A 55,916-nucleotide genomic window follows, 5' to 3' on the forward strand; every position below is an offset into this window, starting at 1 on the left:
GGTCTCGCTCGGTGGCTTCCGGCTCGTCCAGCGTTGCCTTGGGTTTTGGGGCCATGGCCTCTGAAAACCAAGCCACCGCTATTGGTGGTATTGCGGAAAGTAGCGGCGCAAGAGCTGTCAGCATTGGTAGCCGCGCAATTGCTTCTGCCCCTTTGGCCACCGCACTTGGCGCCGGATCAGAAGCCACTGGAGAAAACAGCGTTGCTTTGGGAGCAAGCGCTGAAGCAACAGACATTAGGTCCATCGCGATCGGGTCTCGGACAGCGATCGGCCTTCCGGGAGCGCAGGCATTGGGCGAAGACGCGATTGCTATTGGTACCGACTCCGTCGCAAGCGGAGCAGATGCAATCGGAGTCGGAAATGGCAGCTCCGCCTCTTCCGATTTCGCCGTTGCAGTCGGAACGGATAGCCTGGCCAATGCCACCGACGCAATTGCTTTCGGGCGGCAAAGCGAAGGCACTGGCCTACGCGTAGTTGCAGCAGGAGCCTTCGCTCGCGCTCTCAGCCTAGAGGCGACGGCGCTCGGATATTCAGCAGAAGCTATCAACGAACGCACAACCGCAATTGGATCGGATTCGCTGGCAAATGGAGTCAATTCGACAGCTGTTGGAGCCGGTGCGGAGGCAGTCTCCAGCGAAGCTGTTTCCGTTGGCGCTGGCTCGGTCACAACTGGTCGCGGTTCAATCGCAATCGGTGGGGATGGCGATGATAGCGACAGCGTAGGCGCGTTCGGCGGCGGTCAAGGCAGCGTCGCAATTGGCTTGGACAGTCAGACATTATCGTCCGGCTCGATCGCGCTCGGTAGCAGCGCTTTGGCCGACAGCGATTTCGCCTTTGCCGCCGGTTTTAACGCAAGGGCGACCAACATCAGTGCCACGGCGCTTGGCGCGGGTTCGCAAGCGCAAGGAATTCGCAGCATCGCACTAGGCTCGGGCTCCCAATCGCAAGCCATCGAATCGACCGCCCTAGGCAATGCAGCCACTGCAATTGGTGAGCAATCTGTGGCTATTGGTAATGCTGCTGTCGCTGAGGCAAACTTCTCTTTGGCATTTGGCGAGCGCGCGCGCGCCGAAGGCGAAGCGTCGATTGGGATGGGCGAAGCCGCAGATGCAACCGCGGACGGAGCCATAGCAATTGGCGGCGATGCGAGTGATGGCGACAATGAAGGCGCGCAGGCGTTGCGTTTCGGCGGCGTTGCAATCGGCGCCGATGCTGTGGCTAATCAGAATGATGGGATTGCCATCGGGCGCGAAGCTGAAGTCAATCAGGGCCTCGGCAGCGGCAATATCGCAATCGGTGTCCAGTCGGATGCAACGGGGCTAGGCGCAACCGCTATCGGTCTCGATGCCCTCGCCTCGGGCAACTCAGTTGTCGCCGTGGGGCGCAATTCCGTGGCCTCTGGAAACAGTGCGAGTGCCTTCGGAGACCAAGCAATTGCGAGCGCAGCGAACACGACGGCACTCGGAAGGAGCAGTGATGCCTCAGCTGATGGCTCTGTTGCCTTGGGTGTCAATTCGGTCGCCGACGCGGCCAACACAGTCTCTGTCGGCAACGCCACACTCCAACGCCGCATCACCAATGTCGCCAACGGAGTGGATGACAATGACGCTGTGACGGTCAGCCAGCTCAATGCCGTTGTGGCATCGGGCAATCCTCTCATCGCGATTGACGCCGATCAAGGTGGAGCCGCCGCCGCAACTTCCCGTCCGGGCGCAATCGCCATTGGCGGGGACAGCGACGACGCTGATACCGATGGCGCATTTGCCCGCGGGGAAGGCTCGGTCGCGATTGGCCGAGATGCGAGCGTTGGCATGAATGGGGAAAGCGCTGTGGCGTTGGGCGATGGTACAAATGCAAACGCCCGTGCGACCATCGCCATCGGCGAAACCGCAAGCTCAACCGGCATTTCCGACATCGCCATTGGCCGTAATGCCACCGCGGGGGGGGGCAATTCGCTGGCCGTCGGCAGTGGCGCGCAAGCAACAACCAACAATACGGTCGCGATCGGCCTGTCCAGCTTTGCCGCTGGTCTTCGGGCAGGAGCTTTCGGAACGGATTCGACCGCTGATGGCCAGGGGGCAACCGCGCTCGGTTCTACCAGCGAAGCGATTGGCGTGTTTGCGACCGCGATTGGCGCTTTTTCCGATGCGAAGGCTGATGATGCGCTGGCGGTGGGGCGTGGTTCGCAAGCCAATGCGGCCGGAGCCGTGGCGCTCGGAAGCGACGGCGGCGACCTCAATTTGGACGGCGCTCGGGCGACCCAAGTGGAGGCAACCGCGCTTGGCTCTGATGCGCTGGCCGGACACGCCAATGCCGTCGCGCTAGGCGCAGGCTCTATCACCAATGCGATTGATACGGTCTCAGTAGGCAACGCACAGCTTAAGCGCCGCATCACGAATGTGGCCGATGCGACCGACGACAATGATGCGGTCACTCTGGGCCAGCTGAACGCGGCAATCGGGACTGTCTCTGGCGGAGGGGGAGACCCGTTCTTCGTTGCAAATTCGTCTGGAGCAGTCCCTCTGGCAAGTGGCATCAACGCCGTTGCAATCGGCGGGGACAGTCAGGCAACGGCTGACGGGGCGGTTGCGCTGGGCTCGGCCTCCGTTGCTGACCAGGCCAACACCGTTTCAGTCGGTGCCGTTGGTAGCGAGCGCCGAATTGTCAACGTCGCCGCCGGTTCCGACGCGTCTGACGCGGCCACGGTCGGCCAATTGAACGATGCGATTGCAGGAGTGGTCGCGGGCGAAGTGACGCTTGATGGAGGCGGTGCGAGCTCCACGTCTGTAGGCACCAACGCGGTGGCCTCTGCGACCAATGCGAGTGCGTTTGGCGATGATGCGGCGGCGACGGAGACCAATGCGACGGCTTTGGGCAACAATGCGCAAGCCCTGGGCACGTCCTCGCTCGCGATTGGGCGGGATTCCGTGGCGGGCACCAATGGCTCGACCGCGATTGGCGCGGAGGCTTCGGCGACCGGCATCCGGTCACTGGCGATTGGCCGGGCTGCAGATGCTTCGGCGACCGATAGTCTGGCGCTGGGCGCAGGCTCGTCTGCCAGCGACGCCAACGCGCTTGCCATGGGCAATGGCAGTCAGGCCAGCGGCAGCGACTCAGTCTCGGTCGGCTCGGACTCGCAGGCAGGAGACAACTCGGTTGCGCTTGGCCGTCTGGCGATTGCCAGCGGATCGCAGGCCGCCGCGTTCGGCAGCCGCTCGCTCGCCTCGGCCCGCTTCTCCAGCGCCTTCGGCTATCAGGCGATTGCGAGCCATATCGGCGCGACCGCCATCGGCTATCAGGCGCAGACCCTGGGCCGCGACACGATCGTGATCGGGACCAGCATCAACTCGGTCTATATCCCGGGCCTTGCAGCCGCAGCGGGAGAGACCAACGCGCTGGGCGTCAACGATCAGGGCCAGTTGGTGGCGCTGCCGGACAACTCGTCCTCGAATGCATCCTCCAGCGCAGGGACTGGCACGGTGAGCACGGCCAATACCGTGAACACCATGGCGGCGGCTCCTGTCCCGGCAACTGCAACCGCAATGGCAACAACATCGGTACCGGCAGCAGCGGCTGCTCCGACCACCGCTAACACACCTGCAGTGACCTCCACAGGCTCGCCTACCTTCACGCATACCAGCGTCGATGGTGGCCCGGTCCCGGCGGGCACGGAAGCTATTGCCTATGCGCAAGGAAGCCTGACCCAACCAGCTCTGAGCGATGCCCGACCCGAGATCGCAGTCGACAGCGCTCAGCCAGTGGCGATTGAGGGTGTGGCTCCTGCTGTGGCAGAGGCTCGCCCGGAGATCGTCGCGGTGGAAGGCGATCAGCCGATCACGGTCGAAGACCCGCTGGGTGCCCGCCTTGCCTCGGCAACGCCAGCCACGGGCCGCAACGCCAGCACCTCGGCCAGCACGCCTGCCAGCATCGCAGCGCAAAACGGCGCTCTCTCGACCATCGACACGGGCACCTTCCTTGAGAACGGCTCTGTCGCGATGATCGAAGAGACGCAGTTCACCGCCCTGCAAACCGACGTAGCGATGCTTGAGACGCGCACCGGCGCGCTTGAGCAACGGGTTGAGGCCATCGAAGTCAACGCCGACAACCTGCAATCAAGCCTGATGGCGCTCGAAGAGCAATCAAACGGCGGGATCGCGGCGGCGATGGCGATGGGCGGCAGCGTGATTGTGCCCGACAGCAACATCTCGGTGAACTTCAACCTGTCGACCTATAACGGCCAGCAGGGCTTCGCCGGATCGCTGATCGGCAGGGTCTCCGAACGCGTCTACATCTCCGCAGGCGTCGCAGGCTCCACCGCCGACAACACGACCGGAGGACGCGTCGGGATTGCGTTCGGATTCTAAGGCAAGAACAGGGCTGCTCGCGACATCGCCGAGCAGCCCTGTTCATGCATCAGCGTCAGGATGCCCAACGGGCTTTCTGGGCCGCCCATCTGAGCGCAGTGTTCACATATTCAACCCTCTTACTCTCGGCTCGATGACGACTACCGCCATGTTAGCGGTATCAGACAAGCCATAGCCCACATTGCATTGGCATTTTTCCACCGCTAGGGTCGCTGGCGATATGGTACAGGCAACTCGGACAAGTCGGCGCACGACCAAAGCTGTCAAGCTGGCTGATGTGGCGCGGCGCGCCGGTGTCTCTGCCATGACAGTGTCGCGAGTGATCAACCGGGAAAGTGGCGTACGCCAGGATACGCGCGACAGGGTGATGGAGGCTGTCAGTGCGCTCAACTATCGGCCGAACAAATCCGCGAGCAAGCTGGCCAAGGGCGCAGATGCCCATATCGGCCTGATCTACGCTAACCCGTCGGACAGCTACCTTGGCCGATTTCTGCACGGCGCGCTTGAGGCGGCTCAGCAGTCCGACAGCCATCTGACGGTCGACATTTGCGACAATGACAGCCCGGCTTCCTATGTCGCCTCCGCCATGCGGCTCGCGCGCGCCAATGTTGCAGGCGCGCTTTTGCCGCCGCCAATCTCTGGCTCGGATGAAGCGCTGTCCGTTTTCGCTGAGTTGGGCATTCCGGTGGCAACGGTTGCGAGGGGCTCTGACGCTCCCGATGCCTTGGATATCAGCATCGATGATGAGGGTGCCGCTGCCCAAATGACGCGACATTTGATCGAGCTTGGGCATCAGCGCATCGGCTTTATAACGGGCCAGGCTGACCAGGCGTCGAGCGGGTTGCGCGAAAGCGGCTTTCGCAACGAAATGCAGGCCGCAGGGCTCGACATTCCTAGCGAGTTGGTAGCCCCTGGACACTTCACCTATCGCTCAGGCGTCACGGCTGCTGAGCAATTGCTCGACCTGCCAAATCCCCCAACCGCGATATTTGCAAGCAATGACGACATGGCCGCCGCCACAATTGGCGTTGCCCATCGGCGGGGGTTGAAAGTGCCAGAAGACTTGAGCGTCGTGGGCTTTGACAACAGCGCCTCCGCCCTATCTGTTTGGCCGGAACTGACGACCGTGGATCAACCTGTTAGCGCCATGGCATCTGCCGCTTTTGAGCTAGTGCTAGCGGCGATCAATGGCGATCAGGCCAGTGAAAAACCGGATCGCCCTACCCCCGCAATTGCGTGCCAATTGATCGTGCGCGGCTCGTGTGCAGGGCCCAAGTCCACAGCATAGCTAGACTTCGCTAAAGTTAGCGCTAACATGGTGACGGTCGCTGTGGAAGGGAGTCGGATGACGCACGAAAATTCAGGAGATGTCCGCTTCATGCAGTTGGGTTGCGCGGTCGGTGCCTTTGTCGCCGGACGATGGACTGAAAGGTCTTGGCGCGGGCTTGAGGATATGGCGGGCTAGACCATGCTGCAACTCCGACACGATCATGTGGAGCTTGGCATCGACCCTTGGATGGGCGGAGGGGTCCTGTTCTTCAAATGGCGCGGGATCGACATTTTCAGACCCTTTGTGCAGGGCGGAAACACGCTCAGCCTGGGAAACTTTCCGCTCGTTCCCTTTTGCAACAGGATCGCTCAGGGCAGCATTTCCTACCGCGGAAAACTGTGGTCGCTGCCACCTGCGCCATTAGGCATAGACCCGCTCCATGCGATCCACGGGATCGGCTGGCAGAGCCCCTGGTCGACGCTTGAGAAGAGCGAGAATACGATCAAACTTGGGCTGAGGCATGACGGCGCTTTGTGGCCGTGGGCATTCTCGGCCGAGCAACAGTTCCAACTCTTGCCTAGCGGTCTGAGCATTACAATGACCGCGACCAATCACGCCAGCACCCCCATGCCAACGGGCCTTGGTCTGCATCCCTATTTCCCCCGCGCCGGTGCGACGCTGGAGTTGGACGTGCGGGCGCAGTGGGAGACGGGCGAGGATCGCCTCCCCACCGCCCGCCGCGAATTGTCGCACGCGCCCGATTGGTTCGACGATCAGGGTGTCGACCATTGCTTTGAAGGCAATGGAACGGACATCGTCATCAGCTGGCTCAGTCATCGCCTGATGATCCGGCAATCGAAAAACCTGCCCTACACTCACGTCTACACCCCGCCGGGCGGGGACTTCTTTTGTGTCGAGCCAGTCAGCCACATCCCAAATGCGCTCCACAGCCCCCTCGACAAAGGCCTGACCGGACTGGTGATGCTGGAACCGGGGGAGACGATGGAAGTCGAATGCCGGTTTGAAGTGGAGGCGGTGGCCTGATGTGGCTCGGAATTGATCTGGGGACTTCTGCGGTCAAATCGATCCTGGTGGATGATGCTGGCACACTTTGCGCTGAGAGCTCTGCTGCGCTCAGCGTTCAGCGCCCTCGCCCACTTTGGTCAGAGCAGAACCCGGAGGCGTGGTGGGATGCGGTCAAAGCTTCCGTCCTTGGCCTGCCCGCCAACTTACGCTCCCGACTGCGCGGGATAGGTCTTTCCGGGCAAATGCACGGCGCGGTGCTGCTGGATCAGCACGATGCGGTGCTGCGGCCCGCGATCCTTTGGAATGATGGCCGCAGCACGCCGCAATGCGCCAAGCTGGACCGCCTGGCGAGGGCGCATACCGGCAATCTCGCTATGGCAGGCTTCACCGCTCCGAAACTGGCTTGGGTCCGCGAAGAGGAGCCCGACATCTTCGCCCGGACCCGCACTGTCCTGTTGCCCAAGGATTATCTGCGGCTGCTGCTCACAGGCGAGAAGGTGAGCGATATGTCCGATGCGTCGGGGACGCTGTGGCTCGACGTGGCGCAGCGCAGATGGTCGGATGCGATGCTTGATGCGACAGGCCTTGGTAAAGACCACATGCCGCGCCTGATTGAAGGGACCGAGATTTCCGGCCAATTGCGCCCTGACATCGCGAGCGAGTTGGGACTGCCCGTCGTACCCGTGGCAGGCGGCGCCGGGGATCAAGCCGCAGGCGCTGTCGGAGCGGGCGTTGTCGATGCGGGACAGGCGTTTCTAAGCCTCGGCACATCCGGCGTGACATTTGCCGCCGGTGATGGCTTCTCCCCCGCGCCTGAAAACGGACTGCACGCCTTTTGCCACGCACTGCCGGGCCGCTGGCATACGATGGCGGTGATGCTGTCAGCGGCTTCCTGCCTTGATTGGGCCGCGCGCCTCACAGGTTTTGCCGATGTCGCCACCGCGCTTGAGGCAGCGCAGCAAAGCACAGTGGACGCGGATCAATTGCCGATATTCCTGCCCTATCTCACCGGCGAGCGAACGCCGCATAATGACCCGGCTGCCAAGGGCGTTTTCTTCGGCCTGACGAGCGATGTAAGGCCCGCCGAGCTGATCCGATCTACCCTCGAAGGCGTTGCCTTTGGCCTCAGAGACGGATTGGACGCGATGCCGCAAAAACTGTCTGAGCTTTCGGTCATCGGGGGCGGCTCTCGCTCCGCCTTTTGGGCTCAAATCCTCGCCGACGCTTTAGAGGTGCCGCTGGTCACCCGTGATGGCGCTCATGTGGGGCCAGCCAACGGGGCCGCCCGGCTCGCTCAATTGGCCGTTACCGACCTGACTATCGCGGAGGTGTGTCAGCAGCCGCCAAAGCTCGCCCGCACCCTTCCCCAAGCGCCCCGCACCCATCGCCTGAAGAAATTCCGCGCGCTTTACGCCGCCTTGAAATCCAGTTTTGGAGACATGTGAATGAGCTACTTCGCCGACATCGCGCCGATCGCCTTTGAAGGGCCGGACAGCAGCAATCCGCTCGCCTACCACTATTATGACGCCGACCGACAAGTGCTGGGCAAGTGCATGCGCGATCATCTGCGCTGGGCGGTTTGCTATTGGCACAGCTTTGCCTGGGCGGGTCACGACATTTTCGGTGCGGGCACGTTTGATCGGCCATGGCAGCCCGGCCAGCCAGTCACGCCAGAACTTGCGCAAATCAAACTGGATGCCGCCTTTGACTTCTTCGCAAAGCTGGGCGCGCCGTTCTATTGCTTCCACGATGTCGATGCGATGGCCGATCATGATGATCTTGCGAGCTACACCCGCGAGCTCGGCATCATCGTCGACAAGATGGAAGGCAAGATTGCTGAGACCGGCGTGAACCTGCTGTGGGGCACAGCCAACCTGTTCAGCCATCCGCGCTATGCCGCCGGGGCAGCGACCAATCCCGACCCGGAAGTCTTCGCTTGGGCCGCGCATCAGGTGCGCTCCATGATGGAGGCATCGCATCGGCTTGGCGGCGCAAACTATGTGCTGTGGGGCGGTCGCGAGGGCTACGACACGCTGCTCAACACCAATATCGGGCAAGAGCTCGATCAGTTGGGCCGCTTTCTGTCGATGGTGGTCGAACACAAGCATAAAATTGGCTTCAAAGGCGCAATCCTGATCGAACCCAAACCGCACGAGCCGACCAAGCATCAATATGATCGCGACACCGCCACCGTTTACGGCTTCCTCAAGCGCTATGGGCTGGAGGACGAAGTTCAGGTCAATATCGAAGCCAACCATGCAACTTTGGCCGGCAACAGTTTCGAACATGAAGTCGCCACCGCCAATGCGCTGGGCATCATGGGATCAATCGACATCAATCGCGGCGATCCGCAAAATGGCTGGGATACCGATCAATTTCCCAACAACGTGCCCGACCTGACGCCGGTGATGTACCACTTGCTGCAAGGCGGCGGTTTTAAAACCGGCGGCTTCAATTTCGATGCTAAGATCCGCCGCCAATCGGTCGACGCTGAGGATCTGTTCCACGCCCATATTGGCGGCGTCGACGTCCTCGCCCGCGCGCTTCTGGCCGCTGCCAAGCTCATTGAAGATGGCGCGCTGGGAGGCTTTGTGGACGACCGATATGCCGGATGGCGCGGCGAATTTGGCCATAAAGTTCTGAACGGCGATATGACCTTGGGGCAAGTCTCCGATCACGCGGTTGCAAACAACCTACTGCCGACACCAAAGTCAGGCCGGCAGGAATATCTAGAGAACCTGATCAACCGGTCCTGCTAACGCGCAACAATCGCCAAGTCGGAAAATTTGGTAGCGGAGGAGGGACTCGAACCCCCGACACGCGGATTATGATTCCGCTGCTCTAACCACCTGAGCTACTCCGCCCCAATCAAGGCTCCTGCAAAGCTTTTGCCATGCCGGATTCGCGAGGCAATGATGCCTCAAGCGAGGGGCGCATTTAGGGTGCGTGTCCGCCTCGGTCAACCTGTAATTGGCCCCAAGCTCAGGGCGGGTTTCAGTCAGCCCGCATCGCCTTTGGACGCCTGGTTCATGCGCATCACTTTGGCCGCGAGAGAGCGGTTGAATGCGCTGTCCACTGCGCGGCCGATTTCAGGAACGCTGCGAGCAAGCCCTGCCAACGCGTCGCGGTCGATCTGCGCCATGCGGATGGCTGTCGTCACCTCCACCGTCGCGCTGGCTGTGTTGCCCGAAATGTGACTCATTTCGCCGACAAATTCGCCTGCGCCGGTTGTGCCCAGCACTTCGCCATCGCGCACGATCTTGGCCTTACCCGTGGCAATGTATATCAGCGGCGGGTCGAGTTGGTCCTGCGTGATCAGAGCCTCTCCCACGCCGACATCGCGCCATTGCATCAGGTCGCGCAGGCGGCTTTGTTTGGCGGGGTCTTCGATCTGCATGACGTGGTCGAACAGCTCGCGCTCTTCCTCGGTCATATTGCCGCGCCGTGCGCGCCGGTGCAGTTCGATGAGGCGCATCACGTTGACTACGGTGAAACCGCTGGCGATTAGGAAACCGATGCCATAGTCGCTCAGCATGATGAAATAGGCGAGCCACAAAAGCCCTGCGACAAGCGCTGCCAGCCGGATCGTTCGCACCTGTGTCGGGACCATCGCCACGACCAGCGCAAAGCCTGCAAGCGCACCCACATAGATCGCTATATCGCTCATGAAGTCCCCCCAATTGCACCGAGTCCGGACATGCTTCGTCCTTATAAGCACTCCCGCCCGCGAAAGGCCATGCGTTTTACGAGCTCCCACGGGCCGTCTTGATAGAGGTGCAGTTCTAGCGCGGGAAAGGTGAAGGCGCGCGGCTCTATCGTCGCAGCCAGCTGCGCCTGAAGCGCCCTCGCCTCACGTTTGGTCACTTTGTTCTGGATCGTGATGTGGGGGCGCGGTTCGTAGAGGTCCTGCGCGGTGAGGCTGCCGTGGAAATGCTCTGCGATCAGCTCTCGCAGGTTCAGCAAAGCGGGGCTTTCGAGCGCGATGGCAGTGCCTGTGCCGAGGTCCATGATGCCGCTCACATACGCCTCCACGGGCGCAAATTCCCGAGTCAGTTGCGGGAGGTAGTCTTTCAGCTCATCCAGCAAAGACGGCGCGAAGGAGTGGAACAGGGTCACATGGGCGTGCAGATGATTGCGCTCGGCAGGGTAATGCTCGCGCCGCAATGCTTCGGCCCAGCTCTGGATGCCTTCAGGAAGAGCTGCTGTGACAATGAAGGGTTTGCCCATGGAAGAGCGCCCTACTCCATCTCTCCGCGCTGCCGGCGCAGTTCAAACCAGCGTCCGACCGCTTCGTTATGGCCGTTCAAGTCCTCGTTAAACTCGTGCCCGCCCGTGCCATCGGCGACCATGAAGAGGTAATTGTGCGGTTCCGGGTTCAGCACCGCTGCGATGCTTTCGCGCCCCGGATTGGTGATCGGACCTTCGGGCAGGCCGACGCGGGTGTAGGTGTTGTAGCCGTTGACCGCAGCGATTTCCGACTGCCGGATGCGGCGGCCCAGGGGTTTGCCCTGGGTGATCGGATAGATGATCGTCGGGTCGGCTTGGAGCAGCATTCCGCTCTTCACGCGGTTGGAATAGAGGCCCGCAATCGTGCGGCGCTCTTCCGGCGTGCCGGTTTCCTTCTCGACGATGGAGGCAAGGATCAGCGCCTCTCGCATCGTGTCGACCGCGATTGTGTCCTGATTGCGCGCAGCCCAGGCTTCAGCGAGATAGAGGTCCATCGCGCCCTGCATCTGCTCGACCAGCGAGGCACGGGTCTGACCCCGCTCGAACGCATAGGTGTCGGGCAGGATGGAGCCTTCGGGTGGCACCTCGACCTCGCCCTCGAGCAGCGGCTCGGCCATCAGCCGCTCCCAGACGAGGATTGAGGGCATGCCTTCGGGGATCGTGACAAAGCGGCGGATCACATCGCCTTGCTGAAACGCGGTGAGGATTTGGCTCTGGCTCATGCCCGGCGTCAGCGAGAACTCGCCTGCTTGGATCGGGTCAGAGGAGCCAAATATCCGCGCAGACAGCAGGAAGCCGTCGGCAGAGGTGATGAGGCCCTGTTCCTCCAGATCACCCGCCACCGCGCTCAGCGAGGAGCCTGCGGGGATGATGAAGGCGGTCTCTTCCTCGACCGTGGCTTCACCAAGGAATGCGGAGCCAAAGAGCAGCGCGCCTGCGCCCAGAGCGACGACCAAAAGCCCGGCGATCAGGACGAGCTTTTTCATCGCCTTAGCCTTCAACCTTTTGCATCACGAGCGAGGCGTTGGTGCCGCCAAAGCCGAAGCTGTTGTTTAGCACCGCGCGCACTTCGCGCTTTTTCGCTTCGTGCGGGACGAGGTCGATACCCTCTGTCCCCTCATCCGGGTTGTGGAGGTTGAGCGTCGGCGGGACGATCTGGTCGCGCATGGCGAGGACGCAGAACACCGCTTCCACCGCGCCTGCTCCACCCAGCAAGTGGCCGATGGCGCTCTTGGTCGAGCTCATCGAAGCGCCCGACAGGTCGTCGCCCAGCACGCGCTTGACCGCGGCCAGCTCCAAAGTGTCGGCCATGGTTGAGGTGCCGTGAGCATTGACATAGTCGATATCGCCCGGCCCCAACCCTGCCTTCTTCAGCGCCATGCGCATCGCCAGCTCAGCGCCCTTGCCTTCCGGGTGCGGTGCAGTGACATGGTAAGCATCGCCGGAGAGGCCGTATCCGGTCACTTCGGCGTATATCTTTGCCCCGCGAGCCTTCGCGCGCTCATATTCTTCGAGCACGAGGACACCAGCGCCCTCACCCATCACAAAGCCTTCGCGGTCCTTGTCGTAGGGACGGCTCGCCTCGGTCGGGCGGTCGTTGAAACTGGTGTTGAGCGCGCGGGCTTGCGCAAAACCTGCAATGCCCAAGGGGTTGATGGTGCTCTCTGCACCGCCCGCAAGCATGACGTCAGCGTCGTCGGCGGCAATCATGCGGGCCGCGTCTCCGATGGAGTGCGCGCCAGTTGAGCAGGCCGTCACCACCGCGTGGTTCGGACCCATGAAGCCGTATTTGATCTGCACTTGGCCTGTGACCAAGTTGATCAGGCGGCCATGGACAAAGTGCGGAGAGACCCGGCCCGGACCGCGCTCATGCAGGTTGACCGATTCCTTCTCAATCCCCGGAAGTCCGCCAATCCCTGCGCCGATGGAGCAGCCCGTGCGCTCTTTCTCTTCCTGCGTCATGTCGGTCAGGCCCGCATCTTCGAGAGCCTGTCCCGCTGCATCAATGCCATAGACGATGAAGGGATCGACCTGACGCTGGATCTTCCCATCGACGCGCTTGTCCGGGTCAAAGCCGTATTCGTGGTCCTTGCCCTTCACCTCGCACGCAATGGTGCATTTCTGGCCTTCGGGGTCGAAGCGCGTAATCGGCCCCGCACCGCTTTTGCCAGCGATCAGGTTCTTCCAAGAGGTTTCAACATCGCCCCCCAGCGGGGTCACCAGGCCAAGCCCGGTTACAACAACGCGGCGCATTCGCTTCTCCAAACGGCTCTCAAATACGAGCCTAACTGCAAATCATGCATTTAGTCAGGTCAGAAACACTACAGGCCCGAAGGCCCTCTTTCGAAGGGCTCGGGCCTGTCGGTCAGAGGGCCATGAAAAGCCCCTGCTGCGGGCGATTAGCCCTTGGTTTCTTCGATGAACTTGGTGGCATCGCCCACGGTCGAGATTTTCTCAGCCGCATCATCGGGGATTTCCACGCCAAACTCTTCTTCGAAAGCCATGACCAATTCGACGATGTCGAGGCTGTCTGCGCCCAGATCGTCAATGAAGCTGGCTTCCTGAGTGACTTTGTCACCTTCGACGCCGAGATGCTCGACGACAATTTTCTGCACGCGGTCGGCAGTATCGCTCATGTGTGTCCCTCTTAAATATTGGGGTGTGAAACTCGAAAAGTGCCCTAAAGGTCGGTTCGATTAAGCGCAAGTCAAGATGCGCATCGATTTCGCACAAGCTCTAACGGAAAATCGGCGCCAGCTCCTTGGGCCTGATATCAGCGCGCGTTTCCAGGCTGCGCTTGATCATATATTTGTGCGCTGAGCCAAACATGATGAGCGCGGTAAGCCGCTGGCCACTGATCGTATCGAGCGCCCCGTGGATAAGGTCATTGTGGGCTCTGTTGATCTGCGTCCAACCGCCCGGACCAAGCTCCGCGTCGAAGTGCCGCTGATAGGGTTCACGCGATTTTTCAACGAGTTGATCGAACTCCTCAGTATGAATGAAGCGCGGATCATCGCGCCGCCCTGCCACGGCTTGGGAATAGGCTTGGATAGCGGCGCGGTGCTCTGCCCATTGATCGGCGCGGGCGGGATCGTTCTGAATTCGGGTGAGCGCAGCGCGGCGATTATCTGCAATCTCCTGCGTCCATCCGGCACAGCCAAACAGCGTGAAAGGAAGCTCGCGGCTGAGTGGAAAAACTACGTCAGTATATTCGGGGAAAACCTGCGTGCGCGGCTCATCCACCGTGCCGGTGGCCTCAAATGTCGAAATTGCACGGTCCAGCCGGTCGGGGGGAATCTCTGTCAAAATGACGTCGGGAGCGATCGTTCGGATAGCGGATTCGAGCACGGCGAGCGAGTACGTCTCACTGCGCAGATGGTTGGAGTGGATCACGCCCATGACATAGACGCTTGTCTTGTCACTCCCTTGGCAACCCGCAAACGGAAATGCGGCAAGACCGGTGGCAAGACTGCCCCCTAGAAACCTGCGCCGCGTGGTTGTCATATTGCGCTCTCCCGCTCACAAGAATGCGAGGATAGACTACACCGCCCCGCAGGCAACAACAGCGAGCCCCGCACGCCCTATGCTGACCTTTTTCGACCAGTCCCAATCCGCCCACGCCCCCATTCGCGAGCTGAACAATGGCGAGTGGGTCGACTTTGCCGAGAGCCCTGCGCGACTCACCTCGATCCTTGCCGAGCTGGGCGAGGCTCAGGAGGCGCAAGACCTCGGGCTGGAGCCAATCCTTGCAGTGCACGCGCAGGACTATATCGACTTTCTGAAGTCAGCCCATGACGACTGGCTCGCCCAAGGCCGCTCGGGCGATGCTATTGGATATGCCTTCCCCGTGCGAGGCCGCCGCCCACTTGCCCACGACCGGATCGACGCAAAGCTTGGTCAATATGGGTTTGACGCCGCCTCCCCCATCGCATCTGGCACTTGGAAAGCCGCCTATGCCAGCGCGCAGAGCGCCATGAGCGGGTTTGAGGCATTGGCGAGCGGAGAGGCGACCCAAGCTTTCGCCCTATGCCGCCCTCCCGGACACCATTGCGGTGCGGATTATTTCGGAGGCTATTGCTACCTCAACAACGCGGCCATCGCAGCGCGCGCGGCGGCGGCGCGGGGGTTTGGACCGGTCGCCGTGCTGGATGTGGATTACCACCACGGCAACGGGACGCAGGACATCTTCTACGAAGATAAAGACGTCCTTTTCACCTCAATCCACGCCGACCCACGCATGGATTACCCCTACTATTGGGGTCACGCGGACGAGGCTGGCGCTGGAGCAGGCGCGGGCAAAACCCTCAACTTACCGCTGCCGCGGGGGACCTCTTGGGCAGAGTATGAGCCGGCGCTTGCCAAAGCACTCGATACGATACGCGCGCATGGCACGAAGTTCCTGATTGTGAGCTACGGCGCGGATACTTTTGCCGAAGATCCAATCTCGCACTTCAAGCTGACCACGCCCGACATGCGCCGCGTGGGTGCGATGATTGGAGAGCTCGCCCTCCCAACCCTCACCGTGATGGAAGGTGGCTACAAGATCGAGGCGCTGGGCAAGAATGTCGCGGCGTTTCTGTCAGGAATGGAGGGCGACTAAAGCGCCTGTCTCGCCGCGATAAGCCGCTCTGCCGCTTGCGCACGCTGGACGCGTTGCAAGCCATCACTGGGATAATCGCGCCCCGGATCAACAGCGAGCGCGCGGCGGTAATAATCCTCCGCCCTGTCCAAGTCGCCACGCTGTTCGCGGCATAGACCGATGTTGTACAGGACCGAGACATGCTGCGGGTTGGTCTCTTCGAGCGCTGTAAAAGCAGCGCAAGCCCCCACCGGATCATCGTCAGTCTGGCGCACGGCGGCACGAAACGCATCGCGGTCCTCACGCCGTAAGTCGCGGCGGCGCTCCATGATGCGGACATCGCGGGAGACCGCTCTGGGTGCCAGATCACGGCGAATTTCGCTGGCAATCCCCACAATCAACTCATCTGCCATGTCGAGGCTGGAGGGAATGTCGCGCGCATCGACGCAATAGAGCTGCTTGGCCGTTTGCGATTGGGTGTAGCCATAAAGGCGGCGCCCATCGGCCTCATCGCTCAAATAGATGCGCGGGACGACCTGCACGCTCAGCTCGCGGCATTCGACGCTGGTGACTTTTTCTTCAGCGCATTCGTCATCGTCATTGCGGCGGATACATTCGGTATCGATACGGGGACCGACGGCGCGCTCGATCACTTCAGCGCGGACCGTCCCGCGCAACGCCGCATCGGCGACCAAAGGCTCGGTCAGGATCGAGCCGTCCTCCGCCACAATCTCCACCACTGCATTTTCAAGCGCACGGGGGCGGATTAGCTCAAACCAAGGCTCTCCGCGGAGAGAAGCCGAACCCAGCCGGTCCATCAGGGCAAGCTCTGTGTCCTGCCCCAAATCGCCTTCAAACGGTTCGACCACGATCAGCTCTACAGTGGCCCGGACAGTCGCTTCAGGCGGATTGATCCAGCGAATGGTGAGCGATTCCGCGGAGGCCTGAGCGGTCAAGAACAGACCAGCGCAGGCCGCCAGAGCAAGTTTAGCGGTCGAAATCAAAAGTGCCCCCGGTTCAGTGTGATGTGACACTGTTGCAGGGGCACTGTATCGCCGGTGAACGATCTGCCAAGCGCAGGGAAAGGCTTAGACCTCGCCCTCTTTTTTCGGCGGCTCCACCAACCGCAGCATCAATTCGCGAAGCTGCGCAGGTTCAGCCTTGGAAGGCGCGCCCATCATCAGGTCTTCGCCCTTCTGGTTCATCGGGAAGGCGATCACTTCGCGGATTGCTTCCTCGCCCGCCAGCAGCATCACGATGCGATCGATGCCCGGTGCCGAACCACCATGCGGCGGCGCGCCCAGCTTGAACGCTTCGATCATGCCGCCGAATTCCTTGTCGACGGTCGCATTGTCGTAACCAGCGATTTCGAAGGCCTTGTACATAATCTCCGGCTTGTGGTTCCGGATCGCGCCTGAGGACAGCTCATAGCCGTTGCAGACAATGTCATACTGCCACGCCTTGATCTCGAGCGGGTCCATTGTCTCCAAAGCCTCCATCTCGCCCTGCGGCATCGAGAAGGGATTGTGGCTGAAGTCGATCTTCTTCGCGTCCTCGTCATACTCGAACATCGGGAAGTCGACGATCCAGCAAAACTTGAAGCAATCCGGCTCGATGAGGTCGAGCTGCTCGGCAATCTGCGTGCGCGCGGCACCGGCAAGCTTGGCGGCGTCCTTTTCCTTGCCTGCTGCAAAGAAGAGGCCATCATCCGGACCAAGGCCGAGCTCGTTGTAGAGCTCTTCCATCCGGTCGGGGCCGTGGTTCTTGGCAATCGGACCGCCAAACTCGCCGCCCTTGCGGGTGACGTAGCCGAGGCCGGCAAAGCCCTCGCCGCGCGCCCAGTTGTTCATGTCGTCGAAGAACTTGCGGCTCTTCTCGTTCGTGTTCGGAGCCGGGATCACACGAACCACACCGCCGCCGCCAACGATCTTTTCGAACAGGCCAAAGCCCGATTTCTCAAAGTGGCTGGTAACGTCGGAGATGATCAGCGGGTTGCGCAGGTCCGGCTTGTCCGAACCGTATTTGAGCATCGCTTCGGCGTAAGGGATGCGCGGGAAGGTGCCTGCCGGGGTGACAGCTTTGCCATCCGCAAATTCCTCGAACACGCCAGCAAGCACCGGCTCCAGCGCCTGGAACACGTCTTCCTGCGTCACGAAGCTCATTTCGAGGTCGAGCTGGTAGAATTCCAGGCTCCGGTCAGCGCGCAAATCTTCGTCGCGGAAGCAGGGTGCGATTTGAAAATAACGGTCAAAGCCGGAGACCATCAGAAGCTGCTTGAACATCTGCGGCGCTTGGGGAAGCGCATAGAAGTTGTTGGGGTGCATGCGGCTGGGCACGAGGAAATCCCGCGCGCCCTCGGGAGACGAGGCGGTCAGGATCGGGGTCTGAAATTCAGTAAAGCCCTGATCGGTCATGCGTTTGCGGATGCTGGTGATTACCTTGGACCGCAGCATGATGTTGCGGTGCATGACGTCGCGCCGCAGATCGAGGAAGCGGTATTTGAGGCGGATGTTTTCCGGATATTCCTCTCCGCTTGCGACCGGCATGGGCAGCTCTTCCGCCGCGCTCTGCACCGTGATGGAGCGAGCGAAAATCTCAATCTCACCAGTGGGCAGGTCTTTATTCACCGTCTCCGGAGTGCGAGCCTTCACATCGCCATCAATCGTCACCACCGATTCGGCGCGCAGCTTTTCAAGCACGGGCAGAGCGGGCGAATCCTCGTCCGCCACGATCTGCGTGATGCCGTAATGGTCGCGCAGGTCGATGAACAGGACACCGCCATGGTCGCGTTTCCGATGGATCCAGCCGGACAGACGGACGGTTTCTCCGACATTTTTGCCCGAAAGCTGTGCGCAAGTGTGGGAACGATAGGCGTGCATCTAACTTCTTGTCCTGTCTGGGTGTATGGCGCTAAGGGCGCGAGCATGTTCTTGGGGGCTTCAAAAAGCCACCGGGATATGGGCGCGCTAACAGGCCAAGACCAGCGCTTTGTCAAGTCGCGCGCACTTCAATTCGATGGGCTGTCATGGCCCGAGAGCGGCACTCCGCTCAAAGACACAAGAAAACGACGATATGAAAATTCACGACCTGATTACCACTTCCGACGCTCTGGCTGACCTGTGTGAGCGTCTCTCCCAATCCGAATTCGTTGCCGTCGACACCGAATTCATGCGCGAGAACACCTATTGGCCCGAACTGTGCCTGGTGCAAATCGCCAACACCGAAGAAGCCGCCGCGATTGATCCGTTGGCTGACGGCATCGACCTCACCCCGCTGCTCGACCTGCTGACGGAGAACTCCGACGTTCTCAAAGTCTTCCACGCGGGCGGGCAGGATGTTGAGATCATCGTCAACATGACGGGCAAGACGCCCTTCCCCATTTTCGACACGCAAATTTCGATGATGGCGATCAGCCAGTCAGAGCAGATCGGCTATGCCAATCTGGTCGATCACTGGCTCAGTATCACGGTCGATAAAGGCGCGCGCTTCACCGATTGGAGCCGCCGCCCGCTGACAGACCGTCAGATCGAATATGCGATTGGCGATGTGACTCACCTGTCAAAGATCTTCCCCAAGATCCTCAAAAAGCTGATTAAAACCGGGCGTGGCGATTGGTTGGATGCGGAGATGGAGAAGCTGGCTGACCCGTCGAACTATCTGGTCGACCCGGATACGAGTTGGAAGCGCATTCGCCAGCCGGGCCGCAATCCGCAAGTGCTGGGTCGCCTCAAAGCGCTCGCCGGTTGGCGCGAGGGCGAAGCGCAGCACAAGAATATTCCGCGTGGCCGGATCATGCGCGACGAAACGCTCGCTGACATTGCCTCCCACCCGCCCAAAAAGCAGGGCGACTTGGCCAAAGTGCGGGGGCTGTCCTCGGCATGGAAGGACAACGACATCGGCAAGCGCCTGATGAAGGTCATCGCCGACGCTGAGCCTTTGCCTAAGGAGGAAATGCCCGAGAAGATGAAGCGCGGCGCGCCTTTGGGCAAGGAAGGCGCTTTGGTTGCTGACCTGCTCAAACTCCTCCTCAAGATCCGTGCCCGCGAAATCGACGTCGCCGCCCGCCTACTGACCCGCGCGGACGAGATGGAGGCGCTCGCCGCCGGAGTGCGCGACCTGAAAGTGCTGCAAGGCTGGCGCTATGACGTCTTCGGCAAAGACGCGCTGGAACTGGTCGAAGGCAAGCTGGCTTTCGCGGTCCAGAACGGCCGGCTGAAAATGGCCCATATCGACGACATGCAAGCGAGCATGGAGGAAGCGTTAGCCTCAGAATGAGCACCTACCTCCCCACCATCAAGCAGCTGCAATATCTCGTCGCGTTGCATGAGCATGGCCATTTCGGCCGTGCAGCCGATGCGAGTTTTGTGTCGCAATCGACGCTGTCGGCGGGGATACGCGAGCTGGAGAGCTTGCTGGGCGTGACGCTGGTGGAACGTTCGCGCCGGGTGGTGCGGTTTACGTCGCTGGGTGAGCAGGTGGTGGCCAAGGCCAACAAGCTGCTGCGCGAGGCGGAGGAGCTTTCTGACCTTGTCCAGGCCGCGGGCAAGCCGCTCTCCGGACAGCTTCGCATGAGCGTCATTCCAACGATCGCGCCCTTCCTGATCCCGCATCTGCTGCCACGCCTCAAAACCCAGCGCCCTGATCTGAAGCTGATGCTGCGCGAGGAGACGAGCCAGGACGCGCTCGACAGCCTGCATCACGGACGCGCGGATTGCGTTCTGCTCGCTTTGCCCTTCGACACGGGCGATGTGGAGGTTGAGCATATTGCCGACGACCCGCTGTTTGTCGCCTTTCCCAAAGACGACCCGCGCGATCCCCCCGCGACAATCTCACCTGAAATGATTGAGCCTGCGATTGCCGAAGGGCGCCTGCTGTTGCTCGAGGATGGCCACTGCATGCGCGACCACGCGCTCGCCGCCTGCAACCGCTCCGAACTGCGCGCGAGCTCCAGCATGATCGGGACGAGCCTGCATACTCTGGTCCAGATGGTCGACAATGACCTTGGCCTCACCATGCTGCCCAAGATGGCGCTGGACGCAGGCATCCTGAACGGCACCAATGTCGTCGCGCGCCCCGTCAAAAGCGACAATGCAAAGCGCGAGATCGTGCTGGTGTGGAGAAAGAATTCGCCAAGGGAAGCGGATTTCAGGCTGCTGGCAGAGGAACTCAGGGCGGGTTGAACGAGTGAGTGATACTTGGCTGTCTGATGTAGTTTTAGTCGGAGAAGGCGATGATCCGAGCCACCTGGCAGCCGTCGATATATTCCAATGCCGCGCCGATATGTGCAGCTATCTCGAACACTGGTGGGTTGACGAAGGCTTAGGCTTTGCCTTCGTAGCAACGGGCCATCAGCTGGTCCTGGGCGTGGAGAACTCTGCGGTGATCATCGTTGATGAAGTTGCCGTTCCGAACGGTAAGGATATCGTTGAAAGTGCACTGCGCAGGGCGGCCTTGGAGATACTTGAAGCGCGAAAGGCGAAATCGGAGAAGGGCACGTTCTTGAGCCTTGCGATCAACCTAGGCGAGGCCGAGAAGCGCGGCGACGTTCCTAGCTCCGTAGAGGGTTTGATCGCATATATTGGCTTCACAACATGAGCGCGCGCATCCCCTCACTCCATATGCTTCAAACCAACCCGCAGGTAGTCCCAGCCGGTGATGCAGGTGAGCGCTGCGGCTAGCCAGAGCGACACCAGTCCCACCACATGCACCCATGTTTCTGCCACGCTGCCGCAGCCTTCGACGGGGGGTTGGCAGGGTTGGCCGTGAACCGCTCCGCCCAGTATAAGAGCGCCTAAGGCGACCAATTGAAACGTTGTCTTCCATTTGGCGAGTTTGGTGACGGGGACGGAGACTTGGATGCCGCCCAAAAACTCGCGCAGGCCGCTCACCGTGATCTCGCGGATCAAGATAATTGTGCCGGCGATGACGTGCATGTCGCCCACATAGGGCCCTCGCAAGAAGCCCTGCGCGGTCAGGATCAGGATCACGGCGGCGACCATGATCTTGTCTGCGATGGGGTCGAGGAATTGGCCCAGCTTCGACACCGTCCCTTGCGCGCGGGCCAGGTAGCCGTCGAAGAAATCAGTGAGAGCAATCACGCAATAGAGCGCAAAACCGATCAGATAGCCGAGCTTCCAATCCGGCCACCACAGGAAGAATCCCAGCAGCGGGACTGCAAAAATGCGCGACAGAGTCAGGATGTTGGGCAGAGTCAGCATAGTGTCCAGCCCCCTTAGCGCCTCTGGTGCGATCCACAAAACCTCAACCATCATTCGCCAACAGTTGGTTGTGTTTATAGGCCACTGTCAGCCCAAAGCCGGGGGTTGTGCTGACCTGCGTCGTCGCTATGTGAGAACTAAGAGAAGAGGGAACGCGCGCGCTCGCATTGCATTCATGACGACATCGACGCACCTCTTACGCCGCAAGCGCTTCTTGCCCTTGATGGTCACGCAGTTCTTCAACGCGTTCAACGACAATCTGTACCGCTATGCCGCGCTCTTCTTTGTGATCTACTCGGTCTATAATGATGAGAGCACGGAAGGCACGTTTTCCGGCTTTGCGAGCCTGATCTTCATCCTGCCCTTTGTGCTGTTCTCCGCGCTCGCTGGGCAATTGGCGGATACGCGCGACAAGGCGAAGATCACCCGCATCGTCAAATTGTGCGAGATCGGCTGGGTGACGCTCGGCGCCATTGGCCTCTACATGGCATGGATGGGGATTGCCGTGCACGAAGTGGCGATCCCGCTGCTGTTGTTCGTGACCTTCCTCGCGGCGACGCAATCGACCTTCTTTGGGCCGATTAAGTACGCGATCCTGCCGCAGCATTTGAAAGAGGGCGAAGTCCTTGCCGGGACCGGGCTGGTCGAGGCAGGAACGTATATCGCAATCCTCGCTGGCACGATCCTCGCCGGTATCATCCCGGTGGAATGGGCCATCGTCGGCATCATCGTCACCGCCCTGATCGGCTATGTCGCGGCCTGCCAGGTGCCCGACGCACCGCCTCAGAGCGATTATGAGATGCATTTCCCGCTGCTCGAACCCTATGCAGCGAAGACCAAGAACGCGGTGCTGCGCTGGCTCGGCTATCCCTTTGTCGCCATCGCAGACCAGTTTGTGATGAGCACTCGGCTGATCAAAGAGACCACCAAGAACCGAGAGATTTGGCTGGCGATCATTGCAATCAGCTTCTTCTGGACGATTGGCGCTGTGCTGTTTGTGCTGTTCCTGCCGCTTGCCAAGAACCAGCTTTATGCAGCGCAGGACGTGGCGAGCCTGTTCCTTGTCATCTTCTCGCTGGGCATTGCGATCGGCTCGGTGTGCATCAACGCTTTGCTGAAGGGCAAAGTGTCGGCGAAATACTCCTCCATCTCAGTCATCGTGATGGGCGGCTTTGTGTTCGGTTTCTACTTCCTCGCCAAGGCCTGGCCGACGAGTGAGACCGGCGCGCTGCTGACCTGGACCGACTGGATTTTCGAGCCGCTCGCCATACCGCTTTCGCTGATGCTGCTGGGGATCACGACCGCCGGGGGCATGTTCGTGGTGCCGCTTTATGCCTTCCTCACCACGCGCTGCGCCGATGATGCGGCGAGCCGGACGATTGCCGCCAACAACATTCTCAACTCGCTGGGCATGGTGCTGGGATCAGCGGTCGCCATGGGGCTGAGCGCGATAGGCATTCCGGTGGTCGATCAAGTGATGTTTGTCGCGCTTCTGACCGCGGTATCCGCCTATCTCGGCTGGCGCTTGTTCATAGCTGAGAAGGACGCCGCTGCGAAAGCTGCGTTCGGATAGGTCTGATCACAGGATAAAGACGAGCACCGCGGCAAAGGTCGCGAAGTAGACGCTTGCGAACCCGCGCGCATCCTCAGCCGTCAAACGCCACAGGCTCTCTGCGGGAATGTCGTGCAGGTCGCTTTTGACATGCGGCGGCAGGGTGGCGCGAAACGGATGGCGAGCGGTCTCTTCCGTAAGCACAAGGCCACGCCGCCCTTCCTCAGCTTTGCGAGGAATGCGCGGTTCGATCTCTTGCCCGTTGCGGCCAAAGAAGATCGGTCGAAGTGAAGCGTAGCCCTTGGTCATGAACCAAGGTTTTAACACTTTCTTAACCTTTGGCGAGACGCGCTTACGCACTGGCCAGAAAGGGGACAGTTAGCCAGCTTTGTGGTTAATCTCCCCAAGGGCGAGGCCGGTTAGCCCAGCGGACAACCCGGCATAGCTACCCTTCCGCCATCTTGCAGATAATCGCCCATTCTTCGGGCGTGATCTTGGCAACGGAGAGGCGCGAGAGCCGCACCAGCTCGCAATCCTCCAGCTTCGGTTCAGCCTTGATCTGTTTGAGCGTCACCGGATGGTCGAATTTGCGCTTGGGTTTGACTTTCACGGCGGCCCATTTGCCGGTTTCGTCCGTGGGATCTAGGATGCCCGCCTCGCTGATCTCGCAGATACCGACAATTTCCAGCCCTTCGCGCGAATGGTAGAAGAAGGCTTCATCGCCCACTTGCATCGCAGCCAGATTGTTCTTGGCCAAGTGGTTGCGCACGCCGTCCCAGACGCCCTCTTCCTCTTCGACAAGATCGTCCCAACCATATTTGAACGGTTCGGACTTCATCAGCCAATATTGGGCCACCAAGATTCTCCTAAACGGGCACTGCGAGTTTTCACCTAGCGTGTCGGATTACAGCAAACCCCCAAACAACCGCAAACAATTGGCTGCCACGAATATTTGCCTCGTATCCCGAGGGTTAACGCAATTTTCAATATGTCACTGCATGCAGGGCATTCAAAGCGGGCGTCCCATGTCTGTTTTGAGGTGCAGGGGCTTTAAAACGCAATGTCAGTGGAAGACACAGACCAGAAAGAAAAGGGCATTGGCAGGGCCGACCGCGATCTCGTCGCGGTTGGGATCGCCACAGCCGCAATCATTCTGTTCGTTGGGACCGGAGGCTCTGTGCTTCCCAGTGCCATCGACGCGCTCTTCGGCAATGGCAAGGCCCCCGACATCCTGTTGGTCAATGCGTTGCTGCTCAACATCGTCCTGATCATCTTTGGCTGGCGCCGTTACCGTGAATTGCAGCTGGAAATCTCTGAGCGTCGCCGCGCGGAAGAACTGGCGCGCGAATTGGCGGAAACCGATCCGCTGACAGGTTGCCTCAATCGCCGTTCGATGGAGGAGGCAACAACTGCGCTACGGCTGCGTGCGCAAGAGCGCGGTCTGGCGGTCGCCTATTGCATGATCGACTTGGATAACTTCAAACAGATCAATGATATGCATGGCCACACAAAGGGCGACTTTGTGCTGATCGAAATGTCACGCCGGATCATCGCAGAGCTGCCCAAGGATACGAGCTTTGCCCGTCTTGGCGGCGACGAATTTGCGTTCGTCACTCCCTACGATCCAAATGCGCGCGAACGCATTGACGATTTGGTCATCCGCTTGTTCGAGACGCTTTCGATGCCGTTCAAGAACGATAGTGGCTATATCGACGCGACGGTTTCCATCGGGGTTGCAAGCGATCACGATGAGCATGGCTTTGACCCGCTGATGGCGGATTCTCACGCTCTGATGCAGCGTGCAGACATCGCGATGTATCAGGCCAAGAAGCAGGGCAAGAACCGCTTCTTCTGGTTTGAGCCCTCCATGGAAAGCGAGCTGCGCTTCCGCAATCAGATCGAGAACGGCGTTCGCAACGGTCTGAGCAAAGCCCAGTTCATTCCCTACTACGAACAACAGGTTGACATTGAAACGGGCCAGCTGGTCGGTTTCGAAATGCTCGCGCGCTGGCAATCGCCGGAGCTGGGCATGGTCAGCCCAGAGATATTCATTCCCATCGCCGAGGAAATCGGCGTGATCGGCGAATTGTCCGAGCAATTGTTGGAGCAAGCCTTCAACGATGCGCGCGAATGGGACGATGATCTGACGCTGGCGATCAACATTTCACCCCTGCAGCTGCGCGATCCTTGGTTTGCGCAAAAGCTGCTGCGGATGCTGGTCGCGCAAAACTTCCCGCCCCAGCGGCTTGAGGTTGAGATCACGGAAAGCTGCTTGCACGAAGATATTGGCACGGTTCGCAAGATCATCACTTCGCTGCGCAATCAGGGTGTGCGGATCAGCCTGGATGATTTTGGCACGGGCTATTCCAGCCTCGAACAGCTTCGCACATTACCGTTTGATCGTCTGAAGATCGACAAGGCGTTTGTCACCGAACTGCGCGATGCCGATTCCAATTCCAGTATCGTTGACGCCATCGTCTCTTTGGGACGCGGGCTCGACATGCCGATCACCGCTGAGGGGATCGAAGATCAAGCAACGCTGGATGTGCTGCGCAAGATGGGCAAGTTGAAGGGGCAAGGCTTCCTCTATGGCCGCCCTGAAAGTGCCGAGCAGGTTCGTCGCCGTCTGGCCGCTCAAGGGCGCTTGAATGGGGCCGCCAAGCCGGTCGAGAAAAAGCCGCTTGATATGGACGAGCTGGCAAAGCAGCTTGATACTGAAAACGACGTGCCCGCCTTCCCCAAGACCGGGACGATGTAAGCGCTGCCCGCGCTGCCACCCTCTCAAGACTGGACGTTGACCCTGTGGGTGCATAGATGCGCTGTGAGATGCGCGTCGATTTCATCAAAATGCATGGGTTAGGCAACGACTTCATCGTGCTCGATGCGCGAGAGACGCCCCTGCCCGCAATGACCGAGGCGATGGCGCGCGCTTTGTCCGACCGGCGCGAAGGAATTGGCTGCGACCAATTGATCCTGCTCGAGCCCAGCAAAAGCCAAGCTTTCCGCATGCGGATCTTCAACAGCGATGGCTCAGAGGTTGAGGCTTGCGGAAATGCTTCGCGCGCTGTGGCCCTGCTGCATGGCAAAGCGGCGCGGATAGAGACAGCAGGCGGCGTGTTGTCGCTTGAACCCGCAAAGGGCGGCGCGAGCGTCAATATGGGAAGCCCACGCTTTGAATGGGACGCGATCCCCCTCGCCTACGCGATGGACACGGCGCAAATGCCAGTGGGTTGGCCCACCGAAAATGGCGCGCTGGAAGGGCCACAAGCGGTCAATGTCGGCAATCCGCATGTCGTCTTTTTCGTCGAGGATGCGGACGCGGTGGACCTCGCAACACTCGGCCCCGTCATTGAGAATGACCCGCTCTTCCCTCAGCGTATCAATGTGAATGTTGCTGGGCTTGTCGGACCAGACCATCTCAAGCTGCATGTGTGGGAGCGGGGCGCTGGCCTCACCCGTGCGTGCGGAACCGGAGCCTGTGCCACGGCTGTCGCCGCGATCCGCGCCGGACTGACGGGCAACCGGGTGCGCGTGACACTTCCGGGCGGCGACCTCACCATTGAATGGCGTGAGGGTGAGACAATCCGCATGACCGGCCCCGCAGCCGAGAGCTATCGCGGCAGCTTTGAATGGGATGACTTTGCGTGAACGCTCCTGAAGTCATTTCCTTGGGTTGCCGCCTTAACATCGCGGAGAGCGAGCGGATGAAGGCCATGCTGGCTGACAGCGGCGATGTGGTGGTTGTGAACTCCTGCGCAGTCACCTCCGAAGCTGTGCGCCAGACACGCCAAGCCATCCGCCGTGCACGGCGAGAGCGGCCTGATGCGCGCCTGATGGTCACGGGCTGCGCGGCGGATATTGAGCGCGAGCAGATCGCCGCCATGCCAGAGGTCGATGGGCTGATCGCAAACGAGCGCAAGCTCGATCCGCGAGCGTGGAATGTCCCGGTGCCGCAGGCTCCTCCCCCTCCGACCCGGACACGCGCCTTTATCGCGGTGCAAAATGGCTGCGACCACGCCTGCACCTTCTGTGTCATCCCGCAAGGGCGCGGCAAAAGCCGTTCGATGACGATCGAAGAGGTCCTGCGCGAGGTGGAGCATCATCTGCTGCTCGGCGCGAAAGAGGTCGTGCTGACGGGGGTGGATGTGACCAGCTGGGGGCATGACCTGCCCGACACACCGCCGCTTGGCGCTTTGGTCGAGGCCGTGCTCGAAACCTTCCCGCAACTGCCCCGCCTGCGCATGTCTTCTCTCGACGGAATCGAGATTGATGAGGCGCTGTTCGAGCTTTTTGCGAGCGAGCATCGCCTGATGCCGCACTTGCACCTCAGCATGCAGCACGGGCATGACCTGATCCTCAAGCGCATGAAGCGCCGCCACTCCCGCGCCGATGCGGTGGACCTTGTGGCGCGCCTCAAAGCCCGCCGGCCTGAAATCGCGATCGGAGCGGACCTCATCGCAGGCTTCCCGACCGAGACCGACGAACACCACGCCGCCAACCTTTCGATCATCGAAGAGCTCGACATTGTCCACGGCCACATCTTCCCCTACTCCCCGCGCCCCGGCACGCCCGCGGCGCGCATGCCGCAGGTTGAGCGCGCCACTATCAAAGCCCGCGCCGCCGACTTGCGCGACGCCGTCGCAAAGCGCCGCGCGCAATGGCTCGCCGGATTTGTGGGTGAAAGCGTCACCGTCCTCGCCGAACGCGACGGCACCGGCTATGCGCCGGAATATGCGCGGGTTCAGCTGCCCGAGGGAAGCACCGCCGGACAGCTGATCACACTCACCCCCCGCGCGGTTGAAGGAGGCTTGCTCACATGACAGACAGCTGGAGCGACCGGCTGCTCGGGGGCTTTCGCAAGACCTCTGAGAGGCTCGGCGCGAACCTCACCGGCATGGCGGCCAAGCTCGACGATGCAACGCTCGACGATATCGAGGATGCACTGATCGTCTCCGACCTTGGCCCTGCCGCCGCGGGCCGTATCCGCGCGAAACTGGCGGAAAAGAGCTTTGGCCGCGAGATTACGCAAGCGGAGCTGAAACAGGCGGTCGCGGACGAGATTGCGGAAATCCTGCGCCCTGTCGCCAAACCGCTCGAAATCACCGCCTTCCCGCGCCCTCAGGTCATCCTCGTCATCGGCGTCAATGGGTCAGGCAAGACCACGACGATTGCCAAGCTCGCCCACCTCTTCACCGAGGATGATTACGGCGTGCTGCTGGCTGCAGGAGACACGTTCCGCGCCGCCGCCATCGGCCAGCTTGCCACATGGGCGGAGCGAGCCGGCGTCGACATTGTGCGCGGGGCCGAGGGCGGAGACCCGGCCTCGATCGTGTTCGATGCGGTCAAGCAGGCAACCGACACCGGGATCGACGCTCTGGTCGTCGACACTGCCGGGCGCTTGCAGAACAAGAAGGAGCTGATGGACGAGCTCGAAAAAATCCGCCGCGTCCTAGGGCGCCTTAACGAAGACGCGCCGCATGACGTCGTGCTGGTGCTCGATGCGACCAACGGCCAGAACGCGCTTTCCCAGATCGATGTGTTCCAGGAAGTCGCGGGCGTCACCGGCCTCATCATGACCAAGCTCGACGGCACAGCGCGGGGCGGCGTGCTGGTCGCAGCGGCTGAGCAATACGGCCTCCCCATCCACGCCATCGGTGTCGGAGAGAAGATGGAAGACCTGCGCCCCTTCGACCCTGACCTGGTCGCAAAAGTCATTGCAGGAGTGGCCTGATGGCCGAAACGGAAACTCAACCCGAAAGCGAAGCCAAGAAGGCCGGCTCCAGCTGGCTCAACGTCGCGGTCGATTACGGCCCGCTGCTGGTCTTCCTCGCGGTCTACCGTTTCAGCGCCCCTGAAGAGAGCAATGCGGCGGGAGAGCTGCTCGCGATCATTTACGGCACGGGAGCCTTCATGGTCGCCGCTGTGGTCGCGCTGATTGTCTCCAAATGGAGGCTCGGCAAAGTCTCGCCCATGCTGTGGTTCTCAACCGCTCTGATCGTAGGGTTTGGCGCGCTGACGATATTCTTCGGCGATCCGGTCTTCGTGCAGCTGAAGCCGACGATCATCTATTCGGTCTTCGGAGTGGCCCTGCTGGTCGGGTTCTTCATGGGCAAAGCGCTGCTCAAAATCCTGCTCGAGGCCGCGTTTGAGGGGCTGTCGGACGATGGCTGGCTCAAGCTCTCGCGCAATTGGGGTGTGTTCTTCCTGGTGCTCGCGGGCGTCAACGAAGTCCTGCGCGCCCAGATGACCTTTGAAGGCTGGCTGTGGGCCAAGTTCTGGGTGTTCTTGCCGCTAACCTTCCTCTTCACCTTCGCCAACATCCCGATGCTGCTGAAGCACGGGCTGGATGTGGGGCAGGATGAGGGGGAGGAAGAGCCATCCAGCTAAGCCCGTCACCCCAGACTTGATCTGGGGTCTAGGGCCTAACGCGCCGAGCCTAACCGCCCTGGATCCCAGCTTTCGCTGGGATGACGGGAGTGTTTAGTTGAGCCGATCTATGTCTGTGAGACTGGTTGATGCATATCGGAAAACGTAAGGCTTTTCTGTAGGTTCTCCATCAGGAAATTCCTGCCCGAAGAACGCGACGTAGCAATCGAAGAAGTCGAGTTCTTTGTCCTCCCAGCAATGGACCACCACACCACACTCGACGAAATTGTCTTCGTCATCAGTTGGTGATCCCAACATGACCCGAGTACCAGGGGCGAGAAACTTGTTCCGCCCCAACCCTAAATCTCCACCTGACTTCCCAGCTCCACCACGCGGTTCGTGGGCAGCTTGAAGAAGTCCATTGCGCTCGCGCTATTCCTCAGCATCCAGGCGAAGATCTTCTCGCGCCAGATGGGCATTCCGGGCTTGTCGCTTGCCAGCAGCGTTTGGCGGCTGAGGAAGAAGCTGGTGTGCATCATGTCGAAGTCGCCGCCGCAATAGAGGCCCATTGACTTCAGCCCCTCGGGCACGTTGGTGTCCTCCATGAAGCCGTATCGCAGCACCGCGCGGTAGAATCCGTCGCCCATATCGGTGTAGTCGCAGCGCTCTGAGGGATCGACATAGGGCACGTCCTGAATGTCGACAGTGAGGATCACGACGCGTTCGTGCAGCACCTTGTTGTGCTTGATGTTGTGGAGCAGCGCTGAGGGTACGCCCGCCGTGCTCGAGGCCATGAAGATCGCGGTTCCGGGCACACGCAAGGCGGAATTCTTGGCGGATTTGGCAAAGATCTCCATCGGCAGAGCGCCCTCGCCCATCCGCTCGCGCATCAGCTTGCGACCGCGCGCCCAAGTCGTCAGCAGCGTGAAGGCGATGAAGCCAACCATCAGCGGGAACCAGCCTCCGTCCGGCACCTTGGTGAGGTTGGCGGCGAAATAGGCTCCGTCGACGATCAGGAACAGGATCACGACAGGCGCGGCATACCACCACTTCCACTTCCACACGCCCACCAGCAGCACCGCCATTAGCAGGGTGTCGATAGTCACCGCCCCCGTCACCGCGATGCCATAGGCGCTGGCAAGGTTGGAGGAGCTCTGGAAGGTCAGGACCAGTATGATCACCGCAACCATCAGCGCCCAGTTGACCACCGGGATGTAAATCTGCCCGCCCTCAGTCTCGCTCGTGTGGAGGATGGAGAGACGCGGCATAAAGCCCATTTGCACCGCCTGGTGGGTGATGGAGAACGCGCCCGAGATGACCGCCTGGCTCGCAATGAAGGTTGCGACCGTGGCGAGGAAGACGAGCGGCAATCGCCACTCTTCGCTCGCGAGCAGGAAGAACGGGTTCTGAACAACGACCGCGGCTTCCTCTGCCGGAAGGCCCGCAATCATCGCGCCTTGGCCGAAATAGTTGAGCAGCAGGCAGGGCATGACAAAGCCGAACCAGCTCAATCGCATTGGCCCGCGCCCAAAATGCCCCATGTCGGAGTAAAGCGCCTCTGAGCCCGTCACAGCGAGGACCACAGCGCCCAATGCCAGGAACGCCACAAAGCCATCGGTGACGAAGAACATGACCGCGTAGTACGGGTTCAGCGCCCACAGGATGTCTGGGTTCTGGATGATCTGCCATCCGCCCAGCCCTGCCAGAACCACGAACCACACGATCATCACCGGCGCGAACAATGCCCCGACCTTGGCCGTCCCTCTCGCTTGCAGCATGAACAGGAAGACCAGCAGTCCCAGCGCAATCGGGATCACATATTGCTGCAATCCCGCGTCCACGACCGTCAGCCCCTCGACCGCCGATAGGACGGAAATGGCGGGCGTAATCATGAAATCGCCGTAGAACAGCGAGGTCGCAAACACGCCCAGCAGGATGACGAGCCAGCCATATTTCGACTTGCCCATATGCCGCGAAAGCAGCGCGACGAGAGCCAGCGAACCGCCCTGCCCCTTGTTATCCGCACGCATCAGGATCGTGACATATTGGATCGCCACGACCAGCAGCATCGACCAGAAGATCAGGCTGACCACGCCCAGCACATGCATCCGGTCAATCGCCACATTGGCGGTGCCGGCAAAGGTCTCACGAAAGGCGTAGAGCGGGCTGGTGCCGATATCGCCGAAGACAATGCCAATCGCGCCAACCGCGAGCGCGGCCTTCGACCCGCTGTGAGCGTGCCCGCTGGAATGCGTTTCGCGCGAGGGAGCTGTCGTGTCGCTCATACTGCCCGGCTTGTCCGACCCCTTGAGACTCGCACTATAGCGCGCCCCGATCCAAGGTCGCGGCACCTAGCACTCCGCTCTCGCACCTGCAACATGCGCCCCTGCAAGCGCCTATTGCAGCATTGGCGCGTTGGCGATGGCTTGATCGAGCTGCTGGATGCGCGCTTCGATAACGGGTCGCCATGGAGCATCCTCGGCTGAGTTCTCCAAAAGCCGTGCCCACGTGTCACGCGCAGCGCGCACCTCGCCCGCTTGCAGGAACGACGTGCCAAGAAAGAAGTCCGCACCAGGATTGGCCGGATCAATCGCCCGCGCGCGGCCATAGGCGTAGAAGGCCGCCGGAGTGACAACTCCATCCGCGTGGCCGGTTAGCGCCATTCCCAGCGCCAACCACGCCTCGATATTATCGGGATCGCTGTTGATGCCTCCGCGCAAGATGCCAGCGGCCTGTGAGAACCTGCCCCTGCTGGCGAACCCATCGGCTAGCACGAGATAGTCGGGCCGCCGGGAGATATCGAACAGCTCTTGGCGAGCTGCGACCATCGCTTCTCCCGACTGACGCTCTTGCGTGAGATCGGGCTCTTTGGGAGCGCCGGGTTTGCCGGGCGACCCTTGGAAGGAATAGCCGACGAGACCGAGCAGCAGAACCGCTCCAAAGATCGCAAATCCTTGTTTGGGCAAGCGCAGAGTGAATGCTGCAATGGCAAAGCTAGCCAACGCCAGCGCCAGAATGCCGAGCCAGCCGCTGATCATGCGTCCGTCTCCGCATCCGAGCGCTTGCGCCCAAGACGCCTCAGCAGCACCAGCCCGACCACCGCAAGCAGCAGCAGCGGGATTGCGAAGAGCGGCCATGTGGTCGAGCTGACCGTGGGATCATAGCTGACATAGTCGCCATAGCGCGCCGTCAGCCAGTCGCGGATTTCGTCAGGGCTCTCACCCGCCAACAGCCGCGAGCGGACCTGATGCCGCATATCGCCCGCCATCGGCGCATCGGAGTCATTGATGCTCTGCGACTGACATTTAAGGCAGCGCAGGGTCTCCATCAGCTCAGTGGCCTGCGCTTCGAGAGCCGGGTCTTCTAGCTGCGTGTAGGCATAAGGCGCAGGCGGCATATTGCTCTGTGCTGCGAGCGGGGCGGCAAAGAGTGCAACGCAAGCGAGGAAAAGCCGGATCATCGCACTTCCTCCAGCTTCTCAAGCAGCAGCGGCACCGTCTCTTCGCGGACATCGCCGATATGCTGGTATCGGATATTGCCCTCAGCATCGATCACATAGGTCTCCGGCACGCCCGACGCGCCGATCTCGATCATCAGCGAGGAGATATCATCGGCACCAATGCGAGTGTAGGGATTGCCATAGCGCCCGAGGAAGTCCTGAACCGCCTCTGGCCGGTCGCGCACGGCCACGCCGATGATCTCCACGCCCTGTTCGCGCAGAGCCTCCAGATGCGGGGCTTCGGCGATGCACGGCAGACACCAGCTGGCCCAGATGTTAAGCAGTTTTGGTTCGCCACCAACAAAGTCACCGCGGCTCACCCCCGGCATCCCGGCCATTGCGGGTTCGAGCGTGAAGTCAGGCAGGCTCTGCTCGATCATTTGTGAAGGGACGTTCTGGTCCTTCGGCTGCGTCAGCATGAAGCCTGCGAGGCCTGCGAAGAACAGGAACAGGCCCAGCGGGACAATGTAGAAGGCTCGGTTCATTCGGCTGGCTCCGGCACCGGATCATCACTCAAACGACCCTTAAGCTCTTCCAGTTCGTCGCGCCGCTCCTGACCTTTGGCCTTGGCGCTGCGACGCTTCAGATCGACGCGCACGCGGCCAATGATCGCAAGCAAGCCGCCCAGCGAAATCAGCAGGCCGCCATACCAGATGAAGGTTACAAACGGCTTCCACCATACACGCAGCTGCCAGCGAGGATTGCCCGCCGCATCAACGCCTGCCTGATCACCGATAACCGCATAGAGCTGCCCGTCCCAGCGGGTGATCAGAGCGCTCTCGCTAGTGGGTTGAGGGGGTGACCAGAAATTGCGCGCTTGGGGTCTGAGGATGGTGGGTTCCTCGTCTCCGCGCGCTGCTGCAATGCGCGCTTCGATCGCCGTCCAGTTGGGGCCTGCGACCGGATCGACGCTTTGCAATTGGATCGTCCAGCCTGCGACTTCGTCGGTGCCGCCGGGAGAGACTGCCGCGAGCTTCTCTTGCGTAAACGCGCTCTCGCACGCCATCCCGAAGAGCGAAACAGCGACGCCGAAATGCGCAATGACCATGCCCCATGTGGCGAGCGGCACGCGCCTGATATTGCGCCCTCTAAGCGGAAGGAAAGCCGCCACGCCCAGCGCCACGGCCAGCGAAAGGCCAAGCAGCGACAAAAGGCTGTAATCGCCCAGAAACGCGACCAGAGCGATGACCGCAAAGGCAATCGTAGCAAGGATCGTCAGCTCCAGCTGGATACGCTTGGGCGTGTCGTCCTTCCACCGCATCAAAGGCCCGATTGCCATCACGATAAACATCGGGATCGCAAAGATCGCGCCTGCGGGATTGAAGTAGGGCGGACCAACGCTGACCCGCACGTCAAACGCCTCGGTCAGCAGCGGGTAAAGCGTGCCCAGCAGCACAATCGCAAGGATCGCCGACAGCATCACATTGTTGAAGACCAGCGCGCCTTCGCGACTGGTGAAGGTAAAGCGCTTACCCTCCGCAATGCTCCCTGCCCGGACCGCAAAGATCGCCAGCGCACCGCCGATATAGAGGCCCAGCAGCGCAAGGATGAAACTCCCCCGCTCAGGATCGACCGCAAAGGCGTGAACGCTGGTGAGGACGCCCGAACGCACGAGGAAGGTGCCAAGCATCGACATCGAGAAAGCGAGCACGCCCAGCATGATCGTCCATGTCCGCAAAGCGTCGCGCGCGGCCAGTACGCTGACCGAGTGCAGCAAGGCCGTCGCAGCGAGCCACGGCATCAGAGAAGCGTTCTCGACCGGGTCCCAGAACCACCAGCCGCCCCAGCCGAGCTCATAATAGGCCCAGTACGACCCTGCCGTGATCCCCAGCGTCAGGAACACCCACGCGCCCAACGCCCAAGGCCGCATGACCTTGGCGAAGTCCGGCGTCACCTGCTTGGTGATCAGCGCGCCCATGCAAAGGCTGAAGGCCACCGAAAGGCCGACATAGCCGACGTAAAGCGTGGGCGGATGGATCGCGAGACCGATATCTTGCAGCAGCGGGTTAAGGCCGGACCCCTCTGGCGGGATAATCGGCAGCCGCTCAAACGGGTTGGAGGAGAGGATCAGGAAAGCATAAAAGCCCAGCGCGACAAAGCCCTGAACCGCGAGGGTCGCCGACATCGTCCGCTCTGGCAGTCGCCGCTCCAATCCAGCCAGCAAGCCGCCCGAAAGCGCCAGCACCGCCACCCAAAGCAGCATCGACCCTTCATGGTTCCCCCAGGTGCCGGTCAGCTTGTAGATGAAGGGCTTGGCCGAGTGCGAGTTGGTCGAGACCAGCTTGATCGACAGGTCTGTCACAGCAAAGGCGTAGAGCAGCAGGCAAAACGCCAGAACCGCCAGAAACGCCTGCACCACCGCCGCAGGGCGCGCATAGATGGCATGCTGAGCGTTGTCCGAACGCAGCCCCATCGCGCCTGAGATCATTTGCAGCACGGCCAGTGCAGCTGAAAGCCACAGGGCGGCAAGACCAAGTTCTGCGATCATCGAAGCGCTACTCTAACCCGGCCACTGTCTCGGAATAATCGGGAGCACTGTCTTCATAGCCGCCGCCTGATCCACCGCCGTGCCCTTCCAGACCTTCCAGCTCACGCGGAACATAATTCTCGTCATGTTTGGCGAGCAGATTGGTCGCAAGGAAAGTGCCGTCCGATTGCAGCGACCCTTCGGCGACAACGCCTGATCCTTCGACAAACAGGTCGGGCAGGATACCGCTATAGGTCACAGCGACCGTGTCGGCGGTGTTGCCGGTGACGACAAAGTCGACCGTAATTCCGTCCGCTTGCGTCGCGATGGAGCCGGGCTGGACCATGCCACCCAACCGGACCGCTTGTCCAACCTCTGGCGGTTTCTCGGCCATATCCTCTGGCAGGTAGAAGAAGTTGGCCTGATTGCTCAGCGCCCACGCCGCGATCAATCCGGCAGCGACAATCGCCACCAGAGCGAGGATGACCAGCGTCATACGCTGATGTTTTGCCTTAAGCTGAGCCATTACCGCCTCTTCAATTCGTCACGGCGCTTCTCTGCGCGGCGCATTGTGGTGTAGCTCCACGCGATCAGAAAGCCCATCGCCACTCCGCCAAACGCATAAGCGCCAACGACGAACGGCCAGTGGTCGAGTGCCTCACGCATTATGCGCTCTCCATCGCTGCGTTGCCTGCCGATTCTGCACGGGTTGGCGCGCCATCATCCAGCGCGCGGCGGCGCAGGCGCGCTTCGACCTGCTGCTCTGCGATCAGAGCGCGCATCCGCATCATCACCAGACCGCCAAACAGCAGCGAAAAGCCCAGTGTCGAGGCCAGGAGCGGCCACAGATAGACAGGATCAATCGCGCTCTTACCCACAGTCAGCGAGGGCGGTTGATGGAGCGAATTCCACCACACAACTGAGCGGTTGATGATCGGCACATTAATCGCGCCAACAAGGCCAAAAATGGCCGGGATCTTGTAAGAGCCGCCTTCACGTGCAGAGGCCTGCGAAAGCGCAATGAAACCGCCATAAAGGAACAGCAGCACCAGCATCGAGGTGAGCCTGCCATCCCACTCCCACCAGGTTCCCCAAGTCGGGCGGCCCCAGATCGAGCCAGTGGCAAGGCAAATCGCGGTGAAGACCATGCCCGGTACGGCGATAGCGCGCGCGCCAATGCCAGCGAGTGGATGCTTCCAGATCAGCAAAGCGCCACAGGAAATCGCTAGGCCTGCCCATCCGCCCATGCCCAGCCATGCAGCGGGAACGTGGAGGAACAGGATGCGCACACTCTCGCCCATCAGGCGATCAGGCGGGACAACCGTCATCCCCCACGCAATCGCGCCAAGCGTCAGCGCAAGACCGCTCCAAAACAGAAGCGGCATCAGCCAGCTGGCGAGCTTTAGAAAGCGCTTGGGATTGGCGTAAATATGCAACGGACGTCTCTTGCAGACCCTCTTAATGCCCTGCGCGCGCCCCGCAAGGGCACAAACGGCCTATGCCCCCATAGAAGCGGGTCAATGGGCGAATTGCTCTAAGAGCAAAAACCCCCAAAGCAGAAACCTATGCCCGTCCAATAAGTTCCTGTGCCATCTGGTCCGCAACAACGTCAGGCGAAGTGCCTGTTGTGTCGCTCGCCTGCCAGACCTGTTCGAGCCGTGCAGGGATCTTCTCAATCCGTGCATTTACGTCCGCTTTGGTGGCGGTGCCCCCATCGCGCCGCGCGAGATATTCAAGCGCGACCGAAATGATACCGCCGGCATTGATGACATAATCGGGCGCATAAAGAATGCCGCGCTCAAACAGGGCAGCGCCGTGGTGCGCACGTGCGAGCTGATTGTTCGCGCCGCCCGCAACGATCTGCGTGTTCAGCGCCGCAATGCTAACCTCGTCAAGGATCGCTCCCAGAGCATTGGGGCTGAGGACGTCGCATTGCGTGGTCAGGATTTCGTCTGGGGCAACCACCGCTGCACCAAGCTCTTCCGCCAGAGCGTTGACGCCGTCTGTGTGAATGTCCGCCAAAGTCAGCCGCGCCCCGTCCTTGGCGAGCAAGCGCGCGACGCCTCCTCCAACGCTGCCGGTGCCTTGGATGGCGACATGGACGTCTTTGACGCTGTCCGTGCCCAGCTTGTGCTGCACCGCCGCCTTGATGCCAAGATAGATGCCATAGGAGGTGAACGGACCCGGATCGCCGCCCGCACTGCCCTCGCCCGACACCGGCAGGCCGGAAACATGCGCAGTGCGCTGTGACACGGCAACCATGTCAGCCTCGGAAATCCCGACGTCCTCCGCAGTGACATACTTTCCGCCCAGCCCCTCAACCGCGTCACCAAAAGCGGCGAGCAGGTCTGGCGTTTTTGTGCGCGCATCATCAGCGAGGATAACCGCTTTGCCGCCGCCCATTGGCAGGCCGGCCATGGCGTTCTTGTAGCTCATCCCGCGCGACAGGCGCAGTGCATCACGCAGGCCGTCTTTGGGATTGGGATAGTGCCAAAAACGCGTGCCGCCCGCACCCGGGCCCAGATGCGTCGAGTGAACCGCAATAATCGCTGTCAGCCCAGAACTGCGATCGCGCACGACGTGCACCATCTCATGATCGTCAAAGTCAGGCTCAGTCCAAAAAGCGGTCATGCACGCACACCTTTTCAAAGCAGCGCGTCAGCAGCAAAGATGAAGGGGAGAAAATGGGGCGATCGAGGGGTCTCGAACCCCCGACCTCCGGTACCACAAACCGGCGCTCTAACCAACTGAGCTACGATCGCCACATGCCCCATTCGGCAGGCCTGTTCCCTTAAGTTCCCAGCCCCTGCCGCTTTATCGCGCAGAACACGCCGATTGACGCACAGGACCCGGGCGGTCAAGGCCGCTTTGGACGGGGGCGAGCCTGTTGCACAATGCGCCCCACAAGAAAAGCAAAAACTGCTTTCACGCCTCCCCTGCGCAAGAATATTTCGCACCGCTTTGCACCTTGCCTGCGCCCGTCGCGGCGATAAGGTCACGTCTGATGGGAAAATCTAGTGATTCTGTCACCGCGACTTTGGCGGGATTTGAGGGGCTCCAGCGCATCCCCAGCCCGAAGGTTGAGCTGTTTCAGGTCAAGAATTTCATCACCCCGCAGCTTTGCGAAGAGCTCATCACGCTGATCGACGCCGACCGCCGCCCCTCAACCATCGCCGACCCCAATGGCGACGATTACTTCCGCACCAGCGAAACCTGCGACCTGTCTCGGCAAGACCCTCACGTCAAACAGCTGGAGGCGCGTTTGGCCGCGCTCAATGGCATCGACCCTGCTTTGGGAGAGCCGGTTCAGGGCCAGCGCTATGACGTCGGGCAAGAGTTCAAGCCGCACACCGATTATTTCACCCCCGGCGGCGCGGATTACGAGAAGTTCTGCGGAGAAACCGGTCAGCGCACCTGGACCTTCATGATCTATTTGAACGACGTCGAGGCCGGCGGCGCGACCCGGTTCAAAGCGCTCGAGGAAAGCTTCCAGCCCGAAGTCGGCAAGCTGCTGTGCTGGAACAATCGGCGCGAGAATGGCGGGGTCAATCCGAACACGCTCCACCACGGGATGAAGGTCCGCAAGGGCCTCAAATATGTGATAACCAAGTGGTATCGGGAGAAGCCCTGGCCATGGTGAGGGCAGTCTTGCGCGCGTTGTTCCTGGCCGCTCCCGCATGTGCTCTGAGCGCCTGCTTGTTCGCGATCTATATCGACGTTGATGTCTATGAAGAGAACGGCGCGATCCTGTTCGACGATCCTAACCGATCATGGTTCACCAGCCATTGCGTGGTCTATGTCACCGTAACTCGGGTCGATGGGGAGCAGGACATCCCCAATGCCGACCGGGTTTTCTGGAGCGCCAGCAGAGCGGGACCGGGCTGTCTAGCCGAAGCCCCTTTCCGCTATGGCGAGACCGAGGCGGAGACCGATCCCGACAGATTTGTCGCACCGAAAGATTTTGTCGCCGGTGGCCGTTACGAGATCGAGGTTGAGCTTACGAATGGCGCTGGGTCGGGGTCGTTTGCCATTCGCGATGATGGCACGCTGGAGAACCTAGACTAAAGGCCCAAACGAAAAAGGGCGACCCAAAGGCCGCCCTCTTCGAATTCGCTTGTGAGCGCTCTTACTTCTTGAGTGAGAGACCGCCGAAACGCTTATTGAACGCAGCAACGCGGCCACCTTCTTGCACCTGACGGTTGCCGCCGGTCCATGCCGGGTGGCTGGTCGGGTCGATATCAAGCGCGAGGGTCTCGCCTTCCGCGCCCCAGGTGGAGCGGGTTTGAAATTCTGTACCATCGGTCATCTTGACCGTGATCATGTGATATTCGGGATGCCCTTCGGCTTTCATGTCGTATGTCCTTTGAGCTTTCACCGGTTCCGACCGGCGGTGCTATGAAATCGGAGAAACGGCGCGCATAACGGCTTTCGCGCCAATTGCAAGCTTAATCCCCAGGCGGATCGGCGATCATCGCCGTAAACTCAGTCTGGCAGGTCACCTTACCGTCAACGCTCGCCTCGCCCTTGAACTTGTAGATCGTGCGGCGTTGCTGGAGGAATTCAACCTTTAGATCGAGCAGACAGCCCGGCGTGACCGGAGCGCGGAACTTTGCGCTTTCGATCCCCATGAAGATCACCAGCTTTCCCGTGCCTGCCAGTTCAAGCGTCTCGATCCCGAGGATCGCCGCGGCTTGCGCGAGCGCCTCAATCTGCAAGACGCCCGGCATGATCGGCGCGCCGGGGAAGTGGCCCTGAAAGAACTCCTCATTCATGGTCACGGCTTTCACCGCGTGAATGCGTTCGTTCAGGTGCAACTCCTTCACCCGGTCGACGAGGAGCAGCGGATAGCGGTGTGGCAAGGCCTTTAAGACCTTGTGGATGTCGTAATCCGTGATCGGTTCACTCATCTGGTGCCCCCCATATCTCCGCCGATTTATCGACCCGAAGGAGCCTGTGTTGCCGGCTGCTGTTGCTGCTGCGCTTCCTGAGCGGCCTGCTGGCGCTGAGCTGAGATGAGAACGGCTTGGATCTCCTGGAAGATCTGAGCGCCATCACGGCTCGGCACATAGCCTTCAGGCGGGACGATCTGCACCGACGGGATACGCGTGTTCAGCGCCGTGCTGATCTGCTGCGTGATGTTCGCGCCTTCTGCTGCAAATTGCACCGTGTCGCGCGGGAAGACCAGAACGATCTGCTGTTGCTGAGTCACTGAGGTAAGCGCAGCGGGATATTGCAAAAGGATCTGCTCGACGGCGAAGATACGCGCGAAATTCACCTGCTGCTGAAGCGCGGCAATCTGCTGCTCAAGCGATTCGATCTGCGCAAATTGCGGCGAATTCTGGAGAGCGGCTTGCTCTGCCTGATCCAGCTGTCCATCGCTGTTCGTGTCAGCCGCTTGCACGGTGGTCTGCAACTGTTGCTGCAAAGTCCGACCTTGCTCGATCTGAGCCGAATAGGTGGTGTTGATCTGCTGATACGCGGTTTGGAAGGCAGTCGTGCCGATGATGGCGCGGCTGACATCTGCCGTTGCGATATTACCCTGAACCTGAGCGGTGGCAGGAGCGGTCGCTGCAAGCGCGCTCAGCGCCAGCGCGCCCGAGGCGAGCAGTTTGGTGGTGAGTTTCATTAGAATTGTGTTCCTACGTTGAACGTCAAAGTCTTGTCATCATCGCCCTCGACCTTGCGAATGGTCTGGGCGAAGTCGATGCGGAAAGGTCCGAAGGGTGAATTCCAGTTCACCCCGATCCCCACGGTGATACGCGGGGAGGAGGAATCACCCAGGAAAACCTCGCGGAAAGAGCCCTGGAGGATCGGGTTAAGCGTCTCGCCATCAGGAGCAACAGGGTTGTCTGACAGCCGCTGATCGATTTGGAAGATCGGGTTGCCATCTGTGTCGAATGCCGGATCACCATTTCCGTCAACAGCTTGGATCGGATTGCCTGCGTCATCGAGCACCGTGAAGGTTTCTATAAATTGCAGTGTATCCTGAAGGATCGGTGTCTCGACTCCCCAAAGCGCGCCGACATCAAGGAAGATCGAGGGGCGCAGGCCCAGCTCGCGCGCGCCAGTGCCCAATGGTATCTCGATCTCTGCGCGACCGAGATAGTAGTTCCGGCCTCCCAGCGAATCGTCCTGTTGCTGGTCGCGTTGCATGTTAACCGTGACGTTGCCTTCCGCGTCACGTTGGTAGAACTGACGCAGGACGCGAGGGCCAACGCCGCGAATGTCGAAGCCACGGAATTGCGGCTCACCCAGGAAGAAACGGTCGGTCAGCAGGATATCATCCACGCCTTCACCCTCGCGCTCGCGCAGCGGGATGATGGTGCCCCCCTCAGCGGAAAGCGAGAAGATAAAGCCGGAATTGAAAAGGTTCCAAAACTGCTGCGCACGGCCACGGAAGCGCAGATAGCGCACATTGCCGCCTAGCCCTGCAAATTCCGACGACAGGGAGACCGAGCGGCCCCGCGTTGGACGCAGGCGTGAATTCAGCGAGTTGTAGTTGACGCTGACGCCCAGGATTGAGCTCAACCGATCGCCAATCGCATCGCACAGGAAGCGGCCTGCGACGATCGGGTCGCATGTGTCTTCCGGGCTGTTGCCACGAACAAGATCCTCGTTGAAGTCGGTGAAGAACAGGCTCTCATCTAGCGACACTTCATCGTAGTTGAGCGTGTAGCTGCCGACCAGCGACATGAACTCGGTCAGCGGCACACCGACGCGGTAGGCCATACCAGTGGTCGCTTGCTCAAAGCTGTTGCCGCGATCACGTTGAAAGCGGTTAAAGCTGTTGAAGTCACGCCGGTAAATATCTGCGCCCGCAGAGATATTTCGGTCGAAGACGTAAGGCTCTGTGAAGCTGATCTGCGCCGAACGCGAGAATTGCGAGTAATTGAGGCTCAGCCCAATGGTCTGGCCGCGACCACGGAAATTCCGCTGGCGGATCGAACCGGCCAGAATGAACCGCTCAATTGAGGAGAAACCGGCAGAGAACTGCAATTCGCCCGTGGGCTGCTCTTCGACATTGGCTTCAAGCACGATACGGTCAGGCGCGGAGCCTTCGACCTGCTGAACTTCGAAGTTTTCCTGGAAGTAACCCAGCGAATTCACACGCGCGGTGGTCCGCTGAACGCCCAGCGAGTTGAACGCGTCACCTTCCGACAGGCGGAACTCGCGCCGGACAACCTTGTCCTGCGTCAGCGTGTTGCCGTTGATGTCAACGCGTTCGATATAAGTCCGCGGCGCCTGACGCAGGATGAAAGTGATATCCATCGTCAGATCGTCAGGGTTACGATTGAAGCGTGGCTGCACGTCAGCAAAGGCGTATCCGAAACGGCCTGCAAGCTCAGTCAGCTGCTCAACCGTCGTCTCAACCGTCTCCGCATTATACGGATCGCCCGATTGCATGACGAGCCCGGCTTGGAGCGAATCACTGTCAAAATCGCGCAGCTGGCTGTCGACCGTGACCTCGCCAAAATTATAGCGCTCGCCCTCTTCCACCACATAAGTGATGATGAAGTCGCGCTGGTCCGGCGTCAGCTCGGCCACCGCAGAGACAACGCGGAAGTCCGCATATCCTTCGGTCAGGTAGAACTGACGCAATTTCTGTTGGTCAAACGCCAGACGATCAGGATCGTAGCTGGTGTTGGAGCTGAAGAAGCGGAAGAAGCGCGATTGCTTCGTCACCATCTCGCTGCGCAGCTCACTATCGGAGAACACTTCGTTGCCGATAATGTTGATCTGGCGGACCTTGGACTTGGGCCCCTCGCTGATCTCGAACACGATGTCGACGCGGTTCTGGGGCAGCTGCACCATCTGCGGCTCAACCGTCGCGGCGAAGCGGCCCTGACGTTTGTAAAGCTCGATGATGCGGGCAACATCGGCGCGAACTTTGGAACGCGTGAAGATCTGACGCGGGGAAAGGCGAATTTCCGGCAGGATCTTCTCAGCATCTAGCCGCTCATTGCCTTCCAGCACGATACGGTTGATCACCGGGTTCTCTGTCACCGTGATGACGACATTGCCGTTATCATTGCGGATCGAGAAGTTAGCAAACAGCTCAGTCGCGCCGAGGTCCTTCAGCGCCTCATCAGCCGCGGCAGAGGTGTATTCCTGCCCGACCCGCAAACGGATGTAGGAAAGGATGGTGGTCGGCTCCAAACGCTCAGCACCCGATACGCTGATCGAGCGGATCGTGTTGGACACCGGAGCGGGGGCAGGAGCGGGCGCCGGTTGAGCCGCCGTGCTCGGCGTCGGTGCTACCTCATCCTGTGCAAGCGCGGCGTATGGAACGCCGGCCAGCATTGTCGCGCCTGTAAGCGCAGTTGCCAAGCGCCCCGAGAAGCACTTCGTGGAGCTTGTGGTTTGAGCAGACCGCAGGCCTGCTTTGTCGCGTCGATTCATGAAAACAACCGTTCCCGTCACCCGTGTAATTCGCGCCAAGCCCCTAGCGCGGGCAGCAAGGCCTGTCAGCCCTGCCAAACTCAAAAAATACGCCCCCGCGTCTGCCCGATGCGCTTCGAGCAATCAAGCGGCTCTCCTCAGGCAATCACAACTGCCTGCCCGCTTTCCCCGGCTAACTGACCTTTGACGGTCAATCGGGCCGAGTTTGTTGCGATTCCTAGCTGCCGAAGATCGGCAACGAAATCACATCATTCACAGTGACCACCACCATGAACACCAAGACGATCGCGATGCCTGTCCTATACGCCCATTCCGTCGCTTGCGGGCCCACCGGTTTCCGGCGGACGGCCTCAGCGGCGTAAAAGGCAAGGTGCCCGCCATCCAGCGCGGGGATTGGCAGGAAGTTAATGAATGCCAAATTAAGCGAGATGAGCGCGGCGAAGTTGATGAAGGCTAGAAGCCCCAAACTCATCTGCTCGCCAGAGTACTTTGCGATTTTCACCGGCCCGCCCAATTCCTGGATTGAGCGTTCGCCTGTGAATATCTGCTTGATGCCCGTCACCATCATCACAGTGATGTCCCAGCACTTGGCTGTCGCAAGCGGAATGGATTCGAGCACGCCGACGTCTTCAAACGCGTATTCCACGCTCTCATCTGGACCAACGCCAATCTGCCCGATCACGCTGACATTGCCGAAACCGTCGGTCATTTCGACCCGCGCGGTGGTGAGCGGCACTTCGACCTCTGCCCCGTCGCGATCAACCGTGAAGACCATGTCCTTGCCCGGATGGAGGAGCACTTCCTCGCGGATTGCTTCGAAACTGTCGATGGGCGCGCCGTCAATGGCGATGATCGTATCGCCCAGCTGGATACCTGCGTCTTGAGCAACCGACTCTTCGGCAAAGCGTCCCACCGTGCGCGGGTCTTGCTCACCCACCAAGGTCGGATTGCCATAGATTGAAAAAAAGGCGGCAAAGATGCCAATCGCCACCAGCAAATTCGTGACCGGCCCTGCCGCCACGATCAGAGCCCGCTTCCACAGCGCAGCGGTCTGAAAACTGCCCTCTTCAGCCGGAGCGTTGGGGTCAGGCACGGATGCCGGGTTCATATCGCCCTTGAACTGCACATATCCGCCCAGCGGCAGGATCGAGAGCTTCCAGCGCGTGCCATGCTTATCGGTAAGCCCCGCGATTTCCTTGCCGAAGCCGACCGAAAACGCCTCTGCCTTTACGCCGAACCAGCGCCCGACGAGGTAGTGGCCCAGCTCATGCACCGTGACCAGCGGCCCCAGCAGCAGCAGGAAGCCGACAAAATACATCCAGAAAGGCGGGGATTCGAACACGTTTTCTCAGGAGCTCCTTAGAGTGTCTCGAGCACCGCGCGGGCTTGTCCTCGCGCTTCGGTGTCGATCGCCAGCACGTCTTCCATCGTGCGTGGGGCTGCGGCGCTATAGCGCGCCAAGACGCTTTCCGCCACTACAGTGATATTCGTGAACGCAATCTGACCGTTCAGAAACGCCTCCACCGCAATCTCGTTCGCGGCGTTGAGCGTCGCAGGAGCCGCCCCGCCCGCCTCTATCGCTTCGCGCGCGATCCGAGTGGCGGGGAACAGCTCTTCATTGGGCTTTTCAAAGTTCAGCTCGCCGATAGCTGTCAGGTCGAGTGGCTCGAGCGGCGTCTCCATCCGCGCAGGATACGCAAGGCACGAGGCAATCGGCACGCGCATATCGCTCGGCCCCAATTGCGCGAGGACGGAGCGGTCGCGGTACTCGACCATGGAGTGAACGATGCTCTGCGGATGGACGACGATCTCGATATTGTCGAGGCCGACGGGGAACAGGTGGTGGGCTTCGATGAACTCCAGCCCCTTGTTCATCATTGTCGCGCTGTCGATCGTGATCTTTGCGCCCATTTCCCAATTGGGATGTTTGAGCGCCTGTTCGCGGGTGACCGACTTCAACTGCTCGGCTGAGAGCGTGCGGAACGGCCCTCCGCTCGCGGTCAGGATGATGCGGCGCACTTCCTTCATCTCATTGCCCGCAAGGCATTGGAAGATCGCATTGTGCTCGCTGTCGGTGGGCAGGAGCGTTGCCCCTGCCTTTGCCACCGCCTGCTTGAAGACGTCTCCGGCAGAAACCAGCGCTTCTTTGTTGGCGAGCGCGATTGTGCTGCCCTGCTCCACCGCCGCCATGGTCGGAGCCAGCCCGGCGCAACCGACGATGGCCGCGACCGTCATATCGACCGGGCGCGCGGCGGCTTCGCACAAGGCCTCGGCCCCGCCCGCTGCTTCGATCCCGCTGCCATCAAGCGCATCTTTGAGGTCGGGCAAGCAGCTTTCATCACCCACCACAGCGATCTTCGCATCAAACTCGCGCGCCAGCGCCGCCAGCTCCTTCGCCGAGCAATTCGCCGTCAGCGCCTCGACCGTCCAGTCCGCGCGGTTGTGCCGCAGCAGGTCGAGCGTCGATGCACCGATGGAGCCTGTCGCCCCGAGCAAAGAGAGCGAACGCGCCATTCTAGCTCAGCCCGATGTAAGCAGGCGCGACCGCGACCATAAACAGGACAAAGAACACCGCGAGGAACCCGTCCACGCGGTCGAATACACCGCCATGGCCGGGTATCAGCTTGGAGGAATCCTTCACTCCCGCGCGGCGCTTCATCCAGCTTTCAAAGAAATCCCCGCTCTGCGCGACAATGGCGATCAGGATGCCGGCGACCACGGCCATTCCGATCCCGGTAGCGGAGAACCCGCGCCCCGTGCCCGGACCCACACCAAACGCTTCCACGCAGATCGCGACAATGCTCGCCGCAACAGCTCCGCCGCCAAGGCCCGCCCAGGTCTTGGATGGGCTGATCTTGGGCGCGATCTTCGGCCCGCCAATCGCGCGGCCTGCAAAATAGGCACCCACGTCGACCGCGATGATCGGCGCAAGGAACGCGAAGAGCACCGACCACATGTCGTAATTGATCCGCACCTGCATCATCGCCAGCGCCGCCGCGCCAACATAGACCGCGCCGAGGAAAATCCACGCGACCTCGGACAAGGCCGAGACGCCGAAGCCCTTCACGATGGAGTTCCACTCCCACAGCACGAGACCTGCAATCGCGATGACAAAGCCGATCCAGAACCAACCGCCGAACCACAGCGCGATGATCGACACGCCGAGCATGGCGACGGCCGAGACGAAGCGGACGAGCAGATCGGACGTACCGCTCGCTGTCGGAGCGCCAGGCTGATTACTTGCGTCCGCCAAAGCGCCGCTCCCTTTGTGCAAAGTCGTCCAAAGCCTTCGCCAGATGTTCCGGCGTGAAATCGGGCCACAGCGTGTCGATAAACAGCATCTCCGCATAGGCCGATTGCCACAGCAGGAAGTTCGACAGGCGGATCTCGCCACTGGTGCGGATCAGCAGATCGAGCGGCGGAAGGTCAGCGGTGTCGAGGTTGCGCGCAATCGCGTCGGCATCGACCGTGCCTTCATCCGCAGCCTTCGCCGCCGCGCGCACAATCTCATCCTGCGACCCGTAATTGAGCGCCACGGCGAGCAGCTTTGTCCCGTTCGAGGTCTGCTCCAGCGCATCTTCAAGCATTTCGACGATGTCGGGCGCGAGGCTCCTCCAATCGCCGATGATTTTGAGCTTCACACCGTTCGCAACGAAGTCGGGCAAGTCCGATTTGATGAACTTGCGCATCAGGTTCATCAGGTCATCGACCTCATCCTCTGACCGCTTCCAGTTTTCCGAGCTGAAGGCATAGAGTGTCAGGCAGTCGAGGCCCATCGGCTCAAGCCCCCGAACCAGCCGCCGGACAGCCTCAACCCCGCGCTGATGCCCGATCGAGCGGGGCAGCGCGCGCTTTTTGGCCCAGCGGCCATTGCCATCCATAATGATGGCAACATGTTTGGCGCGTGCATCCTCCAAGCTTTGCTCCCTCCCCAACCCGTTACTGGGTGAGGATTTCCTGCTCTTTCTTGGCCGCCGCATCGTCGGTGTCGGCGACGAATTTGTCGGTCAGCTTCTGGACTTCGTCTTCCATCCGCTTGCGGTCATCCTCGGAGATTTCCTTGGCCTTTTCGTCGGCCTTGAGGCTCTCCATCGCATCGCGGCGGACATTCCGGATCGCAACCTTGGCTTTCTCCGCATATTGCCCGGCGAGCTTGGCCAGCTCCTTGCGGCGCTCTTCGGTGAGGTCAGGCATGGGCAAGCGGATCGTCTGACCATCGGTCATCGGATTGAGGCCAAGATTCGCCTTGGTGATCCCTTTCTCAACCGCGCTGACATTGCTCTTGTCCCACACCTGCACGGCGAGCATCCGAGGCTCCGGCGCGTTAACCGTTGCGACCTGCGCCAATGGCATCATCGAGCCATAGACCTCGACCACAACCGGATCGAGCAGCGAAGTGTTGGCGCGGCCTGTGCGCAGGCCCGAAAGATCGCCCTTCAGCGATTCCACAGCCCCTGCCATGCGGCGTTCGATATCAGCCTTGTCATATTGCGGCATTGTGACTTCCCTCAGTCTTCTAAAGCTTAGTCTTTTTGAACAATGGTCTGCGTACCCTCGCCCGAGAGCACTTTGGCGACATTGCCTTTTTCGCGAATTGAGAACACCACTAACGGGATATCGTTCTCGCGGCAAAGCGCGACGGCGGTGGCGTCCATAACCTTGAGATTGTCGGCGAGCACCTGATCGTAGGAGATCGTCTCGAACCGGGTCGCATCCGGGTTGTGCTTGGGATCGCTGTCATAGACCCCGTCAACGCTGGTGCCTTTCAGCAGCGCGTCGCAATTCATCTCCGCCGCACGCAAGGCAGCGCCGGTGTCGGTCGTGAAGAAAGGGTTGCCAGTGCCAGCGGCGAAGATCACGATCCGGCCCTTCTGCAAGTGCCGCTCTGCCCGCCTGCGGATATAGGGTTCGCACACGCTGCTCATCGGAATGGCGCTCTGCACCCGCGTCTGCACGCCCGCCTGCTCCAGCGCGTTCTGCATGGCGAGCGCGTTCATCACCGTCGCCAGCATGCCCATGTAGTCGCCGGTCGTTCGGTCGAGGCCCCTCGCCGCTCCTGCAACGCCGCGGAAGATGTTGCCGCCGCCGATGACGAGGCAGACCTCAAGCCCGGTATCCTTCGCCACTTTCACCTCTTCAGCGAGGCGCGCAACGTAAGCCGGGTCGATGCCGTATTCCTGTTCCCCCATCAGCACCTCGCCCGAGAGTTTGAGGAGGACGCGTTTGATCGGTGGAAGCGGCATGGTGGATTTGATCCTCAAGGTCACGATTGAGCTTGGCAATTGCCCTTATCCGCGCGGCGCTGCGCTGCCAAGAGGCAGGTGCAGCACATCTTGTGCGCAGTTTTGCCAAACTTGGTGCTTGTGTCCGCCCTGCCCTTCGCGCGAGAGAGTGGGGATGCTCGGACTGATCCGCTCTTTGCTGGCTTACAAATGGGTGCGCATCGCGCTGCTGCTCGGGGTCATCTTTGGCCTGCTTGTCGTCGCCAAGGCATGGCACGACACAATGCGCGATCCGGTGATCGAGCGGTTGGTGGTTGAGAGCGACAACTTGCCCGCAGGTTCGCAGCCGCTGACCATCGCCATGCTCGCCGACATCCACATGGCCTTCCCCGACATGTCGCCTTCGCGCGTCGAGCGGATCGTCGAACAGACCAACGCTTTGGAAGCCGACTTGATCGTGCTCGTCGGAGACTATGTGACCGCCGGTCGCGGAGGCACCCAGCCCTACACGCCTGCCGAAGTGGTCACTCCGCTCAGCCGCCTCTCCGCCCCTCTGGGAGTGGTGATCGTGCCGGGCAATCACGACCATTGGTATGGCTGGGATGACTTGAAACGCGAACTCGCCCGCCATCCACACATCACTGTCCTGCAAAACGAGGCGGCGCAATTCGGCCCCGTCGCCGTTGCGGGCCTCGACGATGAATTCACCGGCAAGCACGACATCGAAGCCACGACCCGCGCCATGGCCCCGCTCACCGGAGCGCAAATCTGGCTGAGCCACACGCCCGACACTTTCCCGAGCATTCCGGTGAGCGCCGACCTCGTCCTTGCCGGGCACACCCATTGCGGGCAGGTCGCCTATCCATGGGGCACGCCGGTCAAGTCGATGTCCGCTTACGGCCATGCGTTCGATTGCGGCGTAACAGAGCAACACGGCAAGACTCTCATCACAAGCGCCGGGATAGGCACCAGCCTCGCCCCCGTTCGCCTGTTCACCCATCCGGAGATCTGGCTGGTGGAGTTGCGGGCAAAGGGTCGTTAGGCTCAACCGCTAATTGGATGAGAGGCCAATGGTGAAACTGGGCACAATGCTAAAGACATATGACGACTGGCACGTCCCGCATCCTGGCGGGCCACATGATCTCACGCCCAAGCAGCGCGAAGCCAATTTCGAAGTGTTGATGCAAGAAAAGCCAGCGCGTATCGCGACTTTGCGCGCGGTGCTGCCAGAACTGGAGGAGGCCATTGCAAGCCTGCTCGACCCTCAAGCCGATCCCGTGCCAGCCATTCAGGCGCTGGAGGCATGGTGGCTAGACAGTGTCATGGGCATCAACCTCATCCCGCCTGTGGCAACGTGGTGGCGCAAGCTGCTGAAGCCGGGCGGATACTTCCCCAAGAACGAGGCTTTGGCGATCGCGCATTGGGATGAGCGGCATGACCATCCGCTCGTGCCCAAGCTTGCCTCGATGCTGGATGATCTCAGCCTGCTGCTGGGCGAAGCGGTTGTCCTGCGCCGTCCGGACTTCAATTGGGAGCTGAACCACTACGCCTCGGAGAAGCGCGCCGATACGATGGAGTATGGGCGCCCTTGTGTGCTGCGCGACAAGTTGGGCGACTATCCGCTCAAAGCGTTTCCGATGCCGTTCTGGACCCGCTCCAATTACGGCTCGTGCCATTCCTACAAACGCAACGGGATGCTCAAGCCAGCGACCAAGGTGGATGGCTATTGGCACGGCACATTCGTGGGCTGGACGGTGGTGGAGATCCTCGATGGCAGCCATACAGAGGATTACTATCCCGCCGGTCCGGACAGCGAACGCGTGGCCGGACGCAGGTATGGCGGGAGCCCCCAGCCGGCCGAGATGTAATCACCGGGAATGTGACGCGGCACCTGCGCGCGCTTCACCCGGCATCAACCATAATTTTAGGGGTTTGCAGGTAAGCGGTTCTCTTGAAACGAGAGACCACGCTTTGACCCAATCCGCTGCGCCACAAGCTGCTGCTTCTGCTGCAAAAGACTTTCGCCCAGCGCTCAATGCGCTGCGGGCGGCGGCGTCTGTGTGGGTCGTGGTCTATCACTTCCGATATTATTCCGATTTTGCGTGGTTTGATCTATTCGGGGTGTCACAGGGCTATCTGGGAGTGGACGTGTTCTTCGTCCTGAGCGGACTGGTCATCTCGCATGTCTATTTGACCGGAGCGCTGAGCGGCTACGGGTTCGCGCAGCATATGCGCTTCCTGTGGCTGAGGATCGCGCGGCTGTGGCCGGTCCATGCGCTGATTATGGTCACTTTGCTGGTCGCGGCGCTGGTGAGTGGCCAGGTTCTGAGCGCAGCCGACATCGCCGACTGGTTCTCGCTCACCTTCCTGTTCCGGCAGTGGCTGTTGCCAGAAAGCTATGCATGGAATTCCCCCGCCTGGTCGATCAGCGCCGAGTTCTTCGCCTATGCGGTGGTCTTCCCCACCGTCATCGCCTGCGCACGCGTGCTGGGGATGCGAGTGGCGGGCGTTGGTCTCGCCGGGATTGGCCTGCTGATCTACCACGCGATTGAGAGCCAGTTCGGGACGATCAATCTCATCGGCTATGCCGGGCCTATCCTACGGGTCGTGGCAGGCTTTTGCTTTGGCGCGGGGCTCTATTGTCTGGTGCATGACAAGGCGTGTTCAACGCGCTGGGATGCGCTGGTGTGGTTCGGCGCGGCCGCGTTTATCGCGAGCCTGTTTGCTGGCTCCGACACACTCACCATCGCGGCGTTCAGCCTGCTGCTCGTTGGCCTCTATCTGTCGAACGGGAGTGTGGCGCGCGGGCTGTCGGTCAAGCCGCTTCACCTGCTGGGCGAGTGGTCCTTCGCGCTTTACCTGATCCACATCCCGATGTTGCGGCTAGGGTCGTTTGTGGCAGAGGGCGCTGGGCTGGAGCGCGGGGTGGTTTTCTGCCTTGTCGTGCTGGCGCTGTCGGTAGCGGCGTCGGCGGTGACCTATCGATTTGTCGAGACGCCTGCGCGGGGGTGGCTGAAGGGGGTGGTGCCGAGGTGGAGTTTGGCGCGGCCTGCGAAAGCCGTTTGAATGCCTGCGGGAGCGGGGTGGCTCCTTAGTCGGCAACCACTTCGAAGTGGATCGCGGGCCAACCTGCGTTCTTCACCGCGCGCACTGCTCCTCCGAAGCAACGCCAAGGTGTGCTGGCGTCTGACTGGATGCGCGCAACGATTGAGTCGATCAGGTCAGGATCAGCGACCACAACTTCTGGCCCGCCCTCTCGAACAACAAGCTCGTCAAGCGTCATAAAGGCCTGATCGTAGGCTTCTTCGTAGCTCACCACCTTGTCGTCCAGCACCATCACGCATTGATCGGCCTCAGCGGAGTAACCGACGCGCAATCCCACCTCGTTTTCGGTCACTGTGCCTGCGAAGCCTTCGGCAATGAAGGCATCCAGCTTGGGATAATCCGCGCGCGGCTTTGATTGCTCCTCGTCCTGCCACGCCAGTTCAACAGGGCCGTACTCCGAGATTTCGGGCAATTGGGAAAGAACAATCGCGAACTGGGCTTGCGGATCGATTATGAGCGCAAGTCTGAAAAGACCATCTGCCTCAATGCCGTTAAAGAGGTTGTCGAGGTCAGCGGGCGCGACGGGTTCGCCTTCGTAGCTGATCTCACCCCGTGCGTTCATGACGAGCGGGGGCGCGTCTTCGGTGGCAACAGGCGTCGGACCCATTGGGATCTCGTATCGCAAGACATCGAGGACAAGTTTGTCTCCTGCATCATCTGCGCCTGCATTGGCAGCCGCGCAGGCTGACAGCGAGGCGAGGCAGGCAAGGATCGGGGCGATGGATCGGAAGGACGTGCGCATGGCAGCGTGATACGCTCATTTAGCCAAAGATGGAATGGTCGAAGCCTCAAGGATCAGCGCGGCAAATTGGTCGCGCAGAGCCCCTTCCAAAAGGGCGCATTTTCCTACACGCGCCGCCGCTGCTAACTTCGCATAGGTTCTTTCAAATCGTAATCCCGCCAACTTTGGCCAAGTTCCCTATGGAACGCCCCACCTGCGAATGCACTTCATCAACTAACTCGCGTTTTTGCCCCGAATCAGACGGCGAATCATACAAAAAGGCCGCCGCGAGCTCTCCCCGCGACGGCCTCTTCGATCTCAGTTTTTGAGAAGTGGCTAAAGCTTAGCCCTTCACTGCCGCCGCAACTTCCGCTGCGAAGTCTTCTTCTTCCTTCTCGATACCTTCACCGAGCTGGAAGCGGACATAGTCGGTCAGCGTGACCGAGCCGCCATTGTCCTTGCCGAACTTGGCGACCGTATCTTCGACGCTGGTCTTGTTGTCCATCACGAACATTTGCGAAAGGAGAGCGTTCTCCTTGGCAAACTTCTTGATCGCGCCTTCGACCATCTTTTCCTGCACGTTCTCAGGCTTGCCGCTCTCGGCTGCCTTTTCCTGTGCGATGGCACGCTCACGAGCGATCACGTCCGCGTCAAGGCCGTCAGCGTTCAGCGCCTGCGGGAACATCGATGCGATGTGCATGGCCAGCTGCTTGCCGAACGGCTCGAGCACGTCAGCCGCAAGGTCGCTTTCCAGAGCAACCAGCACGCCGATCTTGCCGAGGCCTTCAGCCGCTGCGTTGTGGACGTAAGAAACAACCGCGCCCGAGCCGACCGAGACGGTCTTCATCCGGCGGATCTGCTGGTTCTCACCAATCGTTGCGACGTTGTCGGTCAGCTTGTCAGCGACGGTGCCACCATCGGGGTAAGCCGCCGCCTTCAGCGCTTCGACGTCGTCCGAACCCAGCGTCGCAGCAACAGCGGTCGCCTTGCGTACGAAGTCTTGGAACTTGTCGTTCTTGGCAACGAAGTCGGTTTCCGAATTGACTTCGACAGCCACACCCTTGGTGCCTTCGACAGCCACGCCAACAAGGCCTTCAGCCGCAGTCCGGCTCGACTTCTTCTGAGCGGTGGCAAGGCCCTTGGCGCGCAGAGCGTCAACAGCAGCTTCGATGTCGCCGCCTGCTTCGGTCAGCGCCTTCTTCGCGTCCATCATGCCTGCGCCGGTCTTCTCGCGCAGGGTCTTCACATCGGCGACGGTGAAATCGGCCATGGTGATTTCCTTCTTAATGTAAGTTTGGGCACCGGGCCCCTGATTGGGTGCCCGGCGCTCTAGTTTGGGATTGTGACGCGCGGGGGTCGCGCGTCCCGAAATCTTAGGCTTCGGCAGCTTGTTCAGCAGGAGGCTCAGCCATCGCGCCGACATCTGCACCGGAGTCGGCAACCGCGCCGCCCTTGCCTGCGATGGCAGCGTCGCCAATCGCCTGGCAGTAAAGGCGCACTGCACGGCTCGCATCGTCATTGCCCGGAACCGGGAAAGCGATGCCGGTCGGGTCAACATTGGTGTCGAGCACGGCGATGACCGGAATGCCAAGCACGGCGGCTTCTTTGATGGCGAGGTCTTCCTTGTTGGCGTCGATCACAAACATCACGTCCGGAATGCCGCCCATATCGCGGATGCCGCCCAGCGAGAGTTCCAGCTTGTCACGCTCACGGGTTAGTTGCAGGACTTCCTTCTTGGTGAAGCCGCTGGTGTCGCCCGAAAGCTGCTCTTCAAGGGTCTTGAGACGCTTGATCGAACCGCTGATGGTCTTCCAGTTGGTGAGCATGCCGCCGAGCCAACGGTGGTTGACGAAGTGCTGACCCGAAGCGCGGGCCATTTCAGCGATTGGCTCTTGTGCCTGACGCTTGGTTCCGACGAACAAAACCTTCCCGCCAGCGCGAACGGTCTGCTCAACGAAGTCGAGCGCGCGCGCAAACAGCGGCACGGTCTGCGACAGGTCGATAATGTGAACACCGTTGCGGTTGCCGAAGATGTACGGCTTCATCCGCGGGTTCCAGCGGTGGGTCTGGTGGCCGAAATGTGCGCCGGCCTCAATCAATTGCTGCATGGTGACGGTAGTGGCCGCCATAAGTATTTCCTTTCCGGTTGTTCCTCTGGAAGGCTTGGAACCGTGTCGCGGAGTTCCCGCTGACGGCACCGGTATGAAGCGCCTTCCATGTGAATTTCACTTAAGGAATGCCCCGTGATTCGAGCACCCTCCGTAAGTGAGTGGCGCGCCTCTAACCGTTCTCTCACGCAAAATCCAGTCAAATTTGCACCGGTCCGCCAGACTGATCCGATGTGAACGAAAAAAGAACAAACCTGTTGACAAGTCGGAACACTTAGGGAACAACGCTATCAGAACAAATACAGTACGTACTGTTACGGAAATGGACAAACGAACATCCGTTCAAACCCGTAACTGGCGGAAATAGCGGAATGACTCCGTTGTGTGGGCAGGAAGGCAGACACTATGATGATCGCATTGACACTCGCAGCTTTGTTCACGGTGGTCGCTATCGCCACTGTGCTCAGCCTGGTGGACAGCTGGATTCGTGGTCGCGCTGCTTACGGCGTACTGCGTCGTGAGCAAGCGTTGCTAAACGCAGGCTTTGTTCCGCAGGTCGAAGCAAGTGAGACCCGGCTGCGCCGTCCCGCTGGTGAGGCGGTCTTCTCTCGCGCTCAAACAGCACGTTCCACCGCTCGACGGTCTGTGGCGGGCGCAACCCGCGGTCGCGAGCGCGCTATCCCTCTGCCAGATTGCGCTTGAGCCCAGCGCTCAGCCAGCTTCAGCCATCTTTCTGCGCCGTTTGATCGCGCCATATTTGAGCAAGGCGACAGGCATTAGTGCGAGATAGCC

Annotated in this window: 56 protein-coding genes and 2 tRNA genes (2 of these 58 cut by a window edge); 21 read left to right on the forward strand and 37 right to left on the reverse strand. The window is 60.7% G+C overall.

Annotation, left to right across the window (positions count from 1 at the left end; all coding sequences use genetic code 11):
- From AC0V6X_RS07340 to xylA, 5 genes are all read left to right on the forward strand, one after another.
- Positions 1-4,364, forward strand: partial view of a beta strand repeat-containing protein gene (locus tag AC0V6X_RS07340; RefSeq protein ID WP_486183922.1) — the 3' portion only. The gene continues 487 nt to the left of window position 1, outside the view; only the last 4,364 of its 4,851 coding nucleotides appear in the window; its start codon lies off the left edge, out of view; its stop codon occupies positions 4,362-4,364.
- 220 nt (positions 4,365-4,584) lie between these two features.
- The gene (locus AC0V6X_RS07345; protein WP_486183923.1) at positions 4,585-5,652 is read left to right on the forward strand and encodes a LacI family DNA-binding transcriptional regulator; all 1,068 of its coding nucleotides are present in this window, start codon (positions 4,585-4,587) and stop codon (positions 5,650-5,652) included.
- A gap of 180 nt (positions 5,653-5,832) precedes the next feature.
- Positions 5,833-6,678, forward strand: a complete 846-nt coding sequence (locus AC0V6X_RS07350; protein ID WP_486183924.1) for an aldose 1-epimerase — start codon at positions 5,833-5,835, stop codon at positions 6,676-6,678.
- Positions 6,678-8,105: a xylulokinase gene (gene xylB / locus AC0V6X_RS07355; RefSeq protein WP_486183925.1), complete on the forward strand. Its 1,428-nt coding sequence runs from the start codon at positions 6,678-6,680 to the stop codon at positions 8,103-8,105. Before AC0V6X_RS07350 ends, xylB begins: the two co-directional genes overlap by 1 nt.
- Positions 8,106-9,419, forward strand: a complete 1,314-nt coding sequence (gene xylA / locus AC0V6X_RS07360; protein ID WP_486183926.1) for a xylose isomerase — start codon at positions 8,106-8,108, stop codon at positions 9,417-9,419. It begins immediately after the preceding gene.
- Positions 9,420-9,447: 28 nt separating this feature from the next.
- On the opposite strand, the gene AC0V6X_RS07365 is transcribed toward xylA, so the two are convergent.
- From AC0V6X_RS07365 to AC0V6X_RS07395, 7 genes are all read right to left on the reverse strand, one after another.
- Positions 9,448-9,524: transfer RNA gene (locus tag AC0V6X_RS07365), tRNA-Met, on the reverse strand.
- 134 nt (positions 9,525-9,658) lie between these two features.
- Positions 9,659-10,327 carry a cyclic nucleotide-binding domain-containing protein gene (locus AC0V6X_RS07370; protein WP_486183927.1) on the reverse strand — a complete coding sequence of 223 codons (669 nt, stop codon included), beginning with the start codon at positions 10,325-10,327 and terminating at the stop codon, positions 9,659-9,661.
- A gap of 41 nt (positions 10,328-10,368) precedes the next feature.
- A complete protein-coding gene (locus tag AC0V6X_RS07375; RefSeq protein ID WP_486183928.1) occupies positions 10,369-10,887 on the reverse strand; it encodes a 2'-5' RNA ligase family protein in 519 nt (172 codons plus the stop codon).
- A gap of 11 nt (positions 10,888-10,898) precedes the next feature.
- On the reverse strand, positions 10,899-11,873 hold the full coding sequence (mltG, locus tag AC0V6X_RS07380) for an endolytic transglycosylase MltG (protein WP_486183929.1): 975 nt from the start codon (positions 11,871-11,873) through the stop codon (positions 10,899-10,901).
- 4 nt (positions 11,874-11,877) lie between these two features.
- Entirely contained in the window at positions 11,878-13,140 is a 1,263-nt protein-coding gene (gene fabF / locus AC0V6X_RS07385; RefSeq protein ID WP_486183930.1) for a beta-ketoacyl-ACP synthase II, read from the reverse strand.
- A 146-nt stretch (positions 13,141-13,286) separates the two neighbouring features.
- On the reverse strand, positions 13,287-13,523 hold the full coding sequence (locus tag AC0V6X_RS07390) for an acyl carrier protein (protein WP_486183931.1): 237 nt from the start codon (positions 13,521-13,523) through the stop codon (positions 13,287-13,289).
- Positions 13,524-13,623: 100 nt separating this feature from the next.
- On the reverse strand, positions 13,624-14,391 hold the full coding sequence (locus tag AC0V6X_RS07395; protein WP_486183932.1) for a hypothetical protein: 768 nt from the start codon (positions 14,389-14,391) through the stop codon (positions 13,624-13,626).
- A 79-nt stretch (positions 14,392-14,470) separates the two neighbouring features.
- On the opposite strand from AC0V6X_RS07395, the gene AC0V6X_RS07400 reads away from it, so the two are divergent.
- On the forward strand, positions 14,471-15,487 hold the full coding sequence (locus AC0V6X_RS07400) for a histone deacetylase family protein (protein WP_486183933.1): 1,017 nt from the start codon (positions 14,471-14,473) through the stop codon (positions 15,485-15,487).
- Here the strand turns inward: AC0V6X_RS07400 and AC0V6X_RS07405 are convergent.
- Both AC0V6X_RS07405 and aspS read right to left on the reverse strand, forming a co-directional pair.
- On the reverse strand, positions 15,484-16,470 hold the full coding sequence (locus AC0V6X_RS07405; protein ID WP_486183934.1) for a tetratricopeptide repeat protein: 987 nt from the start codon (positions 16,468-16,470) through the stop codon (positions 15,484-15,486). The two genes, AC0V6X_RS07400 and AC0V6X_RS07405, sit on opposite strands and share 4 nt — an antisense overlap.
- Positions 16,471-16,554: 84 nt before the next feature.
- Positions 16,555-18,345, reverse strand: coding sequence for an aspartate--tRNA ligase (aspS, locus tag AC0V6X_RS07410; RefSeq protein ID WP_486183935.1), 1,791 nt, complete (start codon positions 18,343-18,345; stop codon positions 16,555-16,557).
- 193 nt (positions 18,346-18,538) lie between these two features.
- Between aspS and rnd the strand changes: the two genes are divergently transcribed.
- Genes rnd through AC0V6X_RS07425 form a run of 3 tightly spaced genes read left to right on the forward strand, consistent with a single transcriptional unit; the run spans position 18,539 to position 21,061 of the window.
- Positions 18,539-19,741 (forward strand): ribonuclease D, encoded by a 1,203-nt coding sequence (gene rnd / locus AC0V6X_RS07415; protein WP_486183936.1) that lies wholly within the window; start codon positions 18,539-18,541, stop codon positions 19,739-19,741.
- Positions 19,738-20,646: a hydrogen peroxide-inducible genes activator gene (locus tag AC0V6X_RS07420; RefSeq protein WP_486183937.1), complete on the forward strand. Its 909-nt coding sequence runs from the start codon at positions 19,738-19,740 to the stop codon at positions 20,644-20,646. Before rnd ends, AC0V6X_RS07420 begins: the two co-directional genes overlap by 4 nt.
- Positions 20,647-20,650: 4 nt before the next feature.
- On the forward strand, positions 20,651-21,061 hold the full coding sequence (locus AC0V6X_RS07425) for a hypothetical protein (protein ID WP_486183938.1): 411 nt from the start codon (positions 20,651-20,653) through the stop codon (positions 21,059-21,061).
- 14 nt (positions 21,062-21,075) lie between these two features.
- Here AC0V6X_RS07425 and pgsA read toward each other — a convergent pair whose 3' ends face one another.
- On the reverse strand, positions 21,076-21,684 hold the full coding sequence (gene pgsA, locus AC0V6X_RS07430; protein WP_486183939.1) for a CDP-diacylglycerol--glycerol-3-phosphate 3-phosphatidyltransferase: 609 nt from the start codon (positions 21,682-21,684) through the stop codon (positions 21,076-21,078).
- 175 nt (positions 21,685-21,859) lie between these two features.
- Between pgsA and AC0V6X_RS07435 the strand changes: the two genes are divergently transcribed.
- The gene (locus tag AC0V6X_RS07435) at positions 21,860-23,257 is read left to right on the forward strand and encodes an MFS transporter (RefSeq protein WP_486183940.1); all 1,398 of its coding nucleotides are present in this window, start codon (positions 21,860-21,862) and stop codon (positions 23,255-23,257) included.
- A gap of 6 nt (positions 23,258-23,263) precedes the next feature.
- Here the strand turns inward: AC0V6X_RS07435 and AC0V6X_RS07440 are convergent, their stop codons facing one another.
- Together AC0V6X_RS07440 and AC0V6X_RS07445 are read right to left on the reverse strand one after the other, a co-directional pair.
- Positions 23,264-23,545: a hypothetical protein gene (locus AC0V6X_RS07440; RefSeq protein ID WP_486183941.1), complete on the reverse strand. Its 282-nt coding sequence runs from the start codon at positions 23,543-23,545 to the stop codon at positions 23,264-23,266.
- A gap of 136 nt (positions 23,546-23,681) precedes the next feature.
- A complete protein-coding gene (locus AC0V6X_RS07445; protein WP_486183942.1) occupies positions 23,682-24,092 on the reverse strand; it encodes an EVE domain-containing protein in 411 nt (136 codons plus the stop codon).
- Between the two features lie 204 nt (positions 24,093-24,296).
- On the opposite strand from AC0V6X_RS07445, the gene AC0V6X_RS07450 reads away from it, so the two are divergent.
- The 5 genes from AC0V6X_RS07450 (at position 24,297) to AC0V6X_RS07470 (ending at position 29,623) form a co-directional block, all read left to right on the forward strand.
- Positions 24,297-25,994: a putative bifunctional diguanylate cyclase/phosphodiesterase gene (locus tag AC0V6X_RS07450; RefSeq protein WP_486183943.1), complete on the forward strand. Its 1,698-nt coding sequence runs from the start codon at positions 24,297-24,299 to the stop codon at positions 25,992-25,994.
- A gap of 68 nt (positions 25,995-26,062) precedes the next feature.
- On the forward strand, positions 26,063-26,884 hold the full coding sequence (dapF, locus tag AC0V6X_RS07455; protein WP_486183944.1) for a diaminopimelate epimerase: 822 nt from the start codon (positions 26,063-26,065) through the stop codon (positions 26,882-26,884).
- Positions 26,881-28,056 carry a MiaB/RimO family radical SAM methylthiotransferase gene (locus AC0V6X_RS07460; protein WP_486183945.1) on the forward strand — a complete coding sequence of 392 codons (1,176 nt, stop codon included), beginning with the start codon at positions 26,881-26,883 and terminating at the stop codon, positions 28,054-28,056. Before dapF ends, AC0V6X_RS07460 begins: the two co-directional genes overlap by 4 nt.
- Positions 28,053-28,967, forward strand: coding sequence for a signal recognition particle-docking protein FtsY (ftsY, locus tag AC0V6X_RS07465; RefSeq protein ID WP_486183946.1), 915 nt, complete (start codon positions 28,053-28,055; stop codon positions 28,965-28,967). Before AC0V6X_RS07460 ends, ftsY begins: the two co-directional genes overlap by 4 nt.
- Complete coding sequence (locus AC0V6X_RS07470) at positions 28,967-29,623, forward strand: inner membrane-spanning protein YciB (protein ID WP_486183947.1); 657 nt, start codon at positions 28,967-28,969, stop codon at positions 29,621-29,623. The genes ftsY and AC0V6X_RS07470 overlap by 1 nt, the downstream gene beginning before the upstream one ends.
- Positions 29,624-29,716: 93 nt before the next feature.
- Here the strand turns inward: AC0V6X_RS07470 and AC0V6X_RS07475 are convergent, their stop codons facing one another.
- The 11 genes from AC0V6X_RS07475 to AC0V6X_RS07525 form a co-directional block, all read right to left on the reverse strand.
- On the reverse strand, positions 29,717-29,920 hold the full coding sequence (locus tag AC0V6X_RS07475; RefSeq protein WP_486183948.1) for a hypothetical protein: 204 nt from the start codon (positions 29,918-29,920) through the stop codon (positions 29,717-29,719).
- A gap of 41 nt (positions 29,921-29,961) precedes the next feature.
- The gene (locus AC0V6X_RS07480) at positions 29,962-31,887 is read right to left on the reverse strand and encodes a potassium transporter Kup (RefSeq protein ID WP_486183949.1); all 1,926 of its coding nucleotides are present in this window, start codon (positions 31,885-31,887) and stop codon (positions 29,962-29,964) included.
- A gap of 111 nt (positions 31,888-31,998) precedes the next feature.
- Complete coding sequence (locus tag AC0V6X_RS07485) at positions 31,999-32,640, reverse strand: tetratricopeptide repeat protein (RefSeq protein WP_486183950.1); 642 nt, start codon at positions 32,638-32,640, stop codon at positions 31,999-32,001.
- Entirely contained in the window at positions 32,637-33,062 is a 426-nt protein-coding gene (locus tag AC0V6X_RS07490; RefSeq protein WP_486183951.1) for a cytochrome c-type biogenesis protein, read from the reverse strand. Before AC0V6X_RS07490 ends, AC0V6X_RS07485 begins: the two co-directional genes overlap by 4 nt.
- On the reverse strand, positions 33,059-33,586 hold the full coding sequence (locus AC0V6X_RS07495) for a DsbE family thiol:disulfide interchange protein (protein ID WP_486183952.1): 528 nt from the start codon (positions 33,584-33,586) through the stop codon (positions 33,059-33,061). Before AC0V6X_RS07495 ends, AC0V6X_RS07490 begins: the two co-directional genes overlap by 4 nt.
- Positions 33,583-35,589 carry a heme lyase CcmF/NrfE family subunit gene (locus AC0V6X_RS07500; RefSeq protein WP_486183953.1) on the reverse strand — a complete coding sequence of 669 codons (2,007 nt, stop codon included), beginning with the start codon at positions 35,587-35,589 and terminating at the stop codon, positions 33,583-33,585. The genes AC0V6X_RS07495 and AC0V6X_RS07500 overlap by 4 nt, the downstream gene beginning before the upstream one ends.
- A 7-nt stretch (positions 35,590-35,596) precedes the next feature.
- The gene (ccmE, locus tag AC0V6X_RS07505; RefSeq protein ID WP_486183954.1) at positions 35,597-36,094 is read right to left on the reverse strand and encodes a cytochrome c maturation protein CcmE; all 498 of its coding nucleotides are present in this window, start codon (positions 36,092-36,094) and stop codon (positions 35,597-35,599) included.
- On the reverse strand, positions 36,094-36,234 hold the full coding sequence (ccmD, locus tag AC0V6X_RS07510; protein WP_486183955.1) for a heme exporter protein CcmD: 141 nt from the start codon (positions 36,232-36,234) through the stop codon (positions 36,094-36,096). Before ccmD ends, ccmE begins: the two co-directional genes overlap by 1 nt.
- On the reverse strand, positions 36,234-37,004 hold the full coding sequence (ccmC, locus tag AC0V6X_RS07515) for a heme ABC transporter permease CcmC (RefSeq protein WP_486183956.1): 771 nt from the start codon (positions 37,002-37,004) through the stop codon (positions 36,234-36,236). The genes ccmD and ccmC overlap by 1 nt, the downstream gene beginning before the upstream one ends.
- A gap of 127 nt (positions 37,005-37,131) precedes the next feature.
- The gene (locus AC0V6X_RS07520) at positions 37,132-38,199 is read right to left on the reverse strand and encodes a Leu/Phe/Val dehydrogenase (protein ID WP_486183957.1); all 1,068 of its coding nucleotides are present in this window, start codon (positions 38,197-38,199) and stop codon (positions 37,132-37,134) included.
- A 54-nt stretch (positions 38,200-38,253) separates the two neighbouring features.
- Positions 38,254-38,330 (reverse strand) — tRNA-His (locus AC0V6X_RS07525).
- A gap of 242 nt (positions 38,331-38,572) precedes the next feature.
- On the opposite strand from AC0V6X_RS07525, the gene AC0V6X_RS07530 reads away from it, so the two are divergent.
- Together AC0V6X_RS07530 and AC0V6X_RS07535 are read left to right on the forward strand one after the other, a co-directional pair.
- Positions 38,573-39,208: a prolyl hydroxylase family protein gene (locus tag AC0V6X_RS07530; protein ID WP_486183958.1), complete on the forward strand. Its 636-nt coding sequence runs from the start codon at positions 38,573-38,575 to the stop codon at positions 39,206-39,208.
- A gap of 56 nt (positions 39,209-39,264) precedes the next feature.
- Positions 39,265-39,633: a hypothetical protein gene (locus AC0V6X_RS07535; protein ID WP_486183959.1), complete on the forward strand. Its 369-nt coding sequence runs from the start codon at positions 39,265-39,267 to the stop codon at positions 39,631-39,633.
- Between the two features lie 61 nt (positions 39,634-39,694).
- Here AC0V6X_RS07535 and rpmE read toward each other — a convergent pair whose 3' ends face one another.
- The 10 genes from rpmE to pyrH all read right to left on the reverse strand — a co-directional run bounded on the left by rpmE (position 39,695) and on the right by pyrH (position 49,211).
- Entirely contained in the window at positions 39,695-39,919 is a 225-nt protein-coding gene (gene rpmE / locus AC0V6X_RS07540) for a 50S ribosomal protein L31 (RefSeq protein WP_486183960.1), read from the reverse strand.
- Between the two features lie 94 nt (positions 39,920-40,013).
- The gene (gene fabZ / locus AC0V6X_RS07545) at positions 40,014-40,475 is read right to left on the reverse strand and encodes a 3-hydroxyacyl-ACP dehydratase FabZ (RefSeq protein WP_486183961.1); all 462 of its coding nucleotides are present in this window, start codon (positions 40,473-40,475) and stop codon (positions 40,014-40,016) included.
- Positions 40,476-40,501: 26 nt separating this feature from the next.
- The gene (locus AC0V6X_RS07550; RefSeq protein WP_486183962.1) at positions 40,502-41,194 is read right to left on the reverse strand and encodes an OmpH family outer membrane protein; all 693 of its coding nucleotides are present in this window, start codon (positions 41,192-41,194) and stop codon (positions 40,502-40,504) included.
- Positions 41,194-43,869 carry an outer membrane protein assembly factor BamA gene (bamA, locus tag AC0V6X_RS07555; RefSeq protein ID WP_486183963.1) on the reverse strand — a complete coding sequence of 892 codons (2,676 nt, stop codon included), beginning with the start codon at positions 43,867-43,869 and terminating at the stop codon, positions 41,194-41,196. Before bamA ends, AC0V6X_RS07550 begins: the two co-directional genes overlap by 1 nt.
- 316 nt (positions 43,870-44,185) lie before the next feature.
- On the reverse strand, positions 44,186-45,286 hold the full coding sequence (gene rseP, locus AC0V6X_RS07560) for an RIP metalloprotease RseP (protein ID WP_486185535.1): 1,101 nt from the start codon (positions 45,284-45,286) through the stop codon (positions 44,186-44,188).
- A gap of 41 nt (positions 45,287-45,327) precedes the next feature.
- The gene (gene dxr / locus AC0V6X_RS07565; protein ID WP_486183964.1) at positions 45,328-46,482 is read right to left on the reverse strand and encodes a 1-deoxy-D-xylulose-5-phosphate reductoisomerase; all 1,155 of its coding nucleotides are present in this window, start codon (positions 46,480-46,482) and stop codon (positions 45,328-45,330) included.
- A gap of 1 nt (position 46,483) precedes the next feature.
- Entirely contained in the window at positions 46,484-47,221 is a 738-nt protein-coding gene (locus AC0V6X_RS07570) for a phosphatidate cytidylyltransferase (protein WP_486183965.1), read from the reverse strand.
- Positions 47,205-47,849 (reverse strand): polyprenyl diphosphate synthase, encoded by a 645-nt coding sequence (gene uppS, locus AC0V6X_RS07575; protein ID WP_486185536.1) that lies wholly within the window; start codon positions 47,847-47,849, stop codon positions 47,205-47,207. The genes AC0V6X_RS07570 and uppS overlap by 17 nt, the downstream gene beginning before the upstream one ends.
- A gap of 58 nt (positions 47,850-47,907) precedes the next feature.
- The gene (gene frr, locus AC0V6X_RS07580; protein WP_486183966.1) at positions 47,908-48,465 is read right to left on the reverse strand and encodes a ribosome recycling factor; all 558 of its coding nucleotides are present in this window, start codon (positions 48,463-48,465) and stop codon (positions 47,908-47,910) included.
- Positions 48,466-48,491: 26 nt separating this feature from the next.
- The gene (pyrH, locus tag AC0V6X_RS07585) at positions 48,492-49,211 is read right to left on the reverse strand and encodes a UMP kinase (RefSeq protein ID WP_486183967.1); all 720 of its coding nucleotides are present in this window, start codon (positions 49,209-49,211) and stop codon (positions 48,492-48,494) included.
- A 154-nt stretch (positions 49,212-49,365) separates the two neighbouring features.
- Here pyrH and AC0V6X_RS07590 point away from each other — a divergent pair, with 154 nt between their 5' ends.
- The 3 genes from AC0V6X_RS07590 to AC0V6X_RS07600 all read left to right on the forward strand — a co-directional run bounded on the left by AC0V6X_RS07590 (position 49,366) and on the right by AC0V6X_RS07600 (position 52,256).
- On the forward strand, positions 49,366-50,232 hold the full coding sequence (locus AC0V6X_RS07590; RefSeq protein WP_486183968.1) for a metallophosphoesterase: 867 nt from the start codon (positions 49,366-49,368) through the stop codon (positions 50,230-50,232).
- Between the two features lie 46 nt (positions 50,233-50,278).
- Positions 50,279-51,058, forward strand: a complete 780-nt coding sequence (locus AC0V6X_RS07595) for a hypothetical protein (RefSeq protein WP_486183969.1) — start codon at positions 50,279-50,281, stop codon at positions 51,056-51,058.
- Between the two features lie 103 nt (positions 51,059-51,161).
- Positions 51,162-52,256 carry an acyltransferase family protein gene (locus tag AC0V6X_RS07600; protein WP_486183970.1) on the forward strand — a complete coding sequence of 365 codons (1,095 nt, stop codon included), beginning with the start codon at positions 51,162-51,164 and terminating at the stop codon, positions 52,254-52,256.
- A 25-nt stretch (positions 52,257-52,281) separates the two neighbouring features.
- Here AC0V6X_RS07600 and AC0V6X_RS07605 read toward each other — a convergent pair whose 3' ends face one another.
- From AC0V6X_RS07605 to rpsB, 3 genes are all read right to left on the reverse strand, one after another.
- Positions 52,282-53,037, reverse strand: a complete 756-nt coding sequence (locus tag AC0V6X_RS07605; RefSeq protein ID WP_486183971.1) for a hypothetical protein — start codon at positions 53,035-53,037, stop codon at positions 52,282-52,284.
- A gap of 322 nt (positions 53,038-53,359) precedes the next feature.
- Positions 53,360-54,286, reverse strand: coding sequence for a translation elongation factor Ts (tsf, locus tag AC0V6X_RS07610; RefSeq protein ID WP_486183972.1), 927 nt, complete (start codon positions 54,284-54,286; stop codon positions 53,360-53,362).
- A 103-nt stretch (positions 54,287-54,389) separates the two neighbouring features.
- On the reverse strand, positions 54,390-55,145 hold the full coding sequence (rpsB, locus tag AC0V6X_RS07615) for a 30S ribosomal protein S2 (RefSeq protein WP_486183973.1): 756 nt from the start codon (positions 55,143-55,145) through the stop codon (positions 54,390-54,392).
- Positions 55,146-55,529: 384 nt separating this feature from the next.
- Between rpsB and AC0V6X_RS07620 the strand changes: the two genes are divergently transcribed.
- Positions 55,530-55,826 carry a hypothetical protein gene (locus tag AC0V6X_RS07620; RefSeq protein WP_486183974.1) on the forward strand — a complete coding sequence of 99 codons (297 nt, stop codon included), beginning with the start codon at positions 55,530-55,532 and terminating at the stop codon, positions 55,824-55,826.
- A gap of 9 nt (positions 55,827-55,835) precedes the next feature.
- On the opposite strand, the gene AC0V6X_RS07625 is transcribed toward AC0V6X_RS07620, so the two are convergent.
- Positions 55,836-55,916: the final stretch of a CDP-alcohol phosphatidyltransferase family protein gene (locus tag AC0V6X_RS07625; protein ID WP_486185537.1), read on the reverse strand. 729 nt of this gene lie beyond the right edge of the window; the window shows 81 of its 810 coding nt (coding positions 730-810); the start codon falls outside the window, past its right edge; it ends in the stop codon at positions 55,836-55,838.

It is taken from the genome of Erythrobacter sp. S267, from assembly GCF_057365045.1.

Bases quoted from the DNA above. Each gene is read 5' to 3' on its own strand.
- AC0V6X_RS07345 (WP_486183923.1), top strand. From the start codon at position 4,585: ATGGTACAGGCAACTCGGACAAGTCGGCGCACGACCAAAGCTGTCAAG.
- AC0V6X_RS07350 (WP_486183924.1), top strand. From the start codon at position 5,833: ATGCTGCAACTCCGACACGATCATGTGGAGCTTGGCATCGACCCTTGG.
- xylB (WP_486183925.1), top strand. From the start codon at position 6,678: ATGTGGCTCGGAATTGATCTGGGGACTTCTGCGGTCAAATCGATCCTG.
- xylA (WP_486183926.1), top strand. From the start codon at position 8,106: ATGAGCTACTTCGCCGACATCGCGCCGATCGCCTTTGAAGGGCCGGAC.
- AC0V6X_RS07370 (WP_486183927.1), bottom strand. From the start codon at position 10,327: ATGAGCGATATAGCGATCTATGTGGGTGCGCTTGCAGGCTTTGCGCTG.
- AC0V6X_RS07375 (WP_486183928.1), bottom strand. From the start codon at position 10,887: ATGGGCAAACCCTTCATTGTCACAGCAGCTCTTCCTGAAGGCATCCAG.
- mltG (WP_486183929.1), bottom strand. From the start codon at position 11,873: ATGAAAAAGCTCGTCCTGATCGCCGGGCTTTTGGTCGTCGCTCTGGGC.
- fabF (WP_486183930.1), bottom strand. From the start codon at position 13,140: ATGCGCCGCGTTGTTGTAACCGGGCTTGGCCTGGTGACCCCGCTGGGG.
- AC0V6X_RS07390 (WP_486183931.1), bottom strand. From the start codon at position 13,523: ATGAGCGATACTGCCGACCGCGTGCAGAAAATTGTCGTCGAGCATCTC.
- AC0V6X_RS07395 (WP_486183932.1), bottom strand. From the start codon at position 14,391: ATGACAACCACGCGGCGCAGGTTTCTAGGGGGCAGTCTTGCCACCGGT.
- AC0V6X_RS07400 (WP_486183933.1), top strand. From the start codon at position 14,471: ATGCTGACCTTTTTCGACCAGTCCCAATCCGCCCACGCCCCCATTCGC.
- aspS (WP_486183935.1), bottom strand. From the start codon at position 18,345: ATGCACGCCTATCGTTCCCACACTTGCGCACAGCTTTCGGGCAAAAAT.
- rnd (WP_486183936.1), top strand. From the start codon at position 18,539: ATGAAAATTCACGACCTGATTACCACTTCCGACGCTCTGGCTGACCTG.
- AC0V6X_RS07420 (WP_486183937.1), top strand. From the start codon at position 19,738: ATGAGCACCTACCTCCCCACCATCAAGCAGCTGCAATATCTCGTCGCG.
- pgsA (WP_486183939.1), bottom strand. From the start codon at position 21,684: ATGCTGACTCTGCCCAACATCCTGACTCTGTCGCGCATTTTTGCAGTC.
- AC0V6X_RS07435 (WP_486183940.1), top strand. From the start codon at position 21,860: ATGACGACATCGACGCACCTCTTACGCCGCAAGCGCTTCTTGCCCTTG.
- AC0V6X_RS07440 (WP_486183941.1), bottom strand. From the start codon at position 23,545: ATGACCAAGGGCTACGCTTCACTTCGACCGATCTTCTTTGGCCGCAAC.
- AC0V6X_RS07450 (WP_486183943.1), top strand. From the start codon at position 24,297: ATGTCAGTGGAAGACACAGACCAGAAAGAAAAGGGCATTGGCAGGGCC.
- dapF (WP_486183944.1), top strand. From the start codon at position 26,063: ATGCGCGTCGATTTCATCAAAATGCATGGGTTAGGCAACGACTTCATC.
- ftsY (WP_486183946.1), top strand. From the start codon at position 28,053: ATGACAGACAGCTGGAGCGACCGGCTGCTCGGGGGCTTTCGCAAGACC.
- AC0V6X_RS07470 (WP_486183947.1), top strand. From the start codon at position 28,967: ATGGCCGAAACGGAAACTCAACCCGAAAGCGAAGCCAAGAAGGCCGGC.
- AC0V6X_RS07475 (WP_486183948.1), bottom strand. From the start codon at position 29,920: ATGTTGGGATCACCAACTGATGACGAAGACAATTTCGTCGAGTGTGGT.
- AC0V6X_RS07480 (WP_486183949.1), bottom strand. From the start codon at position 31,887: ATGAGCGACACGACAGCTCCCTCGCGCGAAACGCATTCCAGCGGGCAC.
- AC0V6X_RS07485 (WP_486183950.1), bottom strand. From the start codon at position 32,640: ATGATCAGCGGCTGGCTCGGCATTCTGGCGCTGGCGTTGGCTAGCTTT.
- AC0V6X_RS07490 (WP_486183951.1), bottom strand. From the start codon at position 33,062: ATGATCCGGCTTTTCCTCGCTTGCGTTGCACTCTTTGCCGCCCCGCTC.
- AC0V6X_RS07495 (WP_486183952.1), bottom strand. From the start codon at position 33,586: ATGAACCGAGCCTTCTACATTGTCCCGCTGGGCCTGTTCCTGTTCTTC.
- AC0V6X_RS07500 (WP_486183953.1), bottom strand. From the start codon at position 35,589: ATGATCGCAGAACTTGGTCTTGCCGCCCTGTGGCTTTCAGCTGCACTG.
- ccmE (WP_486183954.1), bottom strand. From the start codon at position 36,094: ATGGCTCAGCTTAAGGCAAAACATCAGCGTATGACGCTGGTCATCCTC.
- ccmD (WP_486183955.1), bottom strand. From the start codon at position 36,234: ATGCGTGAGGCACTCGACCACTGGCCGTTCGTCGTTGGCGCTTATGCG.
- AC0V6X_RS07520 (WP_486183957.1), bottom strand. From the start codon at position 38,199: ATGACCGCTTTTTGGACTGAGCCTGACTTTGACGATCATGAGATGGTG.
- AC0V6X_RS07530 (WP_486183958.1), top strand. From the start codon at position 38,573: ATGGGAAAATCTAGTGATTCTGTCACCGCGACTTTGGCGGGATTTGAG.
- rpmE (WP_486183960.1), bottom strand. From the start codon at position 39,919: ATGAAAGCCGAAGGGCATCCCGAATATCACATGATCACGGTCAAGATG.
- fabZ (WP_486183961.1), bottom strand. From the start codon at position 40,475: ATGAGTGAACCGATCACGGATTACGACATCCACAAGGTCTTAAAGGCC.
- AC0V6X_RS07550 (WP_486183962.1), bottom strand. From the start codon at position 41,194: ATGAAACTCACCACCAAACTGCTCGCCTCGGGCGCGCTGGCGCTGAGC.
- bamA (WP_486183963.1), bottom strand. From the start codon at position 43,869: ATGCTGGCCGGCGTTCCATACGCCGCGCTTGCACAGGATGAGGTAGCA.
- rseP (WP_486185535.1), bottom strand. From the start codon at position 45,286: ATGTATTTTGTCGGCTTCCTGCTGCTGCTGGGGCCGCTGGTCACGGTG.
- dxr (WP_486183964.1), bottom strand. From the start codon at position 46,482: ATGGCGCGTTCGCTCTCTTTGCTCGGGGCGACAGGCTCCATCGGTGCA.
- uppS (WP_486185536.1), bottom strand. From the start codon at position 47,849: ATGGATGGCAATGGCCGCTGGGCCAAAAAGCGCGCGCTGCCCCGCTCG.
- frr (WP_486183966.1), bottom strand. From the start codon at position 48,465: ATGCCGCAATATGACAAGGCTGATATCGAACGCCGCATGGCAGGGGCT.
- pyrH (WP_486183967.1), bottom strand. From the start codon at position 49,211: ATGCCGCTTCCACCGATCAAACGCGTCCTCCTCAAACTCTCGGGCGAG.
- AC0V6X_RS07590 (WP_486183968.1), top strand. From the start codon at position 49,366: ATGCTCGGACTGATCCGCTCTTTGCTGGCTTACAAATGGGTGCGCATC.
- AC0V6X_RS07595 (WP_486183969.1), top strand. From the start codon at position 50,279: ATGCTAAAGACATATGACGACTGGCACGTCCCGCATCCTGGCGGGCCA.
- AC0V6X_RS07605 (WP_486183971.1), bottom strand. From the start codon at position 53,037: ATGCGCACGTCCTTCCGATCCATCGCCCCGATCCTTGCCTGCCTCGCC.
- tsf (WP_486183972.1), bottom strand. From the start codon at position 54,286: ATGGCCGATTTCACCGTCGCCGATGTGAAGACCCTGCGCGAGAAGACC.
- rpsB (WP_486183973.1), bottom strand. From the start codon at position 55,145: ATGGCGGCCACTACCGTCACCATGCAGCAATTGATTGAGGCCGGCGCA.
- AC0V6X_RS07620 (WP_486183974.1), top strand. From the start codon at position 55,530: ATGATGATCGCATTGACACTCGCAGCTTTGTTCACGGTGGTCGCTATC.